Annotated in this window: 47 protein-coding genes and 2 tRNA genes (2 of these 49 running past the window's edge); 35 read left to right on the top strand and 14 right to left on the bottom strand. The window is 70.6% G+C overall.

What is annotated here, in order from left to right:
- From ACWCP6_RS02670 to alc, 3 genes are all read left to right on the top strand, one after another.
- Positions 1 to 345 carry the final stretch of a DMT family transporter gene (locus tag ACWCP6_RS02670; protein WP_450930470.1) on the top strand. Its footprint begins 582 nt before the window's first position, so the window shows 345 of its 927 coding nt (coding positions 583-927); its start codon lies beyond the left edge, outside the window; it ends in the stop codon at positions 343 to 345.
- An 86-nt stretch (positions 346 to 431) separates the two neighbouring features.
- A complete protein-coding gene (locus tag ACWCP6_RS02665; RefSeq protein ID WP_450930469.1) occupies positions 432 to 1,364 on the top strand; it encodes a LysR family transcriptional regulator in 933 nt (310 codons plus the stop codon).
- 102 nt (positions 1,365 to 1,466) lie between these two features.
- Positions 1,467 to 2,594, top strand: coding sequence for an allantoicase (gene alc / locus ACWCP6_RS02660; protein WP_450930468.1), 1,128 nt, complete (start codon positions 1,467 to 1,469; stop codon positions 2,592 to 2,594).
- A 128-nt stretch (positions 2,595 to 2,722) separates the two neighbouring features.
- Here the strand turns inward: alc and pepN (ACWCP6_RS02655) are convergent, their stop codons facing one another.
- Complete coding sequence (gene pepN / locus ACWCP6_RS02655) at positions 2,723 to 5,299, bottom strand: aminopeptidase N (RefSeq protein WP_450930467.1); 2,577 nt, start codon at positions 5,297 to 5,299, stop codon at positions 2,723 to 2,725.
- A gap of 135 nt (positions 5,300 to 5,434) precedes the next feature.
- Here pepN (ACWCP6_RS02655) and ACWCP6_RS02650 point away from each other — a divergent pair, with 135 nt between their 5' ends.
- Entirely contained in the window at positions 5,435 to 5,938 is a 504-nt protein-coding gene (locus ACWCP6_RS02650) for a DUF1203 domain-containing protein (RefSeq protein ID WP_450930466.1), read from the top strand.
- Positions 5,939 to 6,019: 81 nt separating this feature from the next.
- On the opposite strand, the gene ACWCP6_RS02645 is transcribed toward ACWCP6_RS02650, so the two are convergent.
- Complete coding sequence (locus ACWCP6_RS02645; protein WP_450930465.1) at positions 6,020 to 7,048, bottom strand: aspartate-semialdehyde dehydrogenase; 1,029 nt, start codon at positions 7,046 to 7,048, stop codon at positions 6,020 to 6,022.
- A 192-nt stretch (positions 7,049 to 7,240) separates the two neighbouring features.
- Between ACWCP6_RS02645 and ACWCP6_RS02640 the strand changes: the two genes are divergently transcribed.
- Positions 7,241 to 7,762 carry an RNA polymerase sigma factor gene (locus ACWCP6_RS02640; protein WP_450930464.1) on the top strand — a complete coding sequence of 174 codons (522 nt, stop codon included), beginning with the start codon at positions 7,241 to 7,243 and terminating at the stop codon, positions 7,760 to 7,762.
- 2 nt (positions 7,763 to 7,764) lie between these two features.
- Positions 7,765 to 8,538 carry a hypothetical protein gene (locus tag ACWCP6_RS02635; RefSeq protein WP_450930463.1) on the top strand — a complete coding sequence of 258 codons (774 nt, stop codon included), beginning with the start codon at positions 7,765 to 7,767 and terminating at the stop codon, positions 8,536 to 8,538.
- A gap of 67 nt (positions 8,539 to 8,605) precedes the next feature.
- Here the strand turns inward: ACWCP6_RS02635 and ACWCP6_RS02630 are convergent, their stop codons facing one another.
- Positions 8,606 to 11,923: a S8 family serine peptidase gene (locus ACWCP6_RS02630; protein WP_450930462.1), complete on the bottom strand. Its 3,318-nt coding sequence runs from the start codon at positions 11,921 to 11,923 to the stop codon at positions 8,606 to 8,608.
- A 631-nt stretch (positions 11,924 to 12,554) separates the two neighbouring features.
- Here ACWCP6_RS02630 and ACWCP6_RS02625 point away from each other — a divergent pair.
- Positions 12,555 to 13,016, top strand: coding sequence for an NUDIX hydrolase (locus tag ACWCP6_RS02625; protein WP_450930461.1), 462 nt, complete (start codon positions 12,555 to 12,557; stop codon positions 13,014 to 13,016).
- Between the two features lie 237 nt (positions 13,017 to 13,253).
- Complete coding sequence (locus ACWCP6_RS02620; RefSeq protein ID WP_450930460.1) at positions 13,254 to 15,002, top strand: TIGR03767 family metallophosphoesterase; 1,749 nt, start codon at positions 13,254 to 13,256, stop codon at positions 15,000 to 15,002.
- Between the two features lie 105 nt (positions 15,003 to 15,107).
- Here ACWCP6_RS02620 and ACWCP6_RS02615 read toward each other — a convergent pair whose 3' ends face one another.
- Positions 15,108 to 16,118, bottom strand: coding sequence for a hypothetical protein (locus tag ACWCP6_RS02615; RefSeq protein ID WP_450930459.1), 1,011 nt, complete (start codon positions 16,116 to 16,118; stop codon positions 15,108 to 15,110).
- Between the two features lie 144 nt (positions 16,119 to 16,262).
- On the bottom strand, positions 16,263 to 18,893 hold the full coding sequence (gene pepN / locus ACWCP6_RS02610; protein WP_450930458.1) for an aminopeptidase N: 2,631 nt from the start codon (positions 18,891 to 18,893) through the stop codon (positions 16,263 to 16,265).
- A gap of 180 nt (positions 18,894 to 19,073) precedes the next feature.
- On the opposite strand from pepN (ACWCP6_RS02610), the gene ACWCP6_RS02605 reads away from it, so the two are divergent.
- The gene (locus tag ACWCP6_RS02605; protein WP_450930457.1) at positions 19,074 to 19,712 is read left to right on the top strand and encodes a mycothiol-dependent nitroreductase Rv2466c family protein; all 639 of its coding nucleotides are present in this window, start codon (positions 19,074 to 19,076) and stop codon (positions 19,710 to 19,712) included.
- A gap of 185 nt (positions 19,713 to 19,897) precedes the next feature.
- Here the strand turns inward: ACWCP6_RS02605 and ACWCP6_RS02600 are convergent, their stop codons facing one another.
- The 3 genes from ACWCP6_RS02600 to ACWCP6_RS02590 form a co-directional block, all read right to left on the bottom strand.
- Positions 19,898 to 20,539, bottom strand: coding sequence for a superoxide dismutase (locus ACWCP6_RS02600; RefSeq protein WP_450930456.1), 642 nt, complete (start codon positions 20,537 to 20,539; stop codon positions 19,898 to 19,900).
- A 227-nt stretch (positions 20,540 to 20,766) separates the two neighbouring features.
- Complete coding sequence (locus ACWCP6_RS02595) at positions 20,767 to 22,233, bottom strand: amino acid permease (RefSeq protein ID WP_450930455.1); 1,467 nt, start codon at positions 22,231 to 22,233, stop codon at positions 20,767 to 20,769.
- Between the two features lie 187 nt (positions 22,234 to 22,420).
- Entirely contained in the window at positions 22,421 to 23,818 is a 1,398-nt protein-coding gene (locus ACWCP6_RS02590; protein WP_450930563.1) for an amino acid permease, read from the bottom strand.
- 270 nt (positions 23,819 to 24,088) lie between these two features.
- Between ACWCP6_RS02590 and ACWCP6_RS02585 the strand changes: the two genes are divergently transcribed.
- Positions 24,089 to 24,682: a biotin transporter BioY gene (locus tag ACWCP6_RS02585; protein ID WP_450930454.1), complete on the top strand. Its 594-nt coding sequence runs from the start codon at positions 24,089 to 24,091 to the stop codon at positions 24,680 to 24,682.
- A 24-nt stretch (positions 24,683 to 24,706) separates the two neighbouring features.
- Here the strand turns inward: ACWCP6_RS02585 and ACWCP6_RS02580 are convergent, their stop codons facing one another.
- Both ACWCP6_RS02580 and ACWCP6_RS02575 read right to left on the bottom strand, forming a co-directional pair.
- Positions 24,707 to 26,038, bottom strand: coding sequence for an FAD-binding oxidoreductase (locus tag ACWCP6_RS02580; RefSeq protein ID WP_450930453.1), 1,332 nt, complete (start codon positions 26,036 to 26,038; stop codon positions 24,707 to 24,709).
- A 99-nt stretch (positions 26,039 to 26,137) separates the two neighbouring features.
- Positions 26,138 to 27,631: an amino acid permease gene (locus ACWCP6_RS02575; protein ID WP_450930452.1), complete on the bottom strand. Its 1,494-nt coding sequence runs from the start codon at positions 27,629 to 27,631 to the stop codon at positions 26,138 to 26,140.
- Between the two features lie 326 nt (positions 27,632 to 27,957).
- Here ACWCP6_RS02575 and ACWCP6_RS02570 point away from each other — a divergent pair, with 326 nt between their 5' ends.
- On the top strand, positions 27,958 to 28,443 hold the full coding sequence (locus ACWCP6_RS02570; RefSeq protein WP_450930451.1) for a ribose-5-phosphate isomerase: 486 nt from the start codon (positions 27,958 to 27,960) through the stop codon (positions 28,441 to 28,443).
- 84 nt (positions 28,444 to 28,527) lie between these two features.
- A complete protein-coding gene (locus tag ACWCP6_RS02565) occupies positions 28,528 to 29,337 on the top strand; it encodes an Fpg/Nei family DNA glycosylase (protein ID WP_450930450.1) in 810 nt (269 codons plus the stop codon).
- Positions 29,338 to 29,359: 22 nt separating this feature from the next.
- On the opposite strand, the gene ACWCP6_RS02560 is transcribed toward ACWCP6_RS02565, so the two are convergent.
- The gene (locus ACWCP6_RS02560; RefSeq protein WP_450930449.1) at positions 29,360 to 30,589 is read right to left on the bottom strand and encodes a GNAT family N-acetyltransferase; all 1,230 of its coding nucleotides are present in this window, start codon (positions 30,587 to 30,589) and stop codon (positions 29,360 to 29,362) included.
- Between the two features lie 127 nt (positions 30,590 to 30,716).
- On the opposite strand from ACWCP6_RS02560, the gene ACWCP6_RS02555 reads away from it, so the two are divergent.
- Positions 30,717 to 31,865: a PP2C family protein-serine/threonine phosphatase gene (locus ACWCP6_RS02555; RefSeq protein WP_450930448.1), complete on the top strand. Its 1,149-nt coding sequence runs from the start codon at positions 30,717 to 30,719 to the stop codon at positions 31,863 to 31,865.
- A gap of 99 nt (positions 31,866 to 31,964) precedes the next feature.
- On the top strand, positions 31,965 to 32,423 hold the full coding sequence (locus tag ACWCP6_RS02550) for an HD domain-containing protein (protein ID WP_450930447.1): 459 nt from the start codon (positions 31,965 to 31,967) through the stop codon (positions 32,421 to 32,423).
- A gap of 38 nt (positions 32,424 to 32,461) precedes the next feature.
- Here ACWCP6_RS02550 and ACWCP6_RS02545 read toward each other — a convergent pair whose 3' ends face one another.
- Entirely contained in the window at positions 32,462 to 33,622 is a 1,161-nt protein-coding gene (locus ACWCP6_RS02545; RefSeq protein ID WP_450930446.1) for an acyltransferase family protein, read from the bottom strand.
- Between the two features lie 488 nt (positions 33,623 to 34,110).
- Between ACWCP6_RS02545 and ACWCP6_RS02540 the strand changes: the two genes are divergently transcribed.
- The 5 genes from ACWCP6_RS02540 (at position 34,111) to crcB (ACWCP6_RS02520) (ending at position 36,759) form a co-directional block, all read left to right on the top strand.
- Positions 34,111 to 34,305 (top strand): hypothetical protein, encoded by a 195-nt coding sequence (locus tag ACWCP6_RS02540; RefSeq protein ID WP_450930445.1) that lies wholly within the window; start codon positions 34,111 to 34,113, stop codon positions 34,303 to 34,305.
- A 308-nt stretch (positions 34,306 to 34,613) separates the two neighbouring features.
- Entirely contained in the window at positions 34,614 to 34,964 is a 351-nt protein-coding gene (locus ACWCP6_RS02535; RefSeq protein WP_450930444.1) for a DUF190 domain-containing protein, read from the top strand.
- Between the two features lie 520 nt (positions 34,965 to 35,484).
- Positions 35,485 to 35,955, top strand: coding sequence for a fluoride efflux transporter CrcB (gene crcB / locus ACWCP6_RS02530; RefSeq protein WP_450930443.1), 471 nt, complete (start codon positions 35,485 to 35,487; stop codon positions 35,953 to 35,955).
- Between the two features lie 97 nt (positions 35,956 to 36,052).
- Entirely contained in the window at positions 36,053 to 36,391 is a 339-nt protein-coding gene (locus tag ACWCP6_RS02525) for a DUF190 domain-containing protein (protein WP_450930562.1), read from the top strand.
- Between the two features lie 11 nt (positions 36,392 to 36,402).
- A complete protein-coding gene (gene crcB, locus ACWCP6_RS02520; RefSeq protein ID WP_450930561.1) occupies positions 36,403 to 36,759 on the top strand; it encodes a fluoride efflux transporter CrcB in 357 nt (118 codons plus the stop codon).
- A 397-nt stretch (positions 36,760 to 37,156) separates the two neighbouring features.
- On the opposite strand, the gene ACWCP6_RS02515 is transcribed toward crcB (ACWCP6_RS02520), so the two are convergent.
- Positions 37,157 to 37,227 (bottom strand) — tRNA-Gly (locus ACWCP6_RS02515).
- Positions 37,228 to 37,355: 128 nt separating this feature from the next.
- Between ACWCP6_RS02515 and ACWCP6_RS02510 the strand changes: the two genes are divergently transcribed.
- The 5 genes from ACWCP6_RS02510 (at position 37,356) to clpX (ending at position 42,715) form a co-directional block, all read left to right on the top strand.
- A tRNA-Pro gene (locus tag ACWCP6_RS02510) sits at positions 37,356 to 37,432 on the top strand.
- A gap of 185 nt (positions 37,433 to 37,617) precedes the next feature.
- Positions 37,618 to 39,009, top strand: coding sequence for a trigger factor (gene tig / locus ACWCP6_RS02505; protein ID WP_450930442.1), 1,392 nt, complete (start codon positions 37,618 to 37,620; stop codon positions 39,007 to 39,009).
- A gap of 925 nt (positions 39,010 to 39,934) precedes the next feature.
- Entirely contained in the window at positions 39,935 to 40,540 is a 606-nt protein-coding gene (locus tag ACWCP6_RS02500; RefSeq protein WP_450930560.1) for an ATP-dependent Clp protease proteolytic subunit, read from the top strand.
- A 59-nt stretch (positions 40,541 to 40,599) separates the two neighbouring features.
- A complete protein-coding gene (locus ACWCP6_RS02495) occupies positions 40,600 to 41,274 on the top strand; it encodes an ATP-dependent Clp protease proteolytic subunit (RefSeq protein WP_450930441.1) in 675 nt (224 codons plus the stop codon).
- 154 nt (positions 41,275 to 41,428) lie between these two features.
- Positions 41,429 to 42,715 (top strand): ATP-dependent Clp protease ATP-binding subunit ClpX, encoded by a 1,287-nt coding sequence (gene clpX, locus ACWCP6_RS02490; RefSeq protein WP_450930440.1) that lies wholly within the window; start codon positions 41,429 to 41,431, stop codon positions 42,713 to 42,715.
- Positions 42,716 to 42,800: 85 nt separating this feature from the next.
- On the opposite strand, the gene ACWCP6_RS02485 is transcribed toward clpX, so the two are convergent.
- Positions 42,801 to 43,754, bottom strand: a complete 954-nt coding sequence (locus ACWCP6_RS02485) for a hypothetical protein (protein ID WP_450930439.1) — start codon at positions 43,752 to 43,754, stop codon at positions 42,801 to 42,803.
- 136 nt (positions 43,755 to 43,890) lie between these two features.
- Here ACWCP6_RS02485 and ACWCP6_RS02480 point away from each other — a divergent pair, with 136 nt between their 5' ends.
- The 11 genes from ACWCP6_RS02480 to ACWCP6_RS02430 all read left to right on the top strand — a co-directional run.
- Positions 43,891 to 46,515 carry a valine--tRNA ligase gene (locus ACWCP6_RS02480; protein ID WP_450930438.1) on the top strand — a complete coding sequence of 875 codons (2,625 nt, stop codon included), beginning with the start codon at positions 43,891 to 43,893 and terminating at the stop codon, positions 46,513 to 46,515.
- A 182-nt stretch (positions 46,516 to 46,697) separates the two neighbouring features.
- Positions 46,698 to 48,218, top strand: coding sequence for a bifunctional tetrahydrofolate synthase/dihydrofolate synthase (gene folC, locus ACWCP6_RS02475; RefSeq protein WP_450930437.1), 1,521 nt, complete (start codon positions 46,698 to 46,700; stop codon positions 48,216 to 48,218).
- Between the two features lie 5 nt (positions 48,219 to 48,223).
- Positions 48,224 to 48,598 carry a DUF4233 domain-containing protein gene (locus tag ACWCP6_RS02470; RefSeq protein WP_450930436.1) on the top strand — a complete coding sequence of 125 codons (375 nt, stop codon included), beginning with the start codon at positions 48,224 to 48,226 and terminating at the stop codon, positions 48,596 to 48,598.
- A 70-nt stretch (positions 48,599 to 48,668) separates the two neighbouring features.
- Positions 48,669 to 49,082, top strand: a complete 414-nt coding sequence (ndk, locus tag ACWCP6_RS02465) for a nucleoside-diphosphate kinase (protein WP_450930435.1) — start codon at positions 48,669 to 48,671, stop codon at positions 49,080 to 49,082.
- A 389-nt stretch (positions 49,083 to 49,471) separates the two neighbouring features.
- Positions 49,472 to 50,491: a rod shape-determining protein gene (locus ACWCP6_RS02460; protein WP_265568118.1), complete on the top strand. Its 1,020-nt coding sequence runs from the start codon at positions 49,472 to 49,474 to the stop codon at positions 50,489 to 50,491.
- Positions 50,492 to 50,669: 178 nt separating this feature from the next.
- Complete coding sequence (gene mreC / locus ACWCP6_RS02455) at positions 50,670 to 51,614, top strand: rod shape-determining protein MreC (protein WP_450930434.1); 945 nt, start codon at positions 50,670 to 50,672, stop codon at positions 51,612 to 51,614.
- Positions 51,615 to 51,623: 9 nt separating this feature from the next.
- Entirely contained in the window at positions 51,624 to 52,292 is a 669-nt protein-coding gene (mreD, locus tag ACWCP6_RS02450; protein WP_450930433.1) for a rod shape-determining protein MreD, read from the top strand.
- A gap of 50 nt (positions 52,293 to 52,342) precedes the next feature.
- Entirely contained in the window at positions 52,343 to 54,523 is a 2,181-nt protein-coding gene (gene mrdA, locus ACWCP6_RS02445; protein ID WP_450930432.1) for a penicillin-binding protein 2, read from the top strand.
- The gene (gene rodA, locus ACWCP6_RS02440) at positions 54,523 to 55,722 is read left to right on the top strand and encodes a rod shape-determining protein RodA (RefSeq protein ID WP_450930431.1); all 1,200 of its coding nucleotides are present in this window, start codon (positions 54,523 to 54,525) and stop codon (positions 55,720 to 55,722) included. The genes mrdA and rodA overlap by 1 nt, the downstream gene beginning before the upstream one ends.
- A gap of 214 nt (positions 55,723 to 55,936) precedes the next feature.
- Entirely contained in the window at positions 55,937 to 57,520 is a 1,584-nt protein-coding gene (locus tag ACWCP6_RS02435; protein WP_450930430.1) for a CYTH and CHAD domain-containing protein, read from the top strand.
- Positions 57,521 to 57,595: 75 nt separating this feature from the next.
- Positions 57,596 to 57,671, top strand: the 5' end (the start) of a protein-coding gene (locus ACWCP6_RS02430; protein ID WP_450930429.1) for a TIGR03960 family B12-binding radical SAM protein. 1,889 nt of this gene lie beyond the right edge of the window; only the first 76 of its 1,965 coding nucleotides appear in the window; it begins with the start codon at positions 57,596 to 57,598; its stop codon lies off the right edge, out of view.

Below are 57,671 nucleotides of genomic sequence, written 5' to 3'. Positions count from 1 at the left end.
GGCGGACTGCCCTTCCTTCTCTCGACGTTCGCGCTCGGCACGCTGATGCTGGCTCCCGCGTACCTGGTGAGCCTGGCCGTGCAGGGCGGCTTCCGGCCGGGCTTCGCCACCGTCACACCGCTCGTCTACGTCGGCGTCCTCTCCTCCGCGCTCGCCTTCTTCGCCTGGAACCAGGCGATCTCGCTGATCGGCGCCGCCCGCGCCGGCATCGTCTACCACCTCCAGCCGGTGTGCGTGGCTCTCCTGTCGTACGCGGTCCTCGGCGAGACCCTGGGCGGAACACGGCTGCTGTGCCTGGGCCTCGTGCTCGGCGGAGTGGCCCTCGGAGCCGCCCGCGGCCGGTGACGCGCGGTCACGGGCGGGCGTGGGGCCGGGGCCCGCGGTGACCTCGGCCCGATGGGGCGAGGGTGGCCGGCGGTAGGTTGCGGGGCATGGCCGAGCACGACAGGTGGGACATCAAGAAGCTGCTGATCCTGCGCACACTGCGGGACCAGGGCACCGTCACGGCGACCGCCGAGGCGCTGCTCATGACGCCGTCCGCCGTGTCCCAGCAGCTCAGCAATCTCGCCAGACAGCTCGGCGTGACCCTGCTGGAGGCGCACGGGCGGCGGGTGCGGCTCACCGACACCGCCTATCTCGTGCTGCGGCATGCCGAGGCCGTCTTCGCCGAACTGGAGCGCGCCGACGCGGAGTTGGCCGCGCAGCAGCGCGGTGACGCGGGCGTGGTGCGGGTCGGGGCGTTCTCGACCGCGGTGACCGCGCTCGTCGTGCCCGCCGTGCGCGCGCTGCGCACCGCACACCCGGGCCTTGACGTGCGCGTACGGGAGACGGAGGCCGCCGAGGCGTACGAGCTGCTGTCCGGCGGTGACGTCGAGCTCGCCCTGTCCCTCGCCGCGCATGCGCCGACCGCGCGCGACCCCAAGTTCACCCGGGTGCCGCTGCTCGCCGACCCGCTCGACGTCGCCCTGCCCGCGGGGCATCCGCTCGCCGGGTCGCCGGGACTGCGGCTCGCCGATCTGTCCGGGGAGCCGTGGATCTTCGGGGGTTCGGGCCCGTGGTCCGAGATCACCACGGCGGCGTGCGAGGCCGCCGGATTCGTGCCGGAGCAGGCCCACAGCGCCGCCGGCTGGACCGCGATCCTCGCCATGGTCGAGGCCGGGATGGGGGTGGCGCTGGTGCCGCGGATGGCGGCGGCGCGTCGGGGCGGGGTGGTGATGCGGGAGCTGGGGGCGGACCGGCCGTACCGGCATGTCGTCGCCGCGGTGCGCAGGGGGGCCGAGGACGGGCCCGCGGTGGGGCGGGTGCTGCGCGCCCTGCGGGACGTCGCCGAGGGGCGGACCGCCGGTTCCCCGGCCGGCCGGTGAGGCGGCCCCGGCCGGCCCTGCCCACTATTGTTCAGTTCTGCTGAAAGTATCCTTCGAAAGCTTTCGATGGACCTGTGGGGTCTGCGGCGTGACAGTGGACGTATGACTGCTGACGCCTCGCATCCGGACCCGCACGCCAACGACGCCGCACCGTACGGCGGCGGTGACCCCTATGCCGACTACCGCGCCGGGGAGTTCGGCTTCACCACCCTGGTCGACCTGGCCGACCGGCGGCTGGGCGCCGGGGTGATGGCCGCGAACGACGAGTTCTTCGCCGAACGGGAGAACCTGCTCGTCCGGGAGCGGGCCGTGTTCGACCCCGAGCGGTTCGGCCACAAGGGCAAGGTCATGGACGGCTGGGAGACCCGGCGACGGCGCGGGGCCGACGGGGACCGACCGTTCCCGGCGGAGGACGCGTACGACTGGGCGCTGGTACGGCTCGGGGCACCCGGGGTGATCCGGGGGATCGTCGTCGACACGGCACACTTCCGCGGCAACTATCCACAGCGCGTGAGCGTGCAGGCGACCGCCGTCGAGGGCGCGCCGGGCCGCGCGGACCTGCTCGGCGACGATGTGAAGTGGGACGAGATCGTGCCGCCGATGCCCGTGCGCGGGCATGCCGAGAACGGGTTCGAGGTCACCGGCGGGCGCCGCTACACCCATCTGCGGCTCTGCCAGCACCCTGACGGGGGCATCGCCCGGCTTCGTGTGCACGGCGAGGTGGTGCCCGATCCCGAGTGGCTCGCGCACCTCGGGGTGTTCGACCTGGCCGCCGTCGCCAACGGCGGTGTGTGCGAGGACGCGTCGGACCGCTTCTACTCGTCGCCCACGCAGATCATCCTGCCCGGCACGGCACGCAGGATGGACGACGGGTGGGAGAACCGCAGGCGCCGGGTCCGGGGCACGAACGACTGGGTGCGGTTCCGGCTGGCGGCCCGGGGGGCGGTACGCGCCGTCGAGATCGACACGGCCTGCCTGAAGGGCAACTCCGCGGGCTGGGTTGCGCTGAGCGCGCGCGACGGGGAGGACGGGGAGTGGGTCGAGGTCATACCGCGGACCCGGCTCCAGCCCGACACGCTGCACCGGTTCCGGCTGGAGGACGAGGTGGTGGCGACGCATGTGCGCCTCGACGCGTTCCCCGACGGGGGCGTCGCGCGGGTCCGGGTGCACGGGGCGCTGACCGACTCCGGGCTCGCCGACCTGCGGCGCAGGTACACCGGGACGAGGTAGCGGCCACGGGGGAGGAACGACTGCCCGCAGGCCGGGAGAGGGGTGGCCCGGCACGGCGTGGGCACCACGCACGAGGGGGCGTCAGACACCGGGTACGGTGCCGGACGCCCCCTCCGTGTCAGCGGTCGTCAGACAGCGGCGTTCGCGTCCGCCGCCTGGGCCTTGAGCGCACGCTCGACGCCCGATCGCGACTCCAGCACGAGGCGGCGCAGCGCGTGGTTCGGCTCGGCGGAGGCCAGCCACGCCTCCGTCGCGTCCAGCGTCGCCTGCTCGACCTGGACCGCCGGGTAGAGACCCACGGCGATCTGCTGGGCGATCTCGTGGGAGCGGGCGTCCCAGATGTCCTTGACGACGGCGAAGTACTTCTCGGTGTACGGCGCCAGCAGCTCGCGCTGGTCGGTCTGGACGAAGCCGCCGATGACCGCCTCCTGGACGGCGTTCGGGAGCTTGTCGGAGTCGATGACCGAGGCCCAGGCCTCCGCCTTCGCCTCCGCGGTCGGCCGCGCGGCCCGGGCGGTCGCGGCGTGCCGCTCGCCCGCGGCGGTCCTGTCGCGCTCGTACTCGCCGGCGATCTCCGTCTCGTCGTACCGGCCGACCGCGGCGAGCCGCTCGACGAACGCCCAGCGCAGCTCCGTGTCGACCGCCAGGCCCTCGATGGTCTGGCTGCCGAGGAGCAGACCCTCCAGCAGGTCCAGCTGCTCCGGCGTGCGCGCCGTCGCCGCGAACGCCCGCGCCCAGGCCAGCTGGTGGTCGCTGCCCGCCTCGGCCGCACGCAGATGCGCGAGCGTCGCCTCGGTCCACCGGCTCAGCCCGGCCTCCTGCCACGCCGGGTCCGCGTACAGGTCGAGCGCCAGCTTCACCTGGCGGTGCAGCGACTGCACGACGCCGATGTCCGACTCCTTGCCGATGCCGGAGAGGACCAGCTCCAGGTAGTCCCGGGTGGGCAGCTCCCCGTCGCGGGTCATGTCCCAGGCCGAGGCCCAGCACAGGGCCCGCGGCAGCGAGTCCTCGAAGTCGCCGAGGTGCTGCGTGACGACCTTCAGGGACTCCTCGTCGAGGCGGACCTTGGCGTAGGTGAGGTCGTCGTCGTTGAGGAGGACGACCGCCGGGCGGCGCTTGCCCACCAGCTCCGGCACCTCGGTCAGCTCGCCGTCGACGTCCAGCTCCACACGCTCGCCCCGCCGCAGCTTGCTGCTCTCGGCGTCGAGGTCGTAGAAGCCGATGGCGATGCGGTGCGGGCGCAGCGTCGGCTCGCCCTTGGCGCCGGCCGGGAGCGCCGGGGCCTCCTGACGGACCGCGAAGGAGGTGATGACGCCATGCTCGTCGGTCTCGATCCGGGGGCGCAGCACGTTGATGCCCGCCGTCTCCAGCCAGGTCTTCGACCAGGTCTTCAGATCGCGGCCGCTGGTCTCCTCCAGCGCGCCCAGCAGGTCGCCCAGCCGCGTGTTGCCGAAGGCGTGCCGCTTGAAGTACGCCTGCACGCCGCGGAAGAACTCGTCCATGCCGACGTAGGCGACGAGCTGCTTGAGCACCGAGGCACCCTTGGCGTACGTGATGCCGTCGAAGTTGACCAGCACGTCGTCCAGGTCGCGGATCTCGGCCATGATCGGGTGCGTCGACGGCAGCTGGTCCTGGCGGTACGCCCACGTCTTCATCGAGTTGGCGAAGGTCGTCCAGGAGTGCGGCCAGCGCGAGTCCGGAGCGTAGGCCTGGCAGGCGATGGAGGTGTACGTCGCGAACGACTCATTGAGCCACAGGTCGTTCCACCACTCCATGGTGACCAGGTCGCCGAACCACATGTGCGCCAGCTCGTGCAGGATGGTCTCGGCACGCAGCTCGTACGCCGCGTCCGTGACCTTCGAGCGGAAGACGTACTGGTCGCGGATGGTCACCGCGCCCGCGTTCTCCATCGCGCCCGCGTTGAACTCCGGCACGAACAGCTGGTCGTACTTGGCGAACGGGTAGGCGTAGTCGAACTTCTCCTGGAACCAGTCGAAGCCCTGCCGGGTCACCTCGAAGATCGCGTCCGAGTCGAGGAACTCGGCGAGGGAGGGCCGGCAGTAGATGCCGAGCGGGACGGACCGGCCGTCCTTCTCGTACGAGGAGTGGACCGAGTGGTACGGGCCGACGATCAGCGCGGTGATGTAGCTGGAGATCCGCGGGGTCGGCTCGAAGACCCAGACGTCGTCCTTCGGCTCCGGAGTCGGGGAGTTGGAGATGACGGTCCAGCCGGTCGGCGCCTTCACGGTGAACTGGAAGGTGGCCTTCAGGTCGGGCTGCTCGAAGGACGCGAAGACACGCCGCGCGTCCGGCACCTCGAACTGGGTGTACAGATAGGCCTGCTGGTCCACCGGATCGACGAACCGGTGCAGACCCTCGCCGGTGTTGGTGTACGCGCAGTCGGCGACGACCCTCAGCTCGTTCCGCCCGGCGAGCAGGCCGGAGAGCGCGATGCGCGAGTCCGCGAAGACGGCCGCCGGGTCCAGCACGTCGCCGTTCAGCAGGACCTCGTGGACCGTCGGCGCGACCAGGTCGATGAACGTCTCGGCGCCCGCCTCCGAGGAGTCGAAGCGCACCGTGGTCACCGACCGGTAGGTGCCTCCCTCCTGCGCCCCGGAGAGGTCGAGATCGATCTCGTACGAGTCAACGGTGAGCAGCTGAGCCCGCTGCTGCGCCTCTTCACGGGTCAGATTGGTGCCAGGCACGCGGTCATCTCCTAGATGCTTCTGCTTCCGCACATTCATATGCGACGTTTCCGGCCATCCTTCCACGCGGCGACCATGGAAGGCGATGTCTGTTTTCCGCCGGTGAACGCAAGCCTTCCGGCCGAGGCTGGATCCATGACGACGACCCGCACTCCACGGCCCATTCCGCCCGAAACCCTCGAGGAACTCCGCGGCACCGACGACGCGGGACGCCCCTGTGTGCCGTACACCGAGCCCGAGGGCGGCGACCCCCTGCGCTGCTGTCTGCGCCCCGCGGTGGCGGGGGAGCGCGTGGCCCTCGTGTCGTACGCCCCGCTGCGCCGCTGGGCCGCCGCCACGGGCGCCGAACCGGGTGCGTACGACGAGCAGGGCCCCGTCTTCATCCACGCCGACGAGTGCGCCGGGCCGGACCCGGACCGGCAGGGCTATCCCTTCGACCGGACCGGCGCCCTGCGCACCCTGCGCCGCTACGACGCCGCCGGGCACATCGTCGGGGGCCGTCTGCTGGAGATCCCCGAGGACGCCACGGCCGGCTTCGACGCGGCCTTCGCCGAGGCCTTCGCCGACCCACGGGTGGCGCTCGTGCACGTCCGCGCGGTGGAGTACGGCTGCTTCCAGTTCGAGGTGCGCCGAGGCTGACCCGGCCCGGACGGGCGCGAGGGGCGGCCACCGTCTCGGTGACCGCCCCTCGTCGGCGCCCGGGCCACGAGCCCGTCCGGACTACTCGGCGAGCTCCGCCGCCACCAGCTCCGCGATCTGGACCGCGTTCAGCGCGGCACCCTTGCGGAGGTTGTCGTTCGAGATGAACAGCGCGAGGCCGTTCTCGACGGTCTCGTCGACGCGGATGCGGCCCACGTACGAGAGGTCCTTGCCCGCGGCCTGGAGCGGCGTCGGGATGTCGGTCAGCTCGACGCCGGGGGCGTCGGCGAGCAGCTCGGCGGCGCGCTCGACACTGATCGGACGGTCGAAACGGGCGTTGACCTGGAGGGAGTGGCCCGAGAAGACCGGGACGCGGACACAGGTGCCGGAGACCTTGAGGCCGGGGATCTCCAGGATCTTGCGGGACTCGTTGCGGAGCTTCTGCTCCTCGTCGGTCTCGTTGAGCCCGTCGTCGACGATGCTGCCCGCGAGCGGGAGCACGTTGAAGGCGATCGGACGCTTGTAGACGCCCGGCTCCGGGAAGTCGACGGCCTCGCCGTCGTGGGTCAGCTTGTCCGCATCAGCGATCACCTTCTGCGCCTGACCGTGCAGCTCGGCGACGCCGGCGACGCCGGAGCCCGAGACCGCCTGGTAGGTGGCGACGACCAGCGCCTCGAGGCCGGCCTCCTCGTGCAGCGGACGCAGCACCGGCATGGCGGCCATGGTCGTGCAGTTCGGGTTGGCGATGATGCCCTTGGGACGGTTCGCGATCGCGTGCGGGTTGACCTCGGAGACGACCAGCGGCACCTCGGGGTCCTTGCGCCACGCGGACGAGTTGTCGATCACGACGGCGCCCTGCGAGGCGACCTTCTCGGCGAGCGCGCGGGAGGTCGCGCCGCCCGCGGAGAACAGCACGATGTCGAGCCCGGAGTAGTCGGCGGTGGAGGCGTCCTCCACGGTCACCGGCGTGCCCCGCCAGTCGATCGTCGTACCCGCCGACCGGGCCGAGGCGAACAGACGCAGCTCGGCGACCGGGAAGTCCCGCTCGTCGAGGATCCTGCGCATGACTGTGCCGACCTGACCGGTGGCTCCGACGATTCCGACCCTCACGAGGCCTCCTTGTGCGTGCGTGCTGCTGAGCGACTGGGTGCCGAACAGTTCCCGTCCGACCATGATGCGTCTGTCCCCGGCGCACTTGTCCAATCCTTTGCTCACGGATTGGGACGGTCCGGTGTGACGTACGACATGCGGCGAACGTTCCGGGCCGCCCCGGCGTCGTAGGGGAAACGCGGGAGGGGAGGGGTGGCATTGCTGCGCCGAAGAGGGCGGGGCGCCGGTGACGCGGATCCGCTGGACGGGGCACAGGAGGACCGGGTGCGGGCGGTGCTGGCGCTCGGCGGGGTGCCCCACGCCGATCTGGCGGACGGGGTGCAGCAGGTCCGGCTCCGGCTGCTGGAACGCGCCGCGAAGGGTCAGGAAGCGCCCCGCGACGTGTCCGCCTGGGTCGCCGTCGTCGCCTCCAACCTGGCCATGGACTGGCACCGCGCCCGGCGGCGCCAGGAGCGGCTGGGCGAACGGCTGGCCGCGCTGCACCGGGACCAGGCGGGCGGCGAGGACACCCGTGTCCAGTCCCTCGCCGTCGCCCAGGGCCTCGACGAGCTGCCCGGCAACCAGCGCCAGGTCGTCGTCCTGCGCTTCTACGCCGACCTGCCGGTGCGGGCCATCGCCGAGCAGCTCGGCATCCCCGAGGGCACCGTCAAGAGCAGGCTCCACGCGGCCGTACGGACCCTGCGCGCGCGACTGCACGAGGACGAGGTGGTGTGACGGTGACCGGGAGGAACGCGCACGGAGGCGCCGACGCGCTGATGGCGGCGATCACGGGCGAGCCCCTGGACGAGCAGGCCCTGAGGGACCCCGACGCACTGGCCGAGCACCGCGCGGCCGTCGCGGACGTGGCGTTGCTGCGGGAGCGGCTGCGGGACCTGGGCGGGGCACTCGCCGCGCCCGGCGGGCCGGCCGCGGAGCAGGAACCCTCCGCCACTGCCTCGAGGGCGTGGGAGGTGGCCGCGGTGAAGGACGCGCCCACGGGGCCCGCGGTGCGGGACAGGCCCGTGCGGCCCCGGCGCCGGGTGCGCCTCGTCCTGGGCGCCGTCGCCGTGGGGTGCGCCGGTGCGCTGCTCGGCGGCCTGGGCTGGCTGGCGGCGCAGGGCGGCGGCGCCGCGACGAGCGACGCCGCGGGCAAGAGCGCCGTGCGGGCCCCGGCGTACGCCGAGGACCGGTCGCCCGAGGAGTACGTCGCGTGTGCGCGGCTCATCGTCGAGGGGACCGTACGGCGGGTCGAGCCGCTGCCCGGTGGAACGCGGGAACGGGTCACGCTGGACGTGCGGCGGTACTACCGGCCGGCCCACGGCGCGGACCGGGTGGTCTTCCCGGTGGACGCGGACGCCCGGCCCCGGCTGCGGCCCGGCGATCATGCGCTCATCGGGATTCCGCGCGGCTCCGACGTGCCCGACCTCCGGTCGACCGGCTCCGCCCTCGCCCGGGACCGTTCCTGGATCACCGAGGCACTGCCCGGGGCGCGCGGGACCACCTGCCCGTGAGGCGCGGCCCGGCGTGGAAAGGGGCGGCCCCGTCGCGGAGCCGCCCCTTCCGTGTCCGGTCACCGCGTTACGGCGTGACCTTCTCGATCTTCACGCTGCCGGTACCGGCAGCGGTCCCGCGCGCGTTCACCAGCTGCACCTCGCCGAAGAACTCGCGTCCCTCGGGAGCCGCCGCGTTCGCCACGACCTGCGCACCGATCTGCGCGGACGCGCCGTTCGCGAGCTTCACCGGCTGCCCCGCGTCGACCTTGACCTGGCCGAGGGCCGAGGAGAAGTACACGTCGCGGTAGTCGTAGTCGGTGGTGCCGGCGGGCACGGCGTAGCCGGCGACGGTGATCGTGTACGTACCTGCGGCCGGCTTGTCCAGGTGCACGGCCTCCTCCGCGGTGCTGCCCGTGGAGGACCCGACGACCTTGCCGTTGAGCGAGACCGTGAGGTCCAGGTCGGCCTTGTTGTCGGACGCGCCCCCGATCTTCACGTCCAGACTGTCCACGCCCTCACCCACGGTGAGCGTGCTGGTCTGGCTCTCGCCCTCCTTGATGCTCGGCCGCGTCGTCTTCGCCGAGCCCAGCGGGCCGCCCTTGAGCGTGCCGTCGAGGGCCGCGAAGTCGTTCTTCACCGTCCAGGTGACCGGCGCGGGAGTGCCCGCCTTGGCCTCCGGGACGGTCTGCACGGCCGGGTCGAAGCCGGCACCCAGCGCGGACACGTCCAGCGTGAAGGGGTTGTCCAGCAGCGGGGACGTACGCCGCGCCTCGACCTCGAACTCCCACACGCCCGGCAGCGGGTTCGCGTACGAACGCACGTCGGGGCGGCAGCCGTTGCCGTCGAGGTAGTTGTTGTAGCAGTACGGCGTGGAGGTGTTGTCCACCGGAACGCCGTACGGGTTGATCGCGATGAAGCGGGTCTGGCTCTTGTCCTTCAGCCCGCCGATCGCGGCCTCCAGCGACTTGGCGCCCTCGGGCACGGTCACGAAGTACGAGCGGGTGCTGTTGCGCTGCACCGAGCCGGACGTGGAGTACGCGTACGACGGCTTGGCGACCGGCTTCGACACGACGACCGTCGCCAGGATCTGCTGGTCGACGCCCTCGGTGAACCAGTCGTCGACCGTGAGGATCGCGCTGTGCACGCCCGCGGACTCGGGGCGCGCCTGGACCTTCACCGTCACCGGCTCGTTGAGCGGCAGCCACACGTCCTCGGGGCCGAGGATCCGGAAGGTGCCGTCGTCGTTCTTCAGGCCCAGCTCGTGGTGGACCGGACGGTCCGGACCGGTCGTACGGGTGATGGTGACCTCGTACGTCTTCTTCTGGCCCGCGGTCAGCCCGCTCTCGCGGTCGTAGATTCCGGTGCCGAAGCCGGGGGTCTTGAGGTAGCCGGACAGGGCCGTGGTGACCGGGGCCTTGACCGTGTACTCGTGCGCCGACACACCGTCGCGGATCAGGTCCCACGCGTCGACGACGTCGATCAGGCCCGCGCCCTCGCTGTACGCCTGCTCACCGCGGATGTGGTGCGCGGTCGAGGTCAGCGCGGTGCGCAGCTCGGCCGGGGTCAGCTCCATGTGGCGCTGCTTGGCGGCCGACAGCAGCAGCGCGGTCGCGCCCGTGGCCTGCGGGGACGCCATCGAGGTGCCCTGGAGCATCGAGTAGCCGGCGGGCAGCGAGTAGCCGGACTCGGCGACCGGGGCGCCCGGCAGCCAGGTCTGGGTGGTGTTGATCGCCGCGCCGGGCGCCGAGATGGTCGGCGTGAAGCCGCCGTCCTCGCGCGGACCGCGCGAGGAGAACGGCATCATCGAGTACCGCTTGTCCACCTGCGAGCCGTAGTTGGCGGCCCAGGTCTCCTTGGAGATGGCGGCGCCGACCGAGATCACCTTGTCGGCCAGGCCCGGGTCGCCGATGGTGTTCGCGCCGGGGCCGGAGTTGCCCGCCGAGATCACCAGCTGCACGCCGTAGGTGTCGATGAGCCGCTTGTACAGCTCCGCGCGGGCGTTGTTGCCGTCGTTGAGCGCCGGCAGGCCGCCGATCGACATGTTGACGATGTCGACGCCGCGGTTCACGACCAGGTCGATCATGCCCTCGGTGAGGGCGATGTTGGTGCAGCCGCCGGTCCAGGTGCAGGCGCGGGACGACACGATCTTGGCGCCGGGCGCCGCGCCGCTCATCCTGCCGCCGAAGAGGCCGTTGGCGGAGGTGATGCCGGCGACGTGCGTGCCGTGCTCGGACTCGATGACGCCGATGTTGACGAAGTCGGCCTTCTTGCCGACCCAGTCGCCGCCGAACGGGTCCATCGGGACGTCCTTGCGGATCTGCACGACGAACGGCACGCGCAGCTTCGCCCCGGTCTTCGGGTCGGTCCTGTCCTCGCCGAAGTACCCGACCTGGAAGCCGTCCTTGTACGGCTTCATCGCCTCGTCGTCGGTGAAGTCGCCGTTGTTGTTCAGGTCCACGCGGACCGTTCCCGCGGCGGGGTCGTAGAGCAGGCCCCAGGAGTCGGCGGTGTCCCCGTCCCGGTTCAGGTCGCCGTTGGCGTCACCGCCGACGGTGGAGTCCTCGCGGAACACGCTGAAGTCGTAGGTGCCCGCGGGCGCCTTCCACGACTTGCCGCTCGCGGTGAAGTCCGGCCCGGACACCTCGGTGACCATCGGCCGCCAGGTCTTGTCGCTGTCCGCGATGGGGTCGGTCGCCGTCACCCAGTCGACGATCTTGCGCTCGCCGGTGGTGGTCTTCTGGAGGGCAGGGTGGCTCAGGTCGACACCGGAGTCGAGGATGCCGATGGTGACGCCGCGGCCGTCCGCCTTCGGGTGGTCCTTCACGAAGTCGACGGCGCCCGTCTCGAAGGACGGGTTGTACGGGTTCTTCGCGGGGGTGTCCTTGCCGGGCGCCGGATAGGTGCCGTCGGCGGCCGTGCGCGCGCCCTTGGCCCGGTCGGCGCTGGGCGTCGGGTCGTCGAGCGGGATCTCGTTGCGCAGGTCGATGCCGTGCACCGACGAGAGCTTCTCTGCCGCCGAGATCGCGGCGTCCGCCTTGGCGGTGGGGACGGTCGCCCGGACGTAGCCGAGCTTGTCGTAGCTGCGGCCCACGGAGCCGCCCTTGACCGCGTCCAGCTGGTGGGCGACCTGCTCGGTCTGCCCGGGAGCGGTGGCGATCATCATCGTGACGTTCTTGTCGCCGTCGGCCTTGGCCTCGGCGAGCAGTTCGGCGTCGGCCGAACCGAGTTTGGCGCCGGCCGACTTGGCGGCCCCGTCGGCCGCCGGCGTCGAGGGGCCGTCCGCGGAGAAGGCCATGGGTATCGGCCCGGCTGCGGAGAGCGCGGCCACCAGGCCCGCGGCCACGGCTATGCGGGCCACGCGTCTCGCGCCCGTGAGAGGGGCGCGCTGGGGATCGAGGGTCATCAGCATCCCTTGTGCGTAAGGAACGAAAACAACGGAAACCAGAAAGGCTCTGGCGAGCAGGGTGGTGCGGGTCGATCAGGTCGTGCGGGTGGATCGGGCCGTGCGGGTGGATCGGCGGTGCGGGTGGATCGGGTCGAACGGGTCGCGCACGCCGATCGGCCGGTCGCGTCGAACCCGCCGAGCGCGTCGAACGCGTCGACGGCGCCGGCCGGGTCGAACCTGCAGAGCGGGCCGAACTCGCCGACCGGGTCGACCGGTTCCGCCGGAACGGACGGCTCGTTGGGCCGGCCGATCGCGACAGTCCGGATTTCGATCCCGGATGACCGCTCAGCTTTACGCAAGAGACAGCTGTTTGGGGGCGAGTTGTCATGGCGGGATAAGGCCGTGGCGTACTTCCGCCATACGTCACGCCGTACACAGCCGCCTAAAACGGGATATGGGGTGCCGCTGTCGTGGTCGCCTTGGGTGTGTCTTGGTGCCTTCTTGGTGCAGCTTGGAGCCCTCTTGACCTCGGGGCGCCGTGACGGCCCGGCACCTTCGGACGCCGCCGACGGGGGTGCTCGTCCGTGCGGTGGGGGCGCGCTCGCCGCAACCACGTGCTCCGGCGGCGCTCAGCCCGTAACGTCGGCCCATGCACAAGGAATTGAGGGTGGCCGCCTACGCCGTGTGCGTCCGCGAGGACGAGCACCTCCTGCTGGCCCGCTGGGTCGCCGGCGACGGGAGCAGGCGCTGGACCCTGCCCGGCGGCGGCATGGACCACGGCGAGGACCCGTACGACACCGTGATCCGCGAGGTGGAGGAGGAGACGGGCTACCGGGCGCGGCCCGGCGTACTCCTCGGTGTCGATTCGATCCGCCGGCGCTACCCGAGGAAGATCGGCACCGCCGACTTCCAGGGCCTGCGCCTGGTCTACGCCGCGGACGTCACCGGCGGCGAGCTCCGTCACGAGACCGACGGCTCAACGGACATGGCCGCCTGGCACCCCCTCCGCTCCGTGCCGGAACTCGACCGCACGGGCCTCGTCGACGTGGGCCTGGAGCTGTGGCGGACCCGGCCCGCCGACGGGCATCTGCACCGGGACGCCACCTGGTGAACCCGTGCCCTACCCCGGAAGATGAACACGGAGTGACCGGGCGGCTGCCGCCCGGCGAGACGCTCATGGCCGCGCAGGGTGCCGGGAGATCGACGTACGGTGATGGGCGCGGAGCGTTGCTCCCGCGTTAACGCGCAGGCCATCCCCGCTGCCAACGATCCAATGGAGCGGGGAACACCGAGGACACCGTCCCCCGCGAACCACTGCCGACGCGTTCGCACTCGGGGAGATCGCGCCATGTCGCGCCTACGCTCTGTCGCCGCTGCCGCCACCGCCATCGACCGCCGCACCTTCCTCGCCGCCACCGGCGCCGTGTCCCTCACCGCGGGCCTGGGCTACGCACTGGGCCCCGGCAGCGCAGAGGCCGCCGGCGCGCCCGCCCGGACCGTCGGGGCACCCGCCCAGGGTGCCGCGTCGCTCACGGCGCCCACCGCCCCGCTCGCCCCCTACCGCAGAGGCACGACGCTGGACACGGTCGCCACCGCGCACGGCTCGTCCGGCTACCGCCGCCTCGGCGACGGACCGGCCTGGGCGCGCGTCGTCCGCTCCGACCTCGCCGCGCCCAAGTCGGGCCGGGAGCAGCGGCGCACCGCGCTCGCCGCGTTCGTCCAGTTCACCGATCTGCACCTGGTCGACGTCCAGCACCCGCTGCGCTACGAGTACCTGCGCGCCGAGACCGCGAGCGCCTGGCGCCCGCAGGAGGCGCTGTCCGTCGCGGGCGCGGTGTCGCTCGTCGAGCGGGTCAACTCGCTGCACGGCGCGCCCGCCACCGGTGCGCCCCTGCACTTCGTGATGACGACCGGCGACAACACCGACAACAACTCCCACACCGAACTGGACTGGTTCCTGAAGGTGATGAGCGGTGGCCGGATCACGCCGAACTCCGGCGACCCGCGGCACTACGAGGGCGTCCAGAACTCGGGCCTCAAGCTGTACTGGCAGCCGGACGCGTCCCTGCGCGACAACGACAAGCGGCTCGGCTTCCCGCAGCTGCACGGCTTCCTGAACGCCGCGATACGCGAGGTCCGCAGCCCCGGACTCGGCCTGCCCTGGTATTCCACGGTCGGCAACCACGACGCCCTGCCCGGCGGCTGCTACGCGCCCGGCGACTCGTGGTTCGCCGACTTCGCGGTCGGCGGCAGGAAGCTGATGACGCTGGACGCCGCGACCGGCGCCGCGATCTGGAAGGCCGTCAAGGAGGGCAGGGACCCCAAGGGCACGCACTTCAAGGAGGTGCTCAAGGCCCACGCCCGCCAGATGCGTTCGGTCACCGCGGACGAGGCTCGCGCGCCCTTCACGCCCGCCGACTACCTGAAGGCGCACCTCGACCCCGCGCACACCGGCCCCGGCCCCGTCGGGCACGGCTACACCCAGGCCAACCTCGCCCAGGGAACCCAGTACTACACCTTCCGCATCTCCGACGACGTGATCGGCATCAGCCTGGACTCCACCGACCCGGGCGGCCACTACGAGGGCTCGCTCGGAACCGCCCAGCTCAACTGGCTGGAGCGGCAGCTGAAGGCGCACAAGGACGAGCACGTGCTCGTCTTCAGCCACCACACGAGCAAGACCATGCGGAACCTGAACCGCGACCCGTCCCGCTCCGGCGAGGCCCGGCACGACGGCGACGAGATCGTCGCCCTGCTGAAGCGGCACCGGAACGTGCTGGCCTGGGTGAACGGCCACAGCCACAAGAACGACATCACCCCGCACGGGAGCTTCTGGGAGATCTCCACCGCCTCCCACGTCGACTTCCCGCAGCTCGCCCGCATCATCGAGGTCGTCGACAACCACGACGGCACGCTCTCGCTTTTCACCACGCTGATCGAGTCCGCCGCGCCGCACCGCACGGACTTCGACGACCTCTCGCAGACCGGACTCGCCGCCCTCTACCGCGAGCTGTCCTTCAACGCACCCGGCGCCCGCTCCACCCTCTCCGGCACCCCGGGGGACCGCAACACGGAACTGGTGCTGCGCAAGGGCTGAGCCCCGTCCGGCCGCGCACACCCCGCGCCCTGCCCCGCCCTCTTCCCGGTCCCCCTGTGCCGGGGCGAGGGCGCGGTCCCGCACGGGGCGCCGGGCCCGGTCCCGTCACCTCGGCAGGACCACGACGTACGCGGCCGGCTCCCGGTCGCCCGACGCCATCAACGCGGTCCGCACCACCGTCGCCTGCCGTTCCGGCGCCTCCCGCAGCTTCTTCGGCGTGAGATGGACGACGGTGATGCCGAGCCGCTCCAAGTGCTCCCGCTTGCGGGCGTATTCCTGCCCCAGCGCATCGTCGCCGTTGCGGCGCTGCGCCCGGGTGTCCAGCTCGACCGCGACCGCCTGCTCGGGCCAGTAGGCGTCGACGCCGCCGAGGTAGGGGCCGCCCGGCAGCCGCAGGTCCACGTTCCACACCGGCTCCGACAGCCCGTGCTCGCGGACCATCCGGTACAGCCGGTCCTCGGCGAGCGCCCGGCCCTCGGCGAGCAGCGAGTCCACCGCGTTCACCACGTGCGGGCGGGACAGCAGCCGCGCCCTGCTCAACGCCGTGACGACGGCCGCCGGTTCGCAGTGCCTGCCGCGCACCGCCTCGGTGAGCAGCCGGCGCACCGAGGCCGCGTCCGCGAGCTGCGCCACGGCGTCCGCGAGCGCGCGGGGCACCGGAGCCACCGGAACTCCGCTGACCTGTTCCGGCTCCGGAGGCGTGGTGGCCCGTACGATCCGGGCGCACCCCGTCGACCTGAGCCGCCGGGTCCGCGGCACCAGCACATCGATCCGCTCCAGCGATCGCAGCGGCCGGGGCGAGGAGAAGCCGTGCAGGGCGAGCGCGGCCTGACCGGTGATCATCACCTCGGTGTAGGGCTTCCGGGTGTCCGCGGGCGACGGCCGCTCCGCGTACAACAGGACGGCGTGCAGCCGCTCTTCGGCGGTCGGCGGCCCCGGGTGGAGCAGGAAGACGCCGGGCAGCAGTTGCTGCCACGGGCCGCCGGGCCGGCACTGTGCGCTCGACTCGGCGGCCGACACGCCATGCGCCCGCAGCTGCGCGGTGCTCAGCACGAGCCGCCGCACATCGGACAGATGACGAAGGGGCCGGGGGGAGACGGGGGTGTCGTGGTTCATGCCCCGCCCATTCCCGCCCCCGGCCACCCCTTTAACCGCTGTTACAGTCCCGTCGACAAACCGGGACAACCTCGCCCTAAAGTACGCACGTTCGAAGACCGAAGGCCCTTGGGCCAATTGCGATCACCAAAAGTGCCGATGCGATTACCGTGCGTCCTGAAGGGCCGTGTCGCACGCCTGCCCGCGCAGCGTCCGCGCCAGGTCGTCGCGGGCCTCCAGAACCAGCCTTCGCAGGGCCGGCGGCGCCTGCCGGTTTGCGGCCAGCCAGCCGTCGGTGGCGTCCAGGGTCTCCTGCGAGTCCTGCAGCGACGGGAACAGCCCCTTCACCACGTGCATGCCGATCTGGATGGACCGCTCGGCCCACACCCGCTCGATCGCGTCGAAGTACCGGGTCGCGTACGGAGCCAGCAGGTCCCGCTGCGAGGGCTGTGCGAACCCGGCGATCGTCGCCTCCACCAGGGCGTTGGACAGCGCATCGGACTCCACGACCTGCGCCCAGGCCTGCGCCTTCACCGCCTCCGACGGGCGAGCGGCGAGGCACCGCACCTGGTGGCGCTTGCCGGACGCCGTGTCGTCCCGGGCGAGCTCCGCCGCCAGCGCCTTCTCGTCGGCGATCCCGTGCGCGGCGAGGGGCGTCAGGAACGCCCACCGCAGCTCCTGGTCGACCTCGAGCCCGTCGACCTCCACGGTCCCGTCCAACAGGTCCTGGAGCAGCCGGAAGTCGGTGTCCCGGCAGGCGACGGCCGCGAAGAAGCGCGCCCACGCCAGCTGGTACTCGCTGCCCGGACCGGCCAGCCGCAGCTCCCGAAGCGCGCCCTCGGCCAGCAGCGGTCCACCCTCCTCGCGCCACTGAGGAGCCGCGTAGAAGGTGAGTGCCGAATCGGCCCAGGTGTGCAGCATCTGCAGCACCCCGATGTCGGTCTCGCGTCCCGCGAACCGCAGGACCAGATCGACGAAGTCCCGCGCGGGCAGGAGCGCGTCCCGCGTCAGGTTCCACAGCGCCGACCAGCACAGGGCGCGCGCCAGCGGGTCGGTGATCTCGCCGAGCCCCTCGCGCAGCGCCGCCAGCGACCCCTCGTCGAAACGGACCTTGCAGTAGGTCAGGTCGTCGTCGTTGACGAGGACCAGGTCCGGCGCGTCGACTCCGGCCAGCTCCGCCACGACGGTGCGTGCCCCGGTGACGTCCAACTCGGCGCGGGCGTACCGCTGGAGCGCCCCGCTTCCGTCCTGCGTCAGACCGCCCCGCCGGTACAGCCCCACGGCCACGCGGTGCGGCCGCAGCCCGCCGAGCGGGGGAGCGGTGTCCCCGGACGCGATGGGCGCGGGAGCCTCCTGGAGGACGGTCAGCTCGGAGATCCGTCCGTCGGCGTCGAGCAGCACCTGCGGGGTGAGGGAGTTGACGCCGGCGGTCTGCAGCCACGCCCGCGACCAGGCGGCCATGTCGCGCCCGGACGTCTCCTCCAGTACCGACAGCAGATCGCCGAGGGTCGTGTTCCCGTACGCGTGCCGCTTGAAGTACCGGCGCGCGCCCTCCAGGAACGCGTCCTGGCCGACGTAGGCCACGAGCTGCTTGAGCACCGAGGCGCCCTTGGCGTACGTGATGCCGTCGAAGTTGAGCTTGGCGTCCTGCAGGTCGCGGATGTCGGCCGTGACCGGGTGCGTGGACGGCAGCTGGTCCGCGCGGTAGGCCCAGGCCTTGCGGCGGTTGGCGAAGGTGATCCAGCCGTCCGTGAAGCGGGTCGCCCCGACCAGCGAGAACGCGCCCATGAAGTCGGCGAAGGACTCCTTGAGCCACAAGTCGTCCCACCACCGCATGGTGACCAGGTCGCCGAACCACATGTGCGCCATCTCGTGCAGGATCACGTTGGCGCGGCCCTCGTAGGCCGCCTGTGTCACCTTGCCGCGGAAGATGAACTCCTCCCGGAAGGTCACACAGCCGGGGTTCTCCATCGCGCCGAGGTTGTACTCGGGCACGAACGCCTGGTCGTACTTGCCGAACGGGTACGGGTAGTCGAAGTGGTCGTGGAAGAAGTCCAGGCCCTGCTTCGTCACCAGGAAGACGTCGTCCGAGTCGAAGTGCTTGGCCAGGCTCCTGCGGCACATCGCGCCGAGCGGGATCCGCAGCGTCGTACCGTCGTCGAAGGTGCGCGCGTACGCATCCGTCACATAGTGGTACGGACCGGCGACGACCGCCGTGATGTAGGTGGAGATCGGCTTGGTCTCCGCGAAGCGCCACCGGCCGTCGACGTGCTCGCCCTCGCCGTTGCTCCACACCTGCCAGCCCTCGGGCGCCGTCACCTCGAAGCGGAAGGGGGCCTTCAGGTCCGGCTGCTCGAAGTTGGCGAAGACCCGTCGCGAGTCCGCCGGCTCGTACTGGGTGTAGAGGTAGACCTCGCCGTCCTCCGGGTCGACGAAGCGGTGCATGCCCTCGCCGGTGCGGCTGTAGGCGCACCGGGCGTCCACCACCAGCTCGTTCTCCGCGGCCAGCTCCTCCAGGGAGATCCGCGACCCGTCGAAGACCTCCGACGGGTCCAGGTCCTTGCCGTTCAGGGACACTGCGGTGACGCTCGGCGCGATCAGGTCCGCGAAGCTCGACGCGCCCGGCTCGGCGCAGCGGAACCGGATCGTCGTCACCGACCGGAACGTGCGCGGCCCGGCGGCCTCGTCGTGGTCGCCGACCGCGGAGCGCAGGTCGAGCGCGACCTCGTACCCGTCGACGGACAGCAGCGCGGCCCGCTCCTGGGCCTCGTCGCGGGACAGATTCTCACCGGGCACGGGCGGCACTCCCTTGTGGCTCGCTCGACGGATGGTCGAAGGGGTCGGACAGCGCCGATCCTCGCATGTGCCGCTGACGTGGCACACCCGGGAATGAGCCGGGCGCCGTTCGCGTTGCAGCGGGATGTGCCAGCACGCATCACGTCGTGATGCGTCCGTGTGATGCGTACGAGGAGAGACATGTCGGAGAAGACCCCCGTCGACTTCTGGTTCGACCCCCTGTGCCCCTGGGCGTGGATGACCTCACGCTGGGTGCTGGAGGTCGAGAAGCTTCGCGACATCGAGGTCCGCTGGCACGTCATGAGTCTCGCCGTGCTCAACGAGGACAGGCTCGACGATCTGCCCGCCGAGTACCGGGAGATGATGGAGACCAAGGCCTGGGGTCCGGTCCGTGTGGTCGTCGCCGCGCAGCAGGAGCACGGTCCCGAGGTGCTCGGCGCGCTCTACACCGCCCTCGGCACGCGTATCCACAACAACGGCGAGGGTGTCACGCGCGAGGCCGTCGCCGCCGCGCTCCGGGACGTCGAGCTGCCCGCGTCGCTGGTCGAGTACATGGACAAGGACACCTACGACGCCCAGCTGCGGGCCTCCCACAAGGAGGGCATCGAGAAGGTCGGCCAGGACGTCGGCACCCCCGTCATCGCGGTGCCGGGCGCGGACGGCGAACAGGTCGCGTTCTTCGGCCCGGTCGTCACTCCGGCCCCGAAGGGCGAGGCGGCGGCCCGCCTCTGGGACGGCACGCTGCTGGTGGCGTCGACCCCGGGCTTCTACGAGCTCAAGCGGAGCCGCACCAAGGGCCCGGACTTCAGCAACCTCTAGCGCACCCCGGCGCACCGGGGCCCGGGGCGCCCTGCACCGCGCCCCGGCTTCCCCGGGAGCGCCCGAGCCGTCCCCGGCAACCGGAGGGCCCCCGCGAGTCACGTCCTCGCGGGGGCCCTCCTCTTTTCCGCCTGCCGCGTGAAAGGCGAGAAGACGATCACGAGCAGGACGACCGGGTCACCCCGTCACGGGGTGAGCAGCAGCGCGTTCCCGCGCTCCCTCGCGGCGGCGTAACGCTTCGCCACGTCCTGCCAGTTGACCACCTGCCACATGGCCTCGACGAAGTCGACCTTCTGGTTCCTGTACTGGAGGTAGAAGGCGTGCTCCCAGGCGTCGAAGACCAGGATGGGCGTGGAGCCCTGGCCGACGTTGCCCTGGTGGTCGTAGACCTGCTCGACGATCAGCCGGCCGCTCAGCGGCTCGTGGGCGAGGACGCCCCAGCCCGAGCCCTGGGTGGTCGCGGCGGCCTTCGACAGCTGGGTCTTGAAGGCGGCGAACGAGCCGAAGGACTCGGTGATCGCGTCCGCGAGCTCGCCCACGCCGTCGGCCGCCAGCGGCTCGCCGCCGCCGTCGCCGGTCATGTTGTGCCAGTAGATCGAGTGCAGGATGTGCCCGGAGAGATGGAAGGCCAGGTTCTTCTCCAGGCCGTTGATCGCGCCCCAGGTCTCCTTGTCGCGGGCCTCGGCAAGCTGCTCCAACGTGTCGTTGGCGCCCTTCACGTACGCCGCGTGGTGCTTGTCGTGGTGCAGCTCGATGATCTCGGGGCTGATCACGGGCGCGAGCGCGGAGTAGTCGTACGGAAGTTCGGGAAGCGTGTAGACGGCCATGCCCAGGGTCCTCTCCGACCTCTTATTGCACATCACTTGCAAGTGCAGACTATCAGCAGGTGCAGCTGAAGGTGTGCAGTCCGGGAACGGGGGGCGGGGAAGCCGGAGAGCAGGGGGAACGAGGCAGGGAAGCGGGCTGGGAAGAGCCGGTCGGACATGCGAAAGAGCCCCTGCGCGGAGCGGATGCTCCGGGCAGGGGCCCTTCTCGTGGCCGGGGGTCCGGTCGGTTACGCGTCCTCGAGCGCGGGCTCGGCCGCCGCCTTCGTGGCGTCGGCGGACGCGGCACCGCGCTCACGGGCCTTCTGCCAGGCGTATCCGACGACCGCCAGGAACACCGTCATGCCGCCGGTCGAGTACAGCTGGACACGGGTGTCCGGCTGGCGCGCCATCAGGACGAAGATCGCGGCCATGGCGAGCAGCGCCACCCAGGTGAGCACCGGGTACAGCCACATCCGCACCACGAGCTTCTCCGGGGCCTCGTGGTTCAGCCTGCGGCGCAGCAGCAGCTGCGAGACGGCGATGAAGAACCACACGACCAGGATGACCGCGCCGATCATGTTGAGCAGCCAGGCGAAGACGTCGTTGGGCCGCCAGTAGCTGAGCAGCACGCAGGCGAAGCCGAAGACGGAGGAGACCAGCACCGCGACCCGGGGGACCCCGCCGGAGACCTTGCCCAGCACCTTCGGGCCCTGGCCGCGCGCCACCAGCGAATACGCGATGCGCGAGGAACCGTAGATGTTGGCGTTCATCGCGGAGAGCAGGGCGACCAGCACGACGATGTTCATGATCTGGCCGGCCGCCGGGATGCCCAGGTGGTCGAGGGTCGCGACGTAGGGGCCCTTGGCGACGACGTTCTTGTCGTTCCACGGCAGCAGCGTGACGATGACCGCCATCGAGCCGATGTAGAACAGCGCGATGCGCCACATCGCCGTCTTCACGGCCTTCGCGACGCCCTCGATGGGCTTCTCGGACTCCGCCGCGGCGATCGTGACGGTCTCCAGACCGCCGTATGCGAAGACCGAGGCGAGCAGGCCGATCACGAGGCCCTCGCTGCCGTTCGGCAGGAAGCCGCCGTCACCGGTGAGGTTGCTCGTGCCGGGGGAGTCGGTGCCGGGCAGGACTCCGAGGATCGCGAGCAGACCGAGGACGAGGAAGAGCGTGATCGCGCCGACCTTGAGGGCGGCGAACCAGAACTCGAACTCGCCGAAGTTCTTCACGGCCGCGAGGTTCGCACCGCAGAACACGACCATGAACAGGGCGACCCAGGCCCACTCGGGCACACCGGGCAGCCAGCCGTGGGCGATGTGCGCGGCGCCCATGCCCTCCAGGCCGACGGCCGTGCACAGCAGCACCCAGAACGACCAGCCGGCCGTGAAGCCCGCCCACGGCCCGATCGCCCGCTCGGCGTGTGCCGAGAAGGAACCCGAGGAGGGGTACGCGGCCGACATCTCGCCGAGCATGCGCATCACCAGCATGACCAGCAGACCGGACACGGCGTACGCGATGACGATCGACGGGCCGGCTGCGGCGATGCCGGCCCCGGAGCCCACGAAGAGGCCCGCGCCGATGACACCGCCCAGGGCGATCATCGACAGATGACGTTGCTTGAGTCCGTGCGACAGGGCCGGCGCGGTGCCGGCGGCGGAGTCGGATGCCGTGGAGTTCGGCTCGACGTCCTGAGGGGTCCGAGACATGGGCGCGGCTGGTCCAATGCGTGAGACTACGAGCGGAAACCCCGCCAGTGTGGGGGACGCACCGCTCAGAGGAGTGGCTTTCCCGGTATTCGGACGCAACGATCACGGAAAGCACACATTCCGCTACGGCGGCTGCCGGATGGCCGGCAGACGACCGCCTACCCCTTTCCGCGGTGCCCACGCGCTCCTATCCGCGGCGCGCCCGCACCTCGCGCACCAGCGCCACGCCCAGCACGAGAACCGTCGCCCCGGCGGACCACAGCACCTGGGGCCGGGCCCCGTCGTCCCCGAGCATGAGCACGAGCACCACCGCCACGCCGAAGAGCGTCGCCCAGGTGAGCCAGGGGTAGGCCCACATCCTCAGCACCAGCCGCTCCGGTGCCTCCAGTTCGAGCCGGCGCCGCAACCGCAGCTGCGACACCGCGATCAGGCCCCAGACGAAGAGCAGCACCGCGCCGACCGAGTTGAGCAGATAGAGGAAGACCGAGTCGGGCCACTCCAGATTGAGGACGACGGAGACGAACCCGAACGCCACCGAGGCGAGGACCGCCCGCCGCGGCACCCCGCCGCCGGACACCACGAGCAGTCCCCTCGGTGCCTCACCGCGCTCGGCCAGCGAGAACACCATCCGCGAAGCCCCGTACAGATTGGCGTTGAGCGCCGAGAGCAGCGCCACGAACACCACGATGTTCATCAACTGGCCCGCGGACGGCACCCCGATCGTGTCGAGCACCTTCACATACGGGCTCAGCCCGGGCTGCTGCGCCGTCCACGGCAGCACCGTGACGATGACGAGCATCGACCCGACGTAGAAGAACAGGATCCGGAACACCGCGCTGCGCACGGCCCGCGCCACCGACCGCGCCGGGTCGTCCGACTCGGCCGCCGCGATGGTGACGACCTCCAGGCCGCCGAACGCGAAGACGACGGCGAGGACACCGGAGACAACGCCGTCCCAGCCGTGCGGCAGGAACCCGCCCGCGCCGGTCAGATGGCCGAGCCCCACGGCGTGGGTGTCCGGCAGCACCCCGAAGATCGCGAGCACGCCCAGCACCAGGAACACCACGATCGCGCCGACCTTCAGCGTGGCGAACCAGAACTCGAACTCGCCGAAGTTCTTCACCGCCGAGAGGTTCGCCCCGGTGAACACGAGCATGAAGACCAGCACCCACGCCCACTGCGGCACCCCGGGCGCCCAGCCGCTCGCGATGCGTGCCGCGCCGGTCGCCTCCACGGCCAGCACGACCACGAGCATGAACCAGTACAGCCAGCCCACCGAGAACCCGGCCCACCGCCCGAGCGCCCGCTCGGCGTGCACCGAGAACGACCCGGACGCGGGCATCGCCGCCGACATCTCGCCCAGCATCCGCATCACGCACATCGCGAGCGCCCCCGCGATCAGATACGACACGACGATCCCGGGCCCCGCGACCGCGATCCCGGCCCCGGACCCGACGAACAGCCCGGCGCCGATCACCCCGCCGAGCCCGAGCATGGTCAGATGCCGCTGCTTGAGGCCTCCGCCGAGCGGCTCGTCGGCCCTCATTGCTTCCGTGGTGCGGGCGGAGGGGCTCGACTGGTGCATGGTGCTGGTGACGGCTTTCATGGCGAGCGGACGATTTGGTGAGACTCCACAGTCTCCGGCGCCCGGGCCCTCCCGTGCAAAACGAGCGTGCTCCCAGCCTGGACGGAGTGACCAGCATCACCCCCCGGCGTGTGGAGACCCCACGCTTTGTATGAAGCACACCAACACCGCGCTCGTCGGTTTGTCGGCGGCAGACGCTGATCTTCGTCCGCGCCCTGGGATACGGTCACCGGGTTCCCAACCGTCCCGACCATCCCGCGGAGTCCACCGATGAGCACCGCCGCCGTCACCCATCGCCCCGGCGAGGTCCTGGCCGACCTCCTCCCCGCGTCGTCCGAGACCCGCGCCCGGGTCCGGGACGCCGCGCTCGTCGTCGGCGGCGCAGCGCTCACCGGCCTCGCCGCGCAGATCGCCGTGCCGATCCCGGGTTCCCCGGTGCCGGTGACCGGCCAGACCTTCGCCGCGCTCCTCGTCGGCACCGCGCTCGGCGCCCGCCGTGGCTTCCTGTCGCTCGCGCTGTACGCGCTCGCCGGTGTGGCGGGCCTGCCGTGGTTCGCACAGGGCACCTCCGGTGCGAGCGCCCCGTCCTTCGGCTACATCCTCGGCATGCTGCTCGCGTCGACGGTGGTCGGCGCGCTGGCCCGCCGCGGCGGCGACCGCTCCGTGCTGCGCACCGCCGGGACGATGGTCGTCGGCGAGGCGATCATCTACGCGATCGGCGTGCCCTACCTGGCCTTCGCCACCGGTATGTCGCTGACCGCCGCCGTCGCGGCCGGCCTGACGCCGTTCCTGATCGGCGACGCCGTGAAGGCCGCCCTGGCGATGGGCGCGCTGCCCACCGCCTGGAAGCTCGTCAGGAAGTGACACCGCACGGCATCGGGTGTCCGCTCACCTGATGTTGTAGTTCCTGCGGAAGAGGTTCGCCGGGTCGTACTCCGACTTCAGTCCGGCGAGCCTCTTGTGCGTCTCGGGGTCGTACAGGCCCTCCGTGCGGTCGCCCGCACCGAAGGCGAAGTTGAGCGCGCGGCCCGTGGTCCACGGTGCCAGCGGCGCGAACGCCCGGTCCAGGTGCGCCCGAGCGGCACCGCGGTCCCCGAGCACGGTGAGCAGCCGCACCAGGAACGCCCCGTCGCGGTGCGGCACCGCGTTCGGAGCCTTCCCGCCGAGCGCTCCGCCCAGGTGGTTGACCTGCACCACGCACATCATCGGCGCACCGGGACCGGTGAGCGCCAGGACCTCGTCGGCCGCGTCCGCATCCAGCTCGCGCAGCACCGCGCTGTCCCCGTAGTACGCGTGCGGGAAGTCCGGGTCGCTGTGGATGGTGTGGCTCTCGGCGTACGGCATCTCGCGCAGCGAGTCCGCGAGCACCGGACCGATCCCGCGCAGCGGGGCCGTCAGCCGCTCCCCGTCGGCGGCGCTCCCCGTGTACGCGACCCGCACGGAGAGGATGTACCGCCCGCGCAGATGCCCGGGCAGCGCGGGCACGTCCGGGTAGGTCACGGCGGCGAAGGACGACGTCAGCTCGTCCGGGACGGTCGTGGCCCACTGCTTGTACGCCCGCAGCACCTGTGCCGGGGAGACCACGCCGCCGTCGAACGACACCGAACCGCCGTACAGACGGGTGAGCGGCACCAGGCCGGTCTCCAGCTCGGTCACCACGCCGAAGTTGTGCCCGCCGCCGAGCAGGGCCCAGAACAGACCGGGGTCGGACTCCGGCGACACCTCGCGCAGCTTTCCGTCGGCGGTGACCACCTCCATGCGCCGGACGTGGTCGGCGGCGTAACCGAACGTCCGGCCGAGGATGCCGAGTCCGCCGCCCAGTGTGTAGGAGACGGCGCCCACGCCCGGCGACGAGCCGTTGAGCGGAACCAGGCCGTGGGGCGCCGCGGCCTCGACGACCCGGCCCCAGCGGGCGCCCGCCTGGATGCGTGCGGAGCGCGCCTCGGCGTCGACGGTCACCCCGTCCATCCGCCGGGTGGTGATCAGGACGCCGCCCTCCGCGTCCCCCGGCACCCCGTGGCCGGTCGCCCGGACGCCCACGGGCAGTCCCTCCGATGCCGCGTACGACACCGCCGCGGCCACGTCCTCGGCCGAGGACGCCGCGAAGATCACGGCCGGCCGCTGGGTGCACCCGGTCTGGAAACCGGCGAGCTCCTCCTCGTACCCGGTGTCACCGGGCAGCAGTACGACACGGTCCGCGCTGAAATCCGACAGGCTCACGGAAAAGGCCCTCCCTCGTTGGCGACGTCCACGGGGACGTCGTTGCGACGAGGGAGAGCCTGTCCGTCAAACCTGACAACTGCCGTCAGCTTTTTGCCGCTACGGGGCGACCTCTTCGCGGGCGGCCGCGTCGGAGACGCCGTCGGCCGCAGGGGCCGGGCTCTTCCGTCCGAGCATGTCCCGCACCAGCGAGATGGCGACCACGATCGCCGCGACGAGCAGCGACAGCAGCACCTGGTCGCGGCCGTCCTTGTCGGTGAGCATGTAGACCAGCACGAACGAGATCATGCCGATCGTGGCCCAGGTCAGGTACGGGAAGAGCCACATCCTCACGACGTGGCGCTCCGGCATCTCGCGCTGGATGATGCCGCGCATCCGCAGCTGCGTGAAGCAGATGACCAGCCACACGAACAGGGCGACCGCGCCGGACGAGTTCAGCAGGAACTTGAAGACGGTGTCGGGCCACTCGTAGTTGAAGAAGACCGCGAGGAAGCCGAAGACGACCGAGCCGAGGATCGCGGCCTGCGGCACGCCGCGCGCGTTGGTGCGTCCGAAGGCCTTCGGCGCGTCGCCGCGCTGGCCGAGCGAGAACGCCATGCGGGACGCGGTGTACAGACCGGAGTTGAGGCAGGAGAGCACGGCCGTCAGCACGATGACGTTCATGAACTGGCCGGCGTGCGGGATGCCGATCGAGTTCAGCGCGGCGACGTACGAGCCGTCCTTGGTGATCGACTTGTCGTTCCAGGGCAGCAGCGTCAGCACGACGAAGATCGAGCCCAGGTAGAAGACGCCGATCCGCCAGATCACGCTGTTGGTGGCCTTGGTGACCGCGCGCTGGGGGTCCTCCGACTCACCGGCGGCGAGCGTCACGATCTCGCTGCCCATGAAGGAGAAGACGACCATCAGCACACCGGTGAGGATGGCGCCCCAGCCGTTCGGCAGGAAGCCGTGCGTGTCCGTGAGGTGCGCGAACCCGGCACCCGGGTTGTCGGAGCCCGGCAGCACGCCGAAGACGGCGAGCAGGCCGACGACGATGAACGCGCCGATCGCGACGACCTTGATGCCGGCGAACCAGAACTCGAACTCGCCGTAGGAGCTGACCGAGGCCAGGTTCGTCCCGGTGAGCACCAGCATCACGATGAGCGCCCAGGCCCACTGCGGCACCGAGGGCACCCAGCCGTTGAGGATCACGGCACCGGCGGTGGCCTCGACGGCCAGCACGACGACCCAGAAGAACCAGTACAGCCAGCCGATCGTGAATCCGGCCCAGCGGCCCAGTGCACGGTCGGCGTATTCGGAGAAGGAGCCGGAGGCCGGGTTGGCCGCGGCCATCTCGCCGAGCATCCGCATCACGAACACGACCAGCGCGCCGACCAGCGCGTAGGAGATGAGGATGGCGGGGCCGGCGGTGGCGATGCCGGAGCCGGAGCCGACGAACAGGCCGGCGCCGATCACGCCACCGATCGCGATCATGGAAAGGTGGCGGTTTTTGAGGCCTGCCTTCAGGCCGTCGCCGCCGCTGTTGTGCGGCTGCGGATTCCCGGGGGTGCCGGGTGCGCTGTCTGCCTTCGCAAGGTTGGGTTGCGAGGTCATGGACGAATCCTTAGGTTCTCGGGTCAACGAGCCCTGGCATTGAAACCCAGGGTTACGAATTACGGAAGACCCGACTCCGATTCGTTGTGCGCATTCCGTAGGTGCGCCGCTGCGGATTCCGTGGCGGCCGAAGGCGCAGTTCCGGGCGGTCCGGTGGGGCTACCCGTCGGTTCGGACGGGCTCAGCGGCCGGGTCGACCGTGACATGTGCCACAGACGGATGGGCCGGGCAACCGCGCCGCCGCGACCCGCGTCACGGCATCCTCCGCGAACCCGCCGTGACCCCGCTGCCACGCCGGGCGCCGCGCGCATGCCACACTCGGAGCCATGCGCGTGTACCTCGGCTCGGATCATGCCGGCTACGAACTGAAGAACCACCTCGTCGAGTGGCTCAAGGCGCACGGGCACGAGCCCGTCGACTGCGGCCCCCACATCTACGACGCCCAGGACGACTACCCGCCGTTCTGTCTGCGGACCGCCGAGCGGACGGCCGCGGACCCGGACTCCCTCGGCATCGTGATCGGCGGCTCCGGCAACGGCGAGCAGATCGCGGCCAACAAGGTCAAGGGCGTCCGCGCCGCACTGGCCTGGAGCGAGCAGACCGCCGCGCTCGGCCGTGAGCACAACAACGCCAACGTCATCGCCGTCGGCGCCCGTATGCACTCCACGGAAGAGGCGACCAAGTTCGTCGAGATCTTCCTCGCCACCCCGTTCTCGGGCGACGAGCGTCACGTGCGGCGGATCGACATGCTGACGCACTACGAGACGACGGGCGAGCTGCCTGCGATCCCGGCGCACCACCCGCAGCAGTAGCCGACGTACCGGAGGGGCACCCGGTCAGCGGGTGCCCCTCCGCCGTGTTCCCGCACCACATCCCTACGCCTTGGAGACAGACCCGTGCCGGAAGGGCACACGATTCACCGGCTGGCGGCCGACCACCGGGAGCGCTTCCTGGACGCCCCGGTCCGGGTGACGAGTCCCCAGGGCAAGTTCGCGGACAGTGCCGCCCTCCTCGACGGTGCCCCCCTGACCGCCGCCGAGGCACACGGCAAGCACCTGTTCCTCGGCTTCGCGGCCGTCGGCTGGGTCCACGTCCACCTGGGCCTCTTCGGCAAGTACGGCTTCGGCGCGCACCCGGTCCCGCCGCCCACCGACACGGTCCGCCTCCGCCTGATCGGCTCCACCGCCTACGCCGACCTGCGCGGCCCCACGACCTGCGCACTGATCACGGACGCCGAGAAACAGGCGATACACGACCGGCTCGGCCCCGACCCGCTCCGCGACGGCGACGACCCCGACCGGGCCTACCGCCGGATCTCCCGGAGCCGCACGACGATCGCCGCGCTGCTGATGGACCAGAAGGTCGTCGCGGGCGTCGGCAACGTCTACCGCGCCGAGGTCCTCTTCCGGCACGGCATTGATCCCTACCGCGTGGGCAGGGACATCTCGTACGCCGAATGGACCGCCATCTGGACGGACCTCGTGGAGCTGATGCACGAGGGCGTGCGCAACAACCGCATCGACACCGTGCGCCCCGAGCACACCCCGGAGGCGATGGGCCGCCCGCCGCGCGTCGACGACCACGGCGGCGAGGTGTACGTGTACCGCAGGGCCACCCTGCCCTGCCACATCTGTGGCGGCGAGATCCGCACCGCCGGTCTCGCCGCCCGCAATCTGTTCTGGTGCCCGGCCTGCCAGAAGCACTGACGGGCCGGGCACCGCACCAGGATCAGAAACCGTGCGGCAGCCAGGGTGCCAGCGTCGAACCGAAGGCCGGTGACGCCTCGGCCAGCGCGCCCTCGCGCAGCTCCCGCACCCGCCCGGCGCCCGCGAGCGCGGCGAGCTGCACCCCGCCGAGATAGGCGGCACCCAACTCCCGCACCGACAGGGCGAGATCGGGGTCGTCCCCGGTCCGCACGCAGGAGGCGCCCTTGGCGTCGCCGGTGAGCCGCCAACGCCCCGCGTTCCACGGACAGAAGGCGTCCTCCACCTCCAGGACCACATCCACGGGCGTCAGGTACGTCCGCGCCTCCAGGGCAGCGCCGACGTCCACGAGCCGCACGTGCAGCGAGTCCCGCAGGCGTACGCCGCAGCGGCGGATGTCGGAGACCAGGTGCTGCCAGGGGTCGTCCACGGGGCGGTTGCGCAGCGAGACCGTGCCCGTCAGGTCGATGTCGAAGAGGAACCGCCACAGCGCCGCGTACGCCGCCGGCTCCAGCGCCTCCAGATCCCGGAGCACCACCGTGCCCTTCGGGCCGGACGCGTCCCAGTCGGGCTTGTTGTGGAAGCGCGCGTACCCGACGACCTCCCCGTCGCGCTCCGCCAGCACGCACTGCAGCGGCGACGAGCCCCTGCGCTCGCTCTCCGGATCGAGCACCGGCAGGTTCTCCCAGCCCGGCCCGCGAGCCAGCATCCCGGGCCGCCCGGGCACCCGGAGCGCGTACACGGCCTCGCACACATCGCGTACGCCCACGGGGTCCGCGAACCGCAGCGTCACCTCGTCCGTGCCGGGCGGCACGGACAGCCGCACCCGGTCCGTGTCGATGTCGGCGGCGAGCTGCGCCGTGGCGATCCCGTAGCCGAACCGGCCGTAGATCACCGGCTCCGACGCCGTCAGCACCGCCAGCGGCTCCCCCCAGGACCGGACGTCGTCCAGCTGGCGCCGCATCATCGAGGTGAGCACCCCGCGCCGGCGGTGCGTGGCGGCGACGCTGACCATCGTGACGCCCGCGGCGGGCACCACGGCGCCGCCGGGGACGGACAGCCGGAACGAGAACGCCCCCGCCGTTCCGACGCACTCCTCGCCGTCCCACACGCCGATCGACCGGTCGAACTCGGTGAGCGACCGCCACAGTTCCCGTTCCTCGGGTGCCTCGGCCACACCGCCGAACGCAAGCTCCAGCCGCCCGTACCACGTGTCCCAGTCGGCAGGCCGCAGCACCCGCACGTCCATCGTCATGAGCCATGCCTACCAGGGCGCGACGGGATCAGCGAGACATTTTCCCGCGGGCCGCGCGGCCCCGGACGGGGGACAAGTGGGACCTCCCGTGCGAAGCACCTTGCCCGCTGGATAGGGTCGCCGAGCAATGGCGGGACGACGCGCGGAAGCCGAGACGTTCACGGCCCGGATGAAGAAGCGACTGCACCGGGTCCGCACCGGCCTGCGCAAATCAGGGGTCGACTACTTCCGCGGCGACGGCTCCGACTGGATCGCGCTCGTCGGCCTGATCCTCACGATCCCCCTGATCGCCGGCTGCACCCTGGCCGACCCCGTGTGGTGCTCGCCCGCCGCGCTCGTCCTCCCCATCGTCGCGGGCGGTCTGCTGCTGCGCCCGGCGAGCCTGCTCGGCCTGTACGCCACCGCGGCCGCCGCGCTCATCGTCGAGTCCCTCGCCCTCGGCCCGTACGGCGAGGGCCCCTCCCGGGTGACCCCCGGTGTGGTGCTCGTGGTCGCCGCGTGCGGTTTCTTCGGACTGCTGATAGCGCAGTTCCGCAGCCGGGTCGGCGTTCCGTGGCGACGTGGCGGCACCATGCTGTTCGACCTGCGCGAGCGCATCCGCATCCAGAGCAAGCTGCCCCAGCTGCCGCCCGGCTGGCACCGCGAGATGTCGCTGCGGCCCGCGGGCGGCCAGTCCTTCTCCGGCGACTTCGTCGTCGCGGCCCGGACCAACGGCGGCCGCACCCTCGAAGTGGTCCTCACGGACGTCTCCGGCAAGGGCATGGACGCCGGCTCCCGCGCACTGCTGCTCTCCGGCGCCTTCGGCGGGCTGCTCGGCTCCCTGCCGCCGCACGCGTTCCTGCCCGCCGCCAACGGCTATCTGCTGCGTCAGGACTGGGACGAGGGCTTCGCGACCTCCGTCCACCTCGTCCTGGACCTCGACTCGGGCGACTACGAGCTCTTCTCCGCCGGGCACCTCCCGGCGCTCCAGCTCAGCGCGGGCACCGGCCGCTGGGCCGAGCAGGCCGCCGACGGGCCGCTGCTCGGCGTCTACGACGGGGCGCAGTTCGACCCGATCAAGGGCACCCTGCGGCCCGGCGATGTCCTGATGCTGTTCACCGACGGCCTCGTCGAGACCTCCGACCGCGACCTCGCGGAGGGCATGGACCGGCTCACCGGCGAGGCGGAGCGCTATGTCGCGGGCGGCTTCCACGGCGCCGCGTGGCATCTGATCGAGGCGGTGGCGAAGGACGTCAACGACGACCGGGCGCTGCTGCTGATATGCCGGGAGCCCTGACCAAAGAGCGGCGGCCGGGGGCGGGCGCCCCGGGGCGTGGGGGAGTGGGCTGAGCACGAGTGCCGCGCCCGGCCGGGGCGCGGCGACGAGGAGGTCCGTATGACACGGCAGTTCCTGACCCTGGACGAGGTCGAGGCGATCGCCTGCGAGGCGCACGCCGGCCGGACCGACAAGGCCGGGCGCCCCTACACCGAGCATCTGCGGGCCGTCGCCGACGGTGTGCGCGAGCGCGGCGGCTCCCCCGAACAGGTCGCGGCGGCCTGGCTGCACGACGCCGTCGAGGACGACGCGCTGTCACGGCAGTGGCTCGAGGACGCGGCGCTGTCGCAGGGGACGAAGGACATCGTGCTCGCCGTCACCAAGCGGTCCGGCGAACCCCCGGAGGCGTACGCCCGGCGCATCCTGGACACACCGGGCGCTCTGCTGGTCAAGGAGGCCGACCTCGCCCACAACGCCGACCCGGAGCGCCTCGCCGTCCTGGACGCGGCCACCCGCGACCGGCTGACCAGGAAGTACGCGGTGATGCGGGGGCTGCTGGGGCTCACCGGAGGCCGCTGAGCGGCCCGCTGCCGGTCCCGAGGGCGTTCGGCGGCGCGTCAGCCCGCCGTCGCAACGGTCTCCCGGGCCCGGGGGTCCGGTTTGAACGCCCACCGCATCTCCGGCTCCATCGCCCAGCGGAACACCCGGCGCACGGGCGGGGTGCACAGCAGCGACACGACGGCGGCCGCGACCAGGGTCACGAAGACCTCTCCGTACGGACTGTGCAGCCAGGCGAAGTCGTCGAACCAGCCCCAGAAGCGGGAGCCCTTCGCCAGGAAGCCGTGCAACAGATAGCCGTAGAGCGTGCCCGCGCCCAGCACGGTGAACCACATCTTCCGGCGCGGCACCCAGGCGAAGAAGCATGAGGTGAGCACGATCGAGCAGCCGAACAGCGCGAACGTCATCACGACCCCGACCCACCACGGGACGCCGAGCTCCTGCGCGCTGTCGCGGTGGTAGAACCACGCCGAGGTCATCCGCGGAGCCGCCCAGTAGGCCACGACGAACGCGACGGCGAACAGGGGCACGGACAGGATCCGGATCTCGCGGCGCCGGACCATCTGGAAGTGGTGCGGCTTCAGGTTCAGGCCGAGGACGAAGAAGGGCAGGAACTGGAGCACCCGCTGGAGGTCGAGGTCGTCGCCGATGTCGGGGGAGACGGACGCCAGCACGGCGATCGCCAGCGCGAGCGGCAGCGGCCACCGCACGACCTTCCACAGGGGGGTGGTCAGCCGCCAGATGAACAGCGCGGCCAGGAACCAGGTCAGGTACCAGGGGTCCAGCAGGCTGATCGGGTGGTTCGGATCGTGGTCCGCCCACCGCTTGAAGAGCGCGTACGCCACCTCGAAGATCACATACGGCACGGCCACGCCGGTCACCAGCCGCTTGAGCCGGTCCGGCCGCATGTCGAAGCTGCGCGAGAAGTAGCCGGAGATGATGATGAACGCCGGCATGTGGAACGTGTACACGATCATGTACAGCGCTTCCGCCGTGCGGCTGCCGTCCGTCAGCGGTTCCCAGGAGTGGCCCATGGCCACCAGCACGATCGCCAGGTACTTGGCGTTGTCGAAGAACGCGTCGCGCTGTTTCGGCTTCGCGGGCTCTTCGGCGGCGGAGCCGGCGGGTCCGGCCACCGGCGCAGGGGACGCGGGGGCCGTCCGGTCGCGCTCCGCCGAGCTGGAGGACGTGCCATGCGGGGTCGTGGCAGCGTGGAACATTCGAGGCACCTTAGCCGCGTCCGCGTTATTCCGTAAAACCCCGCAGGCCATTACGGGTGTGCTGGACCTCACGTTCTGCATATCTTCCTGCGGATTATCTCCCCGGAGTCGAGAGCAAGGCTAAAGTGTCCCGATACGCCCCACTTAATCCCTCTTAAATGGTGCTATATAGGCAGCGTTCGGCGCGTGCGATGTGACGCGCGCTACGGTAATTCGAATTGCCTGCGAACGTGATGTGTGGATATGGAAACGATCACATCGAATTACGTGTGCCGCGCCCTGGTGAATTGGCCCTCGTCGGGGCGGAGCGCACTCGTCCGCAGGCCGCTCCGCAGCGCGGCCCCCGTTGTAGGTCCGTACCTGCGTGCCCAACGTTGCGTCACGTGTCGCATAGGGCGGGCGTGTTGGTGGCACGATGGTTCTGGCGGGGGTGCCGGGCTGTACCCCCGGGCCGGGAGAGCGGACCGACCGAGGGTGTGTGATCAGTTGTGGCCATTTCGCTGTCAGTTGTGCTGCTGTTGGCGATCGTCCTGGTGGTGCTGATCCGCGGGGGATCGCTCAAGGCGGGCCCCGCCATCGTCGCGGTGCTCTTCGGCTTCTTCCTCGCGTCGACGGGGATGGCGCCGTCCATACAGCGTTTCCTGAACTCGATAGCGGAAACGATCAACTCGATCAGCTTCTGACGACTTCCGGCGCCCAGGGTTCGGGGCCGGAGGCGGGGGCGGAATGACGGCGCGGTGTTGTGCACGGCGCCGGGGTTGAACGACGTGCGGTCCTCGTGCGCCCGAATCCGGCGTGCGAACCCGCGTAGCCAGTACGGTCCACGTGCTGATCACCCCCTCTCCTCTCGTTCCGCACCCACCGACCACGGTCTCCGCCCGGGGATCCTTGCTGGCCTGTGTCAGGTGTGGTCCGATGGGAGTGCGGGGATTGTCGGTCGCCCGCTCTCCGGACGATGTGCTCTCTCCCGCCGTCGGTTGAGGAGGAGCCCGTGGCCTCGCCAACACAATTCGGTCGGCTGACGATCTACCTCGATGGCGCGCGTCCGTCACGGCACGGGTCACCGACGGCGGAGCAGATCGTCCTGTGTGCCCATGAGAGCGGCCTGCTCGGGGCGAGCATGCGCTCCGCCATCGCCGGGTTCGGAGACGGCGGCACCTTGCGGCAGGAGAGACCGTTCGAGGTCGTTCGGCACCTTCCCGTCGAGATCGTGCTTGTGGACGACATGGCCGTGCTGCAGGCCTTCCTGATCCGCCTGGACCGCATGGGCATGGGCATGGGCATGCTGGCGACATTGGAGCCGGTTGACATCGCGCCCACCGCAATCGGCCGTGAGGGCTGACCTCGACGAGGACATCCGTGTCACGCGGCCGCATCTCATCACGGCTGTCCGCATCATCCACCGGGACGGACAGGACAATTCCGACCCTCGTCCTCGCCAGGTCGACGGCGTAGAGTGACATTGATGGCGGTGGGGCTCGCCGAAACCGCGACCGCATACCTGGGTCGACAACAGTCCCTACCTGGTACCTGCCACGCAGGCACGCCCACAGGTAGGAGGCCGTCATGTCCCGCCCGTCCCGGACAGCGTCTCAACCGATTCGCAGCCGCTGCCCCACGGCCCTTCCGCCCAGCGTCCGACGGACCGCGCGGGGCCGACAGCGTGAGGCCCGCGGACCACCGTCGGACCGCACAAGCGCAGCTCGGTGAGAAGAACAATGTCCCGCGGAGAACCCCCAGCCCGGCCCCGCGGCGACGCAGCGCCGCCAGCGGAGGTTCTGCCGGTCGACCCGGACGTCGAGGTCGGCGCCCGGCCGCAGGCCCCTCCCCGGCCACCAGCCAAAGCCAGGCGTTCCCGCCAGGTGGATGTCCTTGCGGTGATCGCCCTGGGCGGCGGGCTGGGCAGCCTCGCCCGCTACGGCCTCGCCCTCGCCTGGCCCACCCCGGCCGGCGGGTTCCCCTGGGCCACGTTCCTCACCAACATCTCCGGAAGCTTCGCCCTGGGACTGCTCATGGTCTGCGTCCTGGAGGTGTGGCCGCCCAGCCGCTACGTCCGGCCCTTCCTGGGCGTCGGCTTCCTCGGCGGATACACCACCTTCTCCACCTACACGGTGGAGCTGCACCACCTGCTCTCGCTGGGCGACTGGTCAAAGGCCGACGCCTACGCCCTGACGAGCCTTCTCGCCGGGCTCGTCGCGGTATGGCTCGGCATCGCGGCCGCCCGCCGGGCCACCGGACTGCCGGTGCGCCGCGGCCCCAGCCGCCGCAGCCAAGTACCCCCCTCGCCGACCGCAGCAACGGCCACCCCGCCCCCCAAGCGGTCGGCCCCGTAGGGAGGCAGCGATGAAGCCGCACCTTTCCCGGCACCACCCCGAGGAGAACCCTCCCCCACGGCCGCCGCGCCCGCCCCTGAACGGCCCGGTCCTGCGGATGACCATCTACCTGGGTGAGAGCGACCAGTTCCACCACAAGCCGGCTTACACCGAGATCGTCCACCGCGCCCACCAAGCCGGGCTTTCCGGCGCCAGCGTCTTCCGCGGCTTCGAGGGCTTCGGCACGTCATCGATCGTGCACACCACCCGCCTGCTCGATCTCGCTGAAGACCTCCCCCTGACCGTCGTCCTCATCGACGAGGAGGACCGCATCCGCGCCTTCATGCCCCAGGCCCGTGAGGTCGCCCCCGAGGCACTGGTCACGCTGGAACCGGTCCAGGTCGTCGCGCAGAGCGGCACGGAACTCAGCCCCGTCACCGAGGAGCAGATCAATTGATCCCCGTACTCATGGTGTTCCTCGGTGGCATGGTCGGTGCGCCCCTGCGCTATCTCACCGACAAGGCCGTCCAGGCCCGCCACGACAGTGTCTTTCCGCTCGGCACCTTCACCGTCAACACCGCTGGGTCGTTCATCCTCGGTGCCCTGGCCGCGGCCGTAGCCGCCCACGGCCTGCCCGGCAACGTCATGCTGCTGCTGGGCACCGGCGTGTGCGGCGCTCTGACCACCTTCAGCACCTTCAGTTTCGAAACCGTCCGGCTCCTCGAAGACGGCTCCCTCGCCGAGGCCGGACTCAACGCCATCGGCAGCCTCCTGGTCGGCCTCGGCGCCGCAACAGGCGGCTACGCCCTTCTGGCTTGGCTGTGATTCGGATGCCGATCCGGGGTGCACTTCCATCGAATCAGTCGCAAGGCGTGCGACGAGGCAGGGATCAAGGGCCTGCACTTTCATGATCTTCGGCATACCGGGAACACAGTGGCGGCTCGACGGGCACCGGTGCGCGGTGGCCGGTGTCACGGAAGGGCCACAGCACGGCCCGCGCGGCGCTGATCCATCAGCATGCGAGCGCCGGCCGTGACCGGCTGATTGCCGACACCGTGAGCGGTCTCGTGAAGAAGGGGCGCAAAGGGGCGCGCAAGAAAGATCGGAAGCACCAGGGGCACGCGGAGGGCACGCGGAGGGCACGCAGGGCTGAACGGAGCCCGGGAAAGCGATCAGGGCCAGGCAGAGGAACGAACCTCTGACCTGGCCCTGAGCCGTACAGAGCGGGCGACGGGAATCGAACCCGCGTAGCTAGTTTGGAAGACTAGGGCTCTACCATTGAGCTACGCCCGCACGGGTTGCGCCGCAGGTCAGTGACCGCGGCAACGGGAAGCATCGTAGCGGGTCGCACCCCCTTCCCGCACACTGCAATTCACGGCAGCCGTTCCGCGTGTGGGCATGTACCCTACGTGTCGCACCGACGGGGTGTGGCGCAGCTTGGTAGCGCGTCCGCTTTGGGAGCGGAAGGCCGTGGGTTCAAATCCCGCCACCCCGACCATACCTATGTGCGCGCGTCCGCATGTGCGCGTCATGATCCCCTTTGGGGGCGTCTCACGGCTGCGGTTACTATGCAAGCTGCGCTCCCGTGTGTCTCAGGTCTGATGTCTTCCGGGCAGCGCAGCTCCGCTGCGGCCGGTCTGGCCACAGCTGAATCCCAGAAGTCAGCCACAAGGAGACCGAACCGTGAAGAGCGCCGTGGAGACCCTGAACCCGACCCGGGTTCGGCTCACTGTCGAGGTGCCCTTCGAGGAGCTCAAGCCCAGCCTCGACGCGGCGTACAAGAAGATCAACCAGCAGGTCACGGTGAAGGGCTTCCGGAAGGGCAAGATCCCGGCCCGCGTCATCGACCAGCGGTTCGGCCGCGGTGCGGTGCTGGAGGAGGCCGTCAACGACGCGCTCCCGAAGTTCTACACCCAGGCGGTCAACGAGGCCGAGCTGAACGTCCTCGGTCAGCCCGAGGTCGACATCACGGAGCTCAAGGACAACGAGACGCTGAACTTCACCGCCGAGGTCGACATCCGCCCGGCCATCGAGATCCCGGACTACTCCGGCATCGAGATCGAGGTCGACGCGGTCGAGGTCACGGACGAGGACATCGAGAAGTCCGTCGAGCAGCTCCGTGAGCGCTTCGCCTCCACCTCCCCGGTCGAGCGTGCCGCCGAGGACGGCGACGTCGTGACGGTCGACCTGGAGGCCAAGGTCGACGGCGAGGTCCTCGCCGACGGTGTCGCCAAGGACGTCTCCTACACCATTGGCTCCGGTGAGCTGCTGGAGGGCATCGACGACGCCGTGAAGGGCCTGGAGGCCGGTGGCGAGACCACCTTCACCTCCGAGCTCAAGGGCGGTTCGGCGGCCGGCCAGGAGGCCGAGGTCACCGTCAAGGTCACCCAGGTCGCCAAGCGTGAACTGCCCGAGCTGGACGACGACTTCGCGCAGCTCGCCTCCGAGTTCGACACCCTCGAGGAGCTGAAGGGCGACAGCCGCAAGCGCCTCGAGAACATGAAGCAGTACGACCAGGCCACCCAGGCCCAGGAGCGTGTGCTCGACAAGCTGCTCGAGCTGGTCGAGGTCCCGATCCCCGAGAAGCTCCTCGAGGACGAGATCAACACCCGCAAGCACAACCTGGAGCACCACCAGCTCGGCCAGATGGGCCTGACCCTCGACAAGTACCTGGAGATCCAGGGCAAGACCGCCGAGGAGTTCGACGAGGAGACCCGCGAGGCCGCGGTCAAGGGCATCAAGACCCAGTTCGTCCTGGACGAGCTGGTCTCCCAGGAGAAGCTGAACGTCAACCAGGAGGAGCTCACCGAGCACCTCATGCGGCGTGCGGCCTCCTCGGGCATGTCCCCCGACCAGTTCGCGCAGGCCGTCGTCGAGGGCGGCCAGGTGCCGATGCTCGTCGGCGAGGTCGCCCGCGGCAAGGCGCTGGCCGTCGTGGTCGAGGCCGCCACGGTCAAGGACACCAACGGTGAGGTCGTCGACCTCGGCGACGAGGACGAGGACGAGGCGTCCGCGGAGGCCGCCGAGGCGTCCGCCGAGGCCGGCGAGTCCGCCGAGGACAAGACCGAGGCCTGATCCTCGCTCCCTCGCTGCGACTGACGCCAGAGGGGCCCTGGGACCTGTCCCGGGGCCCCTCCGGCGTACCCGGGGCCCACTCCGGGGCACCTGGGGCCCCTCCGGCGTGCGGGCGCCACACGCCCGCCCCTGCACGAGACGACGCGCCCTGGGCGGGGCGTCGCGCGGATGGCCGTCCGGCTCGGGTGGCGCCCGCGGCGGTCCTGGGGCGGGGTGGCGCCCAGGAAGGCCGACTGCCGGCGCGGCGCGGGCGGCTGCCTGCGCCGGGGTGGTGCGCCTGAGGCCGGTGGGCGGGGCGGGGCCGCACCGGGACCTCCGTCCTCGGACCGGCGCGCCTCCGTACGACGTCCGGGTCACCCGGCACCTGCGCGCCGGGTGCGGGCGGAGGTCCCGCCACGTCCCCTCCGGCCGAAGTCCGGCCACTTCGCCGTCACGCCTACGACACCGCTTCCCGCTGTGGGCATGCGTTCCGCCTGGGGCGGAACGGGTCCCTGGTGCCGGTGGCCTGGTGGGTGACCTGAGGTGGTGCCGGGGGTGACCCGCCGACCGCTGTCTGCCGGTGACCCGGTGACCCGGTGACCCGGTGACCCGGCGGGCGGCGTGGGGCGGTGCGCCGCCGGGCACGGCCCCGGTGCCGGGAGACGCCGGTACCCCGCAGGCGGCCGGGCGCCTGCGGGGCGCCCGGGCCCAAGGCCCACCCCAACGGCCGCCCCCGCCGGACATGCGCTCACAGCGAACAGTTCCCTATGCGGGATGGCACCCGCCTGCCTGCGCGTTAGGGTCCATGAATATGAGGGCAGGGGAGTCCCCGAAGCCGCCGAGGGATGGCCACGGTGGCCGAGACTCGGGGCACCGGGCCCCAGCCGAAGACGTGAGACGGCCCGGCGCCGTCGTAAGACGAGCAGGTGGATACGTGACGAATCTGATGCCCTCCGCCGCCGGCGAGCCTTCCATCGGTGGTGGCCTCGGCGACCAGGTCTACAGCCGACTGCTCGGCGAGCGGATCATCTTCCTCGGTCAGCAGGTCGACGACGACATCGCGAACAAGATCACGGCGCAGATGCTTCTCCTCGCCGCCGATCCCGAGAAGGACATCTACCTCTACATCAACAGCCCCGGTGGTTCGGTGACGGCCGGCATGGCGATCTACGACACCATGCAGTACATCCCGAACGACGTCGTGACGATCGGTATGGGCATGGCGGCCTCCATGGGCCAGTTCCTGCTCACCGGCGGCACCGAGGGCAAGCGCTTCGCGCTCCCGCACACCGACATCCTCATGCACCAGGGCTCCGCGGGCATCGGCGGTACCGCTTCGGACATCAAGATCCAGGCCGAGTACCTGCTGCGTACGAAGAGGCGCATGGCGGAGATCACCGCCCGCCACTCGGGGCAGACCGTGGAGGCGATCATCCGCGACGGCGACCGCGACCGCTGGTTCACCGCCGAGGAGGCCAAGGACTACGGTCTGATCGACGAGATCATCTCCGCCGCATCCGGCGTTCCGGGCGGCGGCGGCACCGGGGCCTGAGCTCCGGCCCACCCCGCCCGCCCAGCAGCCGCACACGACCGCCCCAGAACGCCACCAGGATGGTGAACACTCTTATGGACAACTACTCCGCCAGCGGCCTCTACACGGGCCCTCAGGCCGAGTCGCGCTACGTCATCCCGCGCTTCGTCGAGCGGACCTCGCAGGGTGTGCGTGAGTACGACCCGTACGCGAAGCTCTTCGAGGAGCGCGTGATCTTCCTCGGTGTGCAGATCGACGACGCCTCCGCCAACGACGTCATGGCCCAGCTCCTGTGCCTGGAGTCGATGGACCCGGACCGCGACATCTCGATCTACATCAACAGCCCCGGCGGCTCCTTCACCGCGCTCACGGCGATCTACGACACGATGCAGTTCGTGAAGCCGGACATCCAGACGGTCTGCATGGGCCAGGCGGCCTCCGCCGCGGCCGTGCTGCTCGCCGCCGGTACCCCCGGCAAGCGGATGGCGCTGCCGCACGCCCGCGTGCTGATCCACCAGCCGTCCAGCCAGACCGGCCGGGAGCAGCTCTCCGACCTGGAGATCGCGGCCAACGAAATCCTGCGGATGCGCTCCCAGCTGGAGGAAATGCTGGCCAAGCACTCCTCGCGCCCGCTGGAGCAGATCACCGAGGACATCGAGCGCGACAAGATCCTCACCGCCGAGGACGCGCTGCAGTACGGGCTGATCGACCAGATCATCTCGACCCGGAAGATGCACAACGACACGGTCGTCTGATCCACGCGACACCAAGTGCCGTCCTTTGGCACGGTTCAGGTCAATGTGAACCGTGCCAAGGGGGGCCCTAACGGGGGGCCCGGCAAGGTACCGTCGGATAGAGGCACCAGGAGCCGCTGATCGTGGCGTCTCCCAGGCGAAGGGGAAGCACCTCGTGGCACGCATCGGTGACGGCGGCGATCTGCTCAAGTGCTCGTTCTGTGGCAAGAGCCAGAAGCAGGTCAAGAAGCTCATCGCAGGCCCCGGTGTGTACATCTGCGACGAGTGCATCGAACTCTGCAACGAGATCATCGAGGAAGAGCTCGCAGAGACGAGCGAGGTGCGCTGGGAGGAACTGCCCAAGCCCCGCGAGATCTACGAGTTCCTCGAGGGGTACGTCGTCGGCCAGGAGGCCGCGAAGAAGGCCCTCTCGGTCGCGGTGTACAACCACTACAAGCGGGTCCAGGCCGGCGAGAACGGCGGGGCCCAAGGGCGTGACGACGCCATCGAGTTGGCGAAGTCCAACATCCTGCTGCTGGGCCCCACGGGCTCCGGCAAGACGCTCCTGGCCCAGACGCTGGCCCGCATGCTCAACGTCCCCTTCGCGATCGCCGACGCGACGGCGCTGACGGAGGCCGGATACGTGGGCGAGGACGTCGAGAACATCCTCCTCAAGCTCATCCAGGCCGCCGACTACGACGTCAAGAAGGCCGAGACCGGCATCATCTACATCGACGAGATCGACAAGGTCGCCCGGAAGAGCGAAAATCCGTCGATCACGCGCGATGTGTCCGGCGAGGGCGTGCAGCAGGCACTGCTGAAGATCCTCGAGGGCACCACGGCATCGGTCCCGCCCCAGGGCGGCCGCAAGCACCCCCACCAGGAGTTCATCCAGATCGACACGACGAACGTCCTGTTCATCGTGGGCGGCGCCTTCGCGGGCCTGGAGAAGATCATCGAGGCTCGGGCGGGTGCGAAGGGCATCGGCTTCGGCGCCACGATCCGCTCCAAGCGGGAGCTGGAGTCCAAGGACCAGTTCCAGGACGTCATGCCCGAGGACCTGGTGAAGTTCGGCATGATCCCCGAGTTCATCGGCCGTCTCCCGGTCATCACCAGCGTCCACAACCTGGACCGCGAAGCTCTCCTGCAGATCCTGGTGGAGCCGCGCAACGCCCTGGTGAAGCAGTACCAGCGCCTCTTCGAACTCGACGGCGTCGAGCTGGACTTCGAGCGCGAGGCCCTGGAGGCCATCGCCGACCAGGCGATCCTCCGCCAGACCGGCGCCCGCGGCCTGCGCGCCATCATGGAAGAGGTCCTGATGTCGGTCATGTACGAGGTGCCGTCCCGCAAGGACGTGGCCCGCGTCGTCATCACCCCCGACGTCGTCCACTCCAACGTCAACCCGACCCTGATCCCCCGCGAGGCCCGCGGCCGCGGTTCGGGGGAGCAGAAGTCGGCGTAGCCGCTCCGCCTCGCGGCGGACCGACGGAACGACGAAAGGGGGCCCGGTCGATCGACCGGGCCCCCTTTCGTGTGCCGATGCGGTGCTACGCCTTGACGCGCACGTCCTTGCGGAGCTTGGCGGTGATTTCCGCCGCGTCGCCGAGGGGCATGGCCTTGCCGGTCATGGCGCTGGCCATGTCGGTGGTGATCGCGATGCCGACGGTGCTGTGGTCGCCCCAGATGCAGACCGGGATGGTCAGTTCCTTGGGACCGGTCGAGGTGCTCGCCCCCGACTTGTTCATGTCGACCTTCACGGACTGGCACTTCATGACGGCGCCGTCGAGGGAGTCCGGCTCCTGCGACTCCGGGCTGCCGACGAGCGTGCCCTTGCTGCTGTCGCCGCTCTGGTCCTTCTCGGACTCCTTCTTCATGTTGGCGAACATGGCGTCGACGACCGCGCCCGGGTCGTCGATCTGGCCGTAGACGCCGCCGAACTGAAGGAACTTGCCGCTCAGGGGGTTGCTCTTGTCCCCCGAGGAGTACTCGGCGCTCACCGACTTCGGGTTCTTCACGCCGGCCTTCTCGGCGTCCTTGACGTCGCTGGACGTCATGGTGTCGTTGCCGCCGCTGTCGCCCTTCTTGTACTCACCGTTGATCACGGTGGCCGGGGTCACCAGCTTGTGCGGGCCGTCGTCCGCGACCGACGCGGAGGCGCCGCCCCCGAACACGAAGTACGCACCGACGGCGATGGCCGCGACCACCGCGACCGCGCCGACGACGATGAGGCCCGTCTTCTTCTTGCCGCCCTCCGGGGCCGGCGGCTGGGGCGGGTAGCCGTAACCCGGCTGCTGCGGCTGCTGGCCGTACGGGTTGGGCTGCGGCGGGACGCCCTGAGGAGCTTGCTGCGGGTAGCCGTAGCCGGGCTGCTGGGGAGCCTGCTGCGGGTAGCCGTAACCGGGCTGCGGAGCCTGCGGCTGCTGGCCGTACGGGCCCGGCTGGCCGTACGGCCCGGGCTGCTGGGGCTGCCCGCCGTACGGGCCCGGCTGGTTGTAGCTCATTACTGGGTTCCCCTCCAGATGCTTATGCGTACCGAACATCCTGGCGCAATCGCCATGTCCTCGGCGCACGGGGGGTCCCACCGTTACGAAAGATTCCCGTTTCGGGACGGCGCCGTGACACCTCTAAACTGGCTCCGTGACCGAGAACACTCAGCAGCAGAAGCCAGCTCCCGATTCCGAACTGCCGACCCAGTACGCGCCGGCCGAGGTAGAGGGGAAGCTGTACGAGCGCTGGGTAGAGCGCGGTTACTTCGAGGCGGACGAGAAGAGCGACAAGCCGCCGTACACGATCGTCATCCCGCCGCCGAACGTCACCGGCTCGCTCCACCTGGGCCACGCCTTCGAGCACACCCTCATCGACGCCCTCACCCGGCGCAAGCGCATGCAGGGCTACGAGACGCTGTGGCAGCCCGGCATGGACCACGCCGGCATCGCCACGCAGAACGTCGTCGAGCGCGAGCTCGGCAAGGAGGGCAAGTCCCGCCACGACCTCGGCCGTGAGGCGTTCGTCGAGCGCGTGTGGCAGTGGAAGGGCGAGTCCGGCGGGCAGATCTCCGGACAGATGCGACGCCTCGGCGACGGCGTCGCCTGGTCGCGTGAGCGCTTCACCATGGACGAGGGCCTCTCGCAGGCCGTCCAGACGATCTTCAAGAAGCTCTACGACGACGAGCTGATCTACCGCGCCGAGCGCATCATCAACTGGTGCCCGCGCTGTCTGACCGCCATCTCGGACATCGAGGTGGAGTACCAGGACGACGACGGCGAGCTGGTGTCGATCCGCTACGGCGAAGGCGACACCTCGATCGTCGTCGCGACCACCCGCGCGGAGACCATGCTCGGTGACACCGCCGTCGCCGTGCACCCCGACGACGAGCGCTACCGGCACATGGTCGGCACCGAGATCGAGCTGCCGCTGACCGGCCGCCGTATCCCCGTCGTCGCCGACCCGCACGTCGACCCCGAGTTCGGCACCGGCGCCGTCAAGGTGACGCCCGCCCACGACCCGAACGACTTCGAGATCGGGCAGCGGCACGACCTGCCGGCCATCGCCGTCATGGACGAGCACGCGGTCATCACCGCGCACGGCCCCTTCCAGGGCCTGGACCGCCTCGAGGCCCGCTCCGCCATCGTCGCCGCGCTGCGCGCCGAGGGCCGGATCGTCGCCGAGAAGCGCCCGTACGTCCACTCCGTGGGCCACTGCTCACGCTGCAAGACCACCATCGAGCCGCGGCTGTCCATGCAGTGGTGGGTCAAGGTCGGCCCGCTCGCCCAGGCCGCGGGTGACGCGGTCCGCGACGGCAAGGTCAAGATCCACCCGCAGGAGATGGAGAAGCGGTACTTCGACTGGGTCGACAACCTGCACGACTGGTGCATCTCGCGCCAGCTGTGGTGGGGCCACCGCATCCCGGTCTGGTACGGCCCGAACGGCGAGGTCGTCTGCGTCGGCCCCGACGAGGAGCCGCCGGCCGGCGACGGCTGGCACCAGGACACCGACGTCCTCGACACCTGGTTCTCCTCCGGCCTGTGGCCGTTCTCCACGCTCGGCTGGCCGGAGCAGACCGACAGCCTCGCGAAGTTCTACCCGAACTCCGTGCTGGTCACCGGCTACGACATCCTCTTCTTCTGGGTCGCCCGGATGATGATGTTCGGCCTGTACGCGATGGACGGCACCCCGCCGTTCCACACCATCGCCCTGCACGGCATGGTCCGCGACCAGTTCGGCAAGAAGATGTCGAAGTCCTTCGGCAACGCGGTCAACCCGCTGGACTGGATGGACAAGTACGGCTCCGACGCGCTCCGGTTCACGCTGGCCCGCGGCGCCAACCCGGGCGTCGACGTCCCGATCGGCGAGGACTGGGTCCAGGGCTCCCGCAACTTCGCCAACAAGATCTGGAACGCGACCCGCTTCGCGCTGATGAACGGCGCCACGGTCGAGGGCGACCTGCCCCCGGCCGAGCAGCTGTCGTCCACCGACCGCTGGATCCTGTCCCGGCTGAACGCCACGGTCGCCGAAGTCGACGCCCTGTACGACGACTACCAGTTCGCCAAGCTGTCGGACGCCCTCTTCCACTTCGCGTGGGACGAGGTCTTCGACTGGTACGTCGAGTTGTCCAAGACGACGTTCATGGGCGGCGGCGAGGCCGCACAGGTGTCGGGCCGCGTCCTCGGCGAGGTCCTGGACGTCACGCTGCGCCTCCTGCACCCGATCATGCCGTTCGTGACGGAGACGCTGTGGACCACCCTCACCGGCGGTGAGTCCGTGGTGATCGCCGACTGGCCCGCCGACAGTGGATTCCGGGACGCAGGCGCCGAACGCGAGATCGAGACGCTGCAACAGGTCATCACCGAGGTGCGCCGCTTCCGCGCCGACCAGGGCCTCCAGCCCGGCCAGCGGGTCCCGGCCCGGCTCACCCTGGAGGGCACGGCCCTCGCGCCGCACGAGACCGCCATCCGCCAGCTGCTCCGGCTCCAGCCGGAGGGCGACTCCTTCACGGCGACGGCGACGCTGCCGGTCTCCGGCGCGGAGGTCGCACTCGACCTGTCCGGCACCATCGACGTCGCGGCGGAGCGCAAGCGCCTCGCCAAGGACCTCGCCGCGGCTGAGAAGGAGAAGGCGCAGGCCACGGCGAAGCTCGGCAACGAGGCGTTCCTCGCCAAGGCCCCCGACCAGGTCGTGGACAAGATCCGCGGCCGGCTCGCCAAGGCGGACGAGGACATCGCCCGCATCCAGGCCCAGCTCGACCGCCTGCCGCAGGCGTAGCGCACCCGGGCCGTACGGTGTCCCAGGCCCCCGGAACCCCACGGTTCCGGGGGCCTCGCCCTGCCCGGGGCCACGCCGCGGGACCTCGCCCGGCACCGCTGACGCCGATGTGACGGCGTCCGTTCCGACCGGGCGGACCCGCCCGCAGCAGGAACCCTCCCGGAGCTTCGTAGACTGTTCCCGTGAGTGAGCTCCCCCCGGACAACGGCCCCCTTGACGATCATGACGCCGATCTCTTCGAGGAGATCGTGGACGCAGAGACCGGTCGTGATCCCGACCTCGCGGTGATCGAGGCCGGCAGCCGTACCCTGCGCACCCAGGCCGGGCCGCCGGAGGCCGACGTGCCCGGACGGCCCGAGGACCCGGCGGTCGACAAGGCCCTGCGCGAGGTCGAGGCCGAGCTGGCGACGCGCTGGGGCGAGACCAAGCTGGAGCCGTCGGTCGCGCGGATCTCGGCGCTGATGGACGTGCTGGGGGAGCCCCAGCGGGCGTACCCCTCGATCCACATCACCGGCACCAACGGCAAGACCAGCACCGCACGCATGATCGAGGCGCTGCTCGGCGCCTTCGAGCTGCGCACCGGGCGGTACACCTCGCCGCACGTGCAGTCGGTCACCGAGCGGATCAGCCTGGACGGGACGCCGATCGCGGCGGAGCGGTTCGTCGAGACGTACCGGGACATCCAGCCGTACATCGAGATGGTCGACGCCCAGCAGGAGTACCGGCTCAGCTTCTTCGAGGTGCTCACCGGCATGGCGTACGCGGCCTTCGCGGACGCGCCCGTGGACGTCGCCGTCGTCGAGGTCGGCATGGGCGGCAGCTGGGACGCGACCAATGTGATCGACGGGTCCGTCGCCGTCGTCACGCCGATCGACCTGGACCACACGGACCGGCTCGGCGAGACGCACGGGGAGATCGCCACCGAGAAGGCGGGCATCATCAAGGAGGGCGCGACGGTGATCCTCGCGCAACAGCCCGTCGAGGCTGCTCAGGTGCTGCTGAAGAAGGCCGTCGAGGTCGATGCGACGGTCGCGCGCGAGGGGCTGGAGTTCGGGGTGGTCGCCCGGCAGGTCGCCGTCGGCGGCCAGCTGTTGACGCTGCGCGGGCTCGGCGGCGAGTACGACGGCGTGTTCCTGCCGCTGCACGGCGCGCACCAGGCGCACAACGCCGCCGTGGCGCTCGCCGCGGTCGAGGCGTTCTTCGGTATCGGCTCCCAGCACCACCGTCCGCTCGACATCGACACGGTGCGCAAGGCGTTCGCCTCGGCGTCGTCGCCGGGCCGGCTGGAGGTCCTGCGCAAGTCGCCGACGGTCGTCCTGGACGCCGCGCACAACCCGGCGGGCGCCCGGGCGACTGCGGAGGGCATCGGCGAGGCGTTCGGCTTCAGCAGGCTCGTCGGTGTGGTCGGTGTGAGCGACGGCAAGGAGGCCCGGGGGCTGCTCGAGGCCTTCGAACCGATCTTCGCCGAGGTCGTCGTCACACAGAACTCCAGTCACCGCGCCATGGACGCGGACGCGCTCGCCGCCATCGCCGTCGAGGTGTTCGGCGAGGAGCGGGTCCAGGTGGAGCCGCGTCTCGACGACGCGCTGGAGGCCGCGATCACGCTCGCCGAGGAAGAGGGCGAGTACGCGGGCGCGGGCGTCCTCGTCACCGGCTCCGTGATCACGGTCGGCGAGGCCCGGCTGCTCCTCGGGAAGGGCTGACACCAGTGCGTACGCTCTGCGCTTCGACGTTGATCGGCGAGTTCTTCGTCATCGGGTTCGCCGGTCTCGTCGCCATGAAGGACCCGGACCTGTCCATGGGGACGGTGTGGACCGTCAGCGGTGTCGCGATGGCGCTGTGCGTCCTGCTCTGCGGGATGCTCACCCGGCCGGGCGGTGTCCAGCTCGGCTGGGCGCTGCAGATCGCGCTGATCGCGAGCGGCTACGTCGTTCCCATGATGTACATCCTTGGCGTCGTGTTCGCCGCCCTGTGGTGGTGCTCGGTGCACTTCGGCCGCAAGATCGACGCGGCGAAGGCGGCGTTCGCGGCCGCCCAGGCAGCCGCGTCGCCCCCGGCAGCGCCTGGACCTGACGCTGCGTAACGGCTGCCAGGATGTGCCCTGTAGCCTCTGACCACCCCCTCACGCCCGTGATCCTAAGGAGCCGCACACCATGACCCAGCGCACCCTCGTCCTGCTCAAGCCCGATGCCGTCCGCCGCGGTCTGGTCGGCGAGATCGTCGGGCGTATCGAGCGCAAGGCGGGCTGGACCCTCTCCGCGCTGGAGCTGCGCACGCTCGACCGCGCCACCCTGGAGCAGCACTACGCGGAGCACGTGGGCCGGCCGTTCTACGAGCCGCTGATCGAGTTCATGCTTTCGGGTCCGATTGTGGCCATGGTCGTCGAGGGCGAGCGTGTCATCGAGGGCGTGCGTCAGCTCGCCGGCCCGACCGACCCGATCGCGGCGGCACCGGGTTCCATCCGGGGCGACTTCGGCACCATCACGCGCGAGAACCTGATCCACGGCTCGGACTCCGAGGAGTCGGCCGAGCGCGAGTTGAAGATCTTCTTCCCGGGCCTGGTCTGACCGGCGGCCGGTCCCGCCGGCCCGTTCCCCGGGCCGCACCGGCCTTTTCCGTCTCGCCCGATCGTTCATTTCTGTCCGCGAAATGGACACGTGGCCAACGATTTTCTGACGCTGTGTCAGTGATTGACGCGATCCGACCAGGGACGGTCGAAGAAAAGCGACCGTTCCTTGGCATATGCGCGCCGATCGGGGGAACGCGTGCCTCCGTCGGCACGTCCCCCATAGCGGGGCGACGCTGCATCTGCCCACAATGGCGCAGACCCTCGCGCCGTGTTCGTGCAGGCGAGACTACGATGGAAGCCTTCACGCCATACGCACCCACCTCGCCTGCCTAACAAGCCATCAAAGCTTCCACTGGGAAGGCCAGACGCATCCTCATGGGGAACAACATGTCGTTCATCGGCCGTGACATGGCTGTCGACCTCGGGACCGCCAACACGCTGGTGTACGTCAGGGGCCGGGGGATCGTTCTCAACGAGCCGTCCGTCGTCGCGATCAATACCAACACCGGCGGCATCCTCGCGGTCGGCGCCGAAGCGAAGAAGATGATCGGCCGCACGCCGGGCAACATCGTGGCCGTGCGACCGCTGAAGGACGGCGTGATCGCCGACTTCGAGATCACCGAGCGCATGCTCCGCTACTTCATCCTGAAGATCCACAAGCGGCGCTACCTCGCCCGCCCGCGTGTCGTCGTCTGCGTGCCCTCCGGTATCACCGGAGTCGAGCGCCGCGCCGTCATCGAGGCGTCCTCGCAGGCCGGTGCCCGCCAGGTGCACATCATCGAGGAGCCCATGGCGGCCGCCATCGGCTCCGGTCTGCCCGTCCACGAGGCCACGGGCAACATGGTGGTGGACATCGGCGGCGGCACCACGGAGGTCGCGGTCATCTCCCTCGGCGGAATCGTCACGGCCCAGTCGATCCGCGTCGCGGGCGACGAGCTGGACAACGCGATCATCCAGCACGTCAAGAAGGAGTACAGCCTTCTGCTGGGCGAGCGCACCGCGGAGCAGATCAAGATCACCATCGGCTCGGCGTACGATCTCGACGCCGACGAGCACACCGAGATCCGCGGCCGCGACCTGGTCTCCGGCCTTCCGAAGACCGTGGTCATCTCCGCTGCGGAGGTCCGCAAGGCCATCGAGGAACCGGTCAACGCGATCGTCGACGCGGTCAAGACCACCCTCGACAAGTGCCCGCCCGAGCTGTCCGGCGACGTGATGGACCGCGGCATCGTCCTCACCGGCGGCGGCGCCCTGCTCCGCGGGCTCGACGAGCGGCTGCGCCGCGAGACCGGCATGCCGATCCACATCGCCGAGGACCCGCTGGACAGCGTGGCGCTCGGCTCCGGCAAGTGCGTCGAGGAGTTCGAGGCGCTCCAGCAGGTCCTGGACGCCCAGCCGCGACGGTGACTCCGGCCGCGTACGCCGCTCCCCGCCTGAGTGACGTATGTGGTACATCCGCCGTACGGGGCAGATACTGCCCTGTGCGGCGGATCGTTGATATAGAGGCATAAGCGACCCAAAGGACCCCCAAGGGGATCCGGCGGGCCGCACACGAATTCCGACGAGGAAGGCACGGCCGCCGCACGTGAGGGACACACGAGAGAGCCGGCTGCTCCTGGTGCTGCTGATCGCCATCGCGTTCGCACTGATCACGGTGGACATCCGCGGCGGCCAGGACTCACCGGTCGAGGGTGCCCGCCAGGCCGCCGCCACGGTCTTCGGGCCCGTGGAGCGGGGAGTGTCCGCCGGGGTCAACCCGGTGGCCAACGCCATCGGAGCGGTCCGCGACTCGGGCGGACGGCACAGCAGGATCGCCCAACTCGAGCGTGAGAACGCCGCGTTGAAGGCCCGGCTCGGCAGCGACGACCGCACCCGCAGCCAGGTCAGGCAGCTCGACAAGATGCTCAGGACGGCCGGCGCCGGCCAGTACGGCATCAAGGGCGCGGAGGTCATCGGGATAGGAGCGGCCCAGGGCTTCTCCTGGACCGTCACCATCGACGCCGGCGCCCGCGACGGCATCAAGCGCGACATGACCGTCCTCAACGGCGACGGGCTCGTCGGCCGCATCACCACCGTCGGCCCCGACACCTCCACCGTTCTCCTCGCCAACGACCCCGACTTCACCGTCGGCACGCGCATGGAGAAGACCGACGAGCTCGGCTTCGCCTCCGGCGGCGGCGACCGTCCGCTGCGTGTGCAACTGCTCAACGGCAAGGCCAAGGTGGAGAAGGGCGACCGGCTGGTCACCTTCGGCTCCGAGGCGGACAGGCCGTTCGTGCCCGGCGTCCCGGTCGGCACGGTCGTGCGCGTCGACCCCTCCGGCGGCGACCTGACCCGCACGGTCTACGTCAAGCCCTTCGTCGGCTTCACCAAGCTCGACATCGTCGGCATCGTCGTCGAAGCACCCCGCAAGGATCCGCGCGACGCCGTGCTGCCCCCCGCCCCCAAGCCCACGCCCAGGCCGACCGTGACCGTCACCGTCACCCCGTCCCCGCAGGCCTCGGGCCAGGCCGCCCAGGAAGAGCAGTAGGAGCCGAACATGCGTTTCAACCGGATCCTCCTCTCCACCACCTTCGTGGTCATCGCCCTCGTCATCCAGGTGAGCGTCCTCGCCCGCCTGCACCTGCCCGGCGCCGTCCCCGACCTGGTGCTGCTCACCGTCCTCGGACTCGCTCTCGTGTACGGGCATGTGGGCGGCGCCCTCGTCGGCTTCGGCGCGGGCCTGCTCGCCGACCTCGCGCCCCCCGCCGACCACGCCGCCGGGCGGTACGCCCTCGTGCTGTGCGTCGTCGGCTATGTCGCGGGCCTGTTCAAGCCGGACAACGGACGGCTCACCTCCGCCGTCGGCACGCTGTCCGCCGTGGTCGGCGCCGCGCTCGGCTCGACGCTGCTGTACGCGGGCGTCGGCGCCCTCGTCGGCGACACCGCCGCCCGCCATGTGGGCCTCGGCAGCCTGCTGTTCACGGCCGCGCTGTACGACCTGCTGCTCGCGCCGTTCACGGTGCCGTTCATCATCGCGCTCGCCCGGCGGGCCGACTACGACCCGCTCACCGAGAACGCGGGCGGCGGCGCCGCGAGCGACGTCTCCTCCGGCTGGCTGTCCTCCGGCACGGGACTGAACATCGGCGGCCAGCGGGGGCTGCGGGCCAGAGCCGCGAAGGTGCGCGTGGCCCGCGCCGGACGCATCAAGGGGGTCAAGCGGCTGTGAGCACGGCGCGCGTGAACACCATGTACGGCACCGACTGAGGGGAGGCAGCAGTGACCAACATTCCGGAAACGGGACGCACGCCACGGGTCCAGATCCGATTGGTGATCATCCAGATCCTCGTCCTGTCCCTGCTGGGGACACTCGGCGGCCGCCTCTGGTACCTCCAGATCCGCAACGGCGACGAGTACGCCAAGGAAGCCTCCGGCAACCACGTCCAGCAGGTCGTCCAGCCCGCCGTACGCGGCTCGATCCTCGACGCCCGCGGCGTCCCGCTCGCCGACAACGAGACCCGGCTCGTCGTCTCGGCGTCCCGCACAGACCTGCTGAAGATGCACGACGACGGCAAGGCCGTCCTCGCCAAACTCGCCGGTGTCCTCGGGATGCGGCCCAAGGACGTGACGGACAAGGTGCGGCTGTGCGACGCCAAGACGCCGCAGCCCTGCTGGAACGGCTCCCCGTACCAGCCCATCCCGATCACCGACGAGGCGACGCCGAAGCAGGCGCTCCAGATCCGTGAGCGCTCCGAGGACTTCCCCGGGATCACCGCCGAACCCACCGCCGTGCGCCGCTACCCGGGCTCGGGCGGTTCCAACACCGCCCAGGTCCTCGGCTATCTCTCGCCCGTCACGGACGCGGAGATCGAGAAGGCCAAGGACACCGACTCGCCGTACCTGCGCTCCGACATGGTCGGCCGCAGCGGGCTGGAGCGCACGTACGACAAGGACCTGCGCGGCAAGGCCGGTATCACCCGCTACGAGGTCGACAACCTCGGCCGGGTCATCGGCCACGCCAAGCCCGACAAGGCCGAGCCCGGCGCGAACGTCGTCACCAGCATCGACGCCCGCGTCCAGGCGGTCGCCGAGTACGAGCTGAACAACGCGATGAAGGTCGCCCGCACCCAGGTCGACAAGGTCACCGGCGAGAAGTACAAGGCCGACTCCGGTGCCGTGGTCGTCATGGAGGCCAAGACGGGCCGCGTCGTCGCCATGGCCTCCAACCCGACGTACGACCCGAACGTCTGGGTCGGCGGCATCTCCGGCAAGGAGTACACGAGGCTCACCGGCAAGAACTCCGACTACCCGCTGCTCAACCGGGCGATCCAGGGGCAGTCCGCACCCGGCTCCACCTTCAAGGTGGTCTCCACGACCGCCGCGGTGCGGGCGGGCTACCCCTTCGACGGGCACTACCCGTGCACCAGCTCCTACTCGGTCGGCGGCCAGACCTTCAAGAACTTCGAGTCGGAGAACTTCGGCCCGATCTCCCTGGGCCGCGCCCTGGAGGTCTCCTGCGACACGGTCTTCTACGGACTCGCCGACTCCCAGTGGAAGAAGGACGGCGGCATCCACCCGAAGAAGAACCCCGCCGACTGGTTCTACCGGACCGCCCACGACTTCGGCCTCGCCAAGGAGACCGGCATCGACCTGCCCAACGAGGTCAGCGGCCGCATCCCCGACCGCCAGTGGAAGAAGGACTACTACAAGGCCAACAAGGCCGCCTGGTGCAAGTACGGCAAGAAGGACGGCGACTACGCCGAGAAGATCGCGTACGAGAACTGCCTCGAGGGCAACATCCTGCGCGAGGGTGACTCCATCAACTACGCCATCGGCCAGGGCGACACCCTCGTCACGCCGATCCAGATGGCCACGATCTACGCCGCCATCTCCAACGGCGGCACCCTGCACGACCCCACGGTCGGCAAGGCGATCGTCGGCGCCAACGGCAAGCACGTGCAGGAGATCCAGCCGAAGGCGCACGGAAAGCTGCCGTTCACCAAGGCCACCCGCGACAAGATCGACGAAGCCCTCGCCGGCGTCGCCACCCGGGGCACGGCGGCCTGGAAGTTCGGCGGCTGGCCGCAGAACAAGATCCCGATGCACGCCAAGACGGGTACCGCCGAGGTCTACGGCAAGCAGACGACGTCCTGGCTGTGCACCTACACCAAGGACTACACGGTCGTGATGACCATCGCCCAGGCCGGTACCGGTTCGGGAGCCTCCGGCGAAGCCGTGCACAACATCTACAACGCGCTCTACGGCGTCGACAAGGACGGCAAGATCGACGACAAGAAGGCGCTGCTGCCGCACCCGGAGGCCGGCCTTCCCAAGATCCAGAAGGACGGTTCCATCGACTCCCCGAAGGTCGATCCGTACCGCCCGCACAAGGACGAGAAGCCCGATGACCAGCAGCTCGCCGCCGTCCTCGGCGCGCCCGTGACCTGGAGGCGGGACTGATGGCCGGCACCAACGGCTTCTCCGTCTCCGGCTACGGCCCGGAGCGCTCCGCCTGGACCCGTCTGACCGCCCGCGACTCGATGCTGCGCAGGCTCGACTGGCCGATACTGCTGTCGGCGCTCGCGCTCTCCCTCATCGGCACCGCCCTCGTGTACTCGGCGACCCGCAACCGCACCGAGCTCAACCAGGGCGACCCGTACTACTTCCTCGTACGGCATCTGATGAACACCGGCATCGGGATCGCCCTGATGATCGGCACGGTCTGGCTCGGCCACCGCACGCTGCGCACGGCGGTGCCGATCCTCTACGGCATCTCCGTCTTCCTCGTGCTGATGGTGCTGACCCCGCTCGGCGCCACCATCAACGGCGCGCACGCCTGGATCGTCATCGGGGGCGGCTTCTCCCTCCAGCCCTCGGAATTCGTGAAGATCACGATCATCCTGGGCATGGCCATGCTGCTCGCCGCACGCGTCGACGCCGGGGACAAGGCGTATCCGGACCACCGCACGGTGATGCAGGCACTCGGCCTCGCGTCCGTCCCGATCATGATCACCCTCCTCATGCCGGACCTCGGGTCCGTCATGGTCATGGTGATCATCGTGCTCGGCGTGCTGCTGGCGTCCGGCGCCTCCAACCGCTGGGTGCTCGGCCTGCTCGGCGTCGGCGTCCTCGGCGCCGTCGCCGTCTGGAAACTGCACATCCTCGACGAGTACCAGATCAACCGCTTCGCGGCCTTCGCCAACCCGAGCCTCGACCCGGCCGGCGTCGGCTACAACACCAACCAGGCGCGTATCGCCATCGGTTCGGGCGGGCTCACCGGAGCGGGCCTCTTCCACGGCTCGCAGACCACCGGCCAGTTCGTCCCCGAACAGCAGACCGACTTCGTCTTCACGGTCGCGGGCGAGGAGCTCGGCTTCGTCGGCGCCGGGCTCATCCTCCTCCTGCTCGGCGTGGTGCTGTGGCGCGCCTGCCGCATCGCCCGCGAGACGAGCGAGCTGTACGGCACGATCGTCGCCGCCGGAATCATCGCCTGGTTCTCCTTCCAGTCCTTCGAGAACGTCGGCATGACCCTCGGCATCATGCCGGTGGCCGGTCTCCCCCTGCCCTTCGTCTCGTACGGAGGCTCGTCCATGTTCGCGGTCTGGGTGGCCGTCGGCCTGCTCCAGTCGATCCGGGTACAGCGACCGGTCTCGGCCTGAGACGGCGGAGCCGACGGCGCGTGTCCGGTCCCGGCCCGAGGGGGCGGGGACCGGCGTTGTCCCGAGGCGGCCGGGAGCAGGTCGTCATGGGCGGCCCGGACGTTCGGCGTCCCGAGGTGACGACGGTCCGTCGTGCTCCGCGGCGGGGACCGGTGTCGGCCGGAGGCGCACGCAAGTACTGCCCGCGCCCCCCGTTCACGACTAGATTCGGTTCATGGCGGAGACGAAGCGGGAGATCGAGCGGAAGTACGAGAACCCGGCGGCGGACGGGGACGACGGCGCCCCCGTCACCCTGCCCGACCTCTCCCGCGTTCCCGGTGTCGCCTCCGTCGACCCGCAGGGCACCGCCGAACTCGACGCGGTCTACTACGACACCGCCGACCAACGGCTGGCCGACGCCGGCATCACCCTGCGCCGCCGCACCGGCGGATCCGACGCCGGCTGGCACCTCAAACTGCCGGTGTCCCTCACGGAGGGCGTACGCGACGAAATCCGCGCCCCCCTCGCCGCGGGAATCCCGCCCGAGCTCGCCGCCCTCGTCCGCTCGCGCGTCCGCGGCGCCGAGCTCGTCCCCGTCGTCCGCCTCGTCTCGACCCGCGAGGTCCACCACCTGACCGCCCCCGACGGCACCCTCCTGGCCGAGGCGAGCGTCGACCGCGTCCACGCCGAACGCCTGGCGGGCGGGACCGCCACGACCGCCTGGACCGAGATCGAGGTGGAACTGGGCGACGACGTCGAACCCGGGCTCCTCGACACGATCGAGAAGAAGCTGAAGAAGGCGGGCCTGAAGCGGTCGGGATCGCACTCCAAGCTCGCGCGGGCGCTGGCCGAGACCGCCCCGGACGACGGACCCCGGGCCACAGGAGCGCGCCCTGCGTCTCCCTGCACGGGCGGCGCGGAGCGGGCCCCGGAGCCGGGCACGGCCGGTGACCACGTACTCGCCTACCTGCGGAAACAGCGCGACGCGATCGTGAACCTGGACCCCGAGGTCCGCCGGGACGCCCCTGACGCCGTGCACCAGATGCGCGTGGCCACCCGCCGCGCCCGCAGCGCCTTTCGCTCCTTCAGCAAGATCCTCGACCGCAATGTCACCGATCCCGTCGCCGCCGAACTGAAATGGCTGGCCGCGGAGCTCGGCATCGAACGCGACAAGGAGGTCCTCACCGAGCGGCTGACGGCCGCCCTCGACGAACTGCCCCCCGCCGTGCCCGCCGACGAGGCCCACGTCCGCCTCCACATCTGGGCGGAGCCGGGCACGGACTCCGCCGGCCGCCTGACCGCCGTCCTCGACGGCAAGCGCTACCTCGCCCTCCTGGACGCCCTCGACGCTCTCCTCGCAGCCCCGCCGCTGCGCACGGCCGCCGCCGGGAAACCGAAAAAGGCGCTGGCCAAGGCGGTGCGCCGGGACTACCGGAAGGTCGCCGCCCTGGTCCACCAGGCACTCGGCACCCCCGCGGGCCCGGAACGCGACGTGGCCATGCACGAGGCCCGCAAGAAGGCCAAGCGCACGCGCTACGCGGCCGAGGCGGCGAGCGACGCCCTGGGCACCCCCGCGGATGACCTGGTGAGCGCCGTGAAGTCCCTCCAGAACCTCCTCGGCGACCACCAGGACAGCGTCATGGCCCGCGGAGCCCTCCAGGACCTCGCAGCCCAGGCGCACGCCGCCGGTGAGAACGCCTTCCCCTACGGCGTCCTCTACGGCCGGGAGGAGCGCCGAGCCGCCGAGCGCGAGGCGGAGCTGCCCCGGGAATGGAAGGCGGTCCGGCGCGCGGCCCGGGGTGTCCTCGGATCGGGTTAGGCTTGATGGTCACCCTTCCCGGCAGCCGGCCGGAGCGGGGACGTCCCCCAGTCAGACTCACGAAGGTTCCCGGGTATGTCTGCCGAAGCAGCCACGTCGGTCTTTCCGCAGCTCGAGGCGCTGCTCCCGCATGTGCAGAAGCCGATCCAGT

Source organism: Streptomyces sp. NPDC002004, assembly GCF_053593975.1.
This window is presented reverse-complemented; position numbering and strand designations above follow the sequence as displayed.

Bases quoted from the DNA above. Each gene is read 5' to 3' on its own strand.
- ACWCP6_RS02555 (WP_450930448.1), top strand. From the start codon at position 30,717: ATGGCGGGACGACGCGCGGAAGCCGAGACGTTCACGGCCCGGATGAAG.
- ACWCP6_RS02665 (WP_450930469.1), top strand. From the start codon at position 432: ATGGCCGAGCACGACAGGTGGGACATCAAGAAGCTGCTGATCCTGCGC.
- ACWCP6_RS02630 (WP_450930462.1), bottom strand. From the start codon at position 11,923: ATGACCCTCGATCCCCAGCGCGCCCCTCTCACGGGCGCGAGACGCGTG.
- ACWCP6_RS02590 (WP_450930563.1), bottom strand. From the start codon at position 23,818: ATGCACCAGTCGAGCCCCTCCGCCCGCACCACGGAAGCAATGAGGGCC.
- ACWCP6_RS02525 (WP_450930562.1), top strand. From the start codon at position 36,053: ATGACCATCTACCTGGGTGAGAGCGACCAGTTCCACCACAAGCCGGCT.
- ACWCP6_RS02435 (WP_450930430.1), top strand. From the start codon at position 55,937: ATGGCGGAGACGAAGCGGGAGATCGAGCGGAAGTACGAGAACCCGGCG.
- ACWCP6_RS02620 (WP_450930460.1), top strand. From the start codon at position 13,254: ATGTCGCGCCTACGCTCTGTCGCCGCTGCCGCCACCGCCATCGACCGC.
- ACWCP6_RS02495 (WP_450930441.1), top strand. From the start codon at position 40,600: ATGGTGAACACTCTTATGGACAACTACTCCGCCAGCGGCCTCTACACG.
- ndk (WP_450930435.1), top strand. From the start codon at position 48,669: ATGACCCAGCGCACCCTCGTCCTGCTCAAGCCCGATGCCGTCCGCCGC.
- ACWCP6_RS02460 (WP_265568118.1), top strand. From the start codon at position 49,472: ATGTCGTTCATCGGCCGTGACATGGCTGTCGACCTCGGGACCGCCAAC.
- ACWCP6_RS02625 (WP_450930461.1), top strand. From the start codon at position 12,555: ATGCACAAGGAATTGAGGGTGGCCGCCTACGCCGTGTGCGTCCGCGAG.
- ACWCP6_RS02575 (WP_450930452.1), bottom strand. From the start codon at position 27,631: ATGACCTCGCAACCCAACCTTGCGAAGGCAGACAGCGCACCCGGCACC.
- alc (WP_450930468.1), top strand. From the start codon at position 1,467: ATGACTGCTGACGCCTCGCATCCGGACCCGCACGCCAACGACGCCGCA.
- ACWCP6_RS02570 (WP_450930451.1), top strand. From the start codon at position 27,958: ATGCGCGTGTACCTCGGCTCGGATCATGCCGGCTACGAACTGAAGAAC.
- ACWCP6_RS02560 (WP_450930449.1), bottom strand. From the start codon at position 30,589: ATGACGATGGACGTGCGGGTGCTGCGGCCTGCCGACTGGGACACGTGG.
- rodA (WP_450930431.1), top strand. From the start codon at position 54,523: ATGGCCGGCACCAACGGCTTCTCCGTCTCCGGCTACGGCCCGGAGCGC.
- ACWCP6_RS02595 (WP_450930455.1), bottom strand. From the start codon at position 22,233: ATGTCTCGGACCCCTCAGGACGTCGAGCCGAACTCCACGGCATCCGAC.
- ACWCP6_RS02500 (WP_450930560.1), top strand. From the start codon at position 39,935: ATGCCCTCCGCCGCCGGCGAGCCTTCCATCGGTGGTGGCCTCGGCGAC.
- ACWCP6_RS02550 (WP_450930447.1), top strand. From the start codon at position 31,965: ATGACACGGCAGTTCCTGACCCTGGACGAGGTCGAGGCGATCGCCTGC.
- ACWCP6_RS02585 (WP_450930454.1), top strand. From the start codon at position 24,089: ATGAGCACCGCCGCCGTCACCCATCGCCCCGGCGAGGTCCTGGCCGAC.
- crcB (WP_450930561.1), top strand. From the start codon at position 36,403: ATGGTGTTCCTCGGTGGCATGGTCGGTGCGCCCCTGCGCTATCTCACC.
- ACWCP6_RS02615 (WP_450930459.1), bottom strand. From the start codon at position 16,118: ATGAACCACGACACCCCCGTCTCCCCCCGGCCCCTTCGTCATCTGTCC.
- ACWCP6_RS02605 (WP_450930457.1), top strand. From the start codon at position 19,074: ATGTCGGAGAAGACCCCCGTCGACTTCTGGTTCGACCCCCTGTGCCCC.
- mreD (WP_450930433.1), top strand. From the start codon at position 51,624: ATGCGTTTCAACCGGATCCTCCTCTCCACCACCTTCGTGGTCATCGCC.
- ACWCP6_RS02545 (WP_450930446.1), bottom strand. From the start codon at position 33,622: ATGTTCCACGCTGCCACGACCCCGCATGGCACGTCCTCCAGCTCGGCG.
- ACWCP6_RS02600 (WP_450930456.1), bottom strand. From the start codon at position 20,539: ATGGCCGTCTACACGCTTCCCGAACTTCCGTACGACTACTCCGCGCTC.
- ACWCP6_RS02650 (WP_450930466.1), top strand. From the start codon at position 5,435: ATGACGACGACCCGCACTCCACGGCCCATTCCGCCCGAAACCCTCGAG.
- ACWCP6_RS02485 (WP_450930439.1), bottom strand. From the start codon at position 43,754: ATGAGCTACAACCAGCCGGGCCCGTACGGCGGGCAGCCCCAGCAGCCC.